Here is a 53,317-nt window from a genome sequence, read left to right as displayed (position 1 = left end):
GAGGGCTGGAGTGAGTGGATCTACGGTGAGCCGCATCGAGCATCCGCCGGCGGGCAAGGTCGCTGCTCTCGCGTCTGTCACTGATCTGCCTAGGCGCCAAGAGGTGATCAGTGGCGAAGAGCCTCTGCCGGCTGGTCGGGGTGTCGTGCCCGCAACTGCCGGCAGAGCGTAAGTGCTGGGTCGCGGCAGGCAGGTTATAGGTCTTGCCCGTTCGGAGTACCGCCGGGCAGGCTGCCCGAGGCAGAAAAGGACGAATCCCCTAGGCTCTCTCGATCAGCATCCGGTACGGTTCCGCAACCACGGACGGGAGAGGTGCAGCGTGAGCGGCGAGGTCGAGGTCAAGTACCGCGTGATAGATCCCGAGGTCTTGCACAAGGCGCTGGCTGCCCGCGGCATCGAGCTTTCGCCGCCGAGCGTGCAGGACGATCAAGCGTATGCACCGTGCTCATGGTCTGCCGGTGAGTCACGCATTGGGGTGACGTTCGTGCGCCTGCGGGCGCAGGACGGCCGCTGCACGTTCACCACGAAGACCCCAGTCGACAACGTTCTGGCGTGCGTGGAACACGAGACTGTGGTCGACGACCGCGACCAGATGCACCAGGCGATCATGGCGATGGGTTACGTGCCCACCGTCCGGTTTCGCAAGACCCGCCGCACTGCCGCCGCCGACAGCTACGCGCTGTGCGTCGATGAGGTCGACGGCTTGGGCGCCTTCCTGGAGGTGGAGGCCCTGACGCGGGACACCGATGACATGGCGCGGGTTCAGCGCGAGCTGGCCGCCTGGGTCGACGCCCTTGGTGTCGCGGTGGAGCGAACTGGCGAGACCTACGACCAGCTCGTCCGCTCCACCGCGACGTCCTAAGCGCTTTCGCCGGCCTGCACGACGAGTGCGTGGACTTCCGCAGTGACTGCCTGGGCGTCACGGCCACCAATGTCGATCGTGGCGACAGGGTGACCCGCTTGGCGGAGCTTGCCGATGAGGTTGCGGTAGCTGGTGTGCTCTTGCGGCGAGGCGCCATGGAATCGGCTGTAGGTGCCACGGGCTGACGCTCTGGCCCGACAACGTGTGGGGTCGCCCGTAAGGATGATCGTCAGGTCGGGTTTGGTAATCGCGGCGTTGAGCGACCAGATGAAGTCTTCGGGTACGCCGTCGAGGTGTTGCAGTACCAGCGACGAGGGCAGGTAGCGGTCGCACACCACTACATGACCGGCGTCGAGCGCGGGCCGGATCGTGGCGTCGAGGTGGTGGTAGCGGTCCGCGGTGACCAGGCAGGCGAGGCTGTACCCGCGGAACCGCTCTGTGCCGGTGCGGGCGAGGTGTCCGATCACCCCGTCGGATGGTTCGCGGGTGGCGATGGCCCGGCGGCCCTCGGCGTTGAGTCGTTCGGTGAGCCGTTTGGTCACGGTGCTCTTGCCGACTCCGCTGGGGCCGTCCAGGACGACGAACAGGCCGGTCATGCCGGCACGCTGCGGGTGTACTGCTCGCGCGAGAGGTCGGCGAGATGCTGGCGGACGACGGAGACCGGCGTTTCGCCGAACTGGATGCCGACGCTGAAGTTGAACTCGTCGCGGGCGCGCATGGCTTCGTCGGCGCCGTTCGCGGTGAGGTCCACTGCCCCATAGGCCAGTAGTTGATCTGCGGTGTAGCGTCCGGTAGCCATCAGCCGCGTCCACTCCGGGGTGCCGGGGTAGGGGCGAAACTCGAACACGCTGGCCCGGAACCTGCCGGGGAGGCGATCGGTGAGGTCCCACAGCTCGCGGACCAGGGTCACCGTGTCGTTCAACTCAGCTTCGGTTTCGTCGGGGAAGCCGAGGATGAAGTAGCCCTTGACGTTGATGCCGCGCTCGCCGAGGCGCTGCACGACGTCGCGGATCATCGCCGGATTGATGCGCTTGTCGATGTACTGGAGCATGCGCTCGTTGCCAGACTCGATACCCAGGGCCACCTCGCGTAGCCCGTTGGTGACGAGCGTGTCCAGCGCGGCATCGGGCAGACGATTGAGGACGTTGATACGGCCGGTCGCGTCCCAGACCGCCCACGAGCCGACCCGATCGGCGGTGAAGGCGGCCATCATGGTGTCGATGACGCGGCGGGCGCCGAGGAACAGGTCGTCTACGAACCGGAAAGCGGTCACGCCGTAGGCGTCGCGGAGGGCGTGCATCTCGCCGAGGATGTTGTAGGGGCGGCGCACGCGGATGGTGACGTCAGGGTTGGCGGACACTGCGGCGCCGCAGAACGAGCAGTCGTAGGGGCAGCCGCGGGCACCGACCATGTTCGCCTCGATGCGGCCGTCTTCGGCCACGCGGGGGTCTTGGGTCAGGTAGCGGCGGTCCACGTACGGCAGACGGTCGATGTCCGGCGCAAGGTGGTGGCCTGCGCCGGCTCGCCCGCCCGCAACGGGGGTCTTGAGGATCGGGTCGATCCACATGACTCCGGGCAGGTCGGCGCGGTTGCGGTGGTCTTGCAAGAGTTCGACGACGCGCGTCTCGGCCTCGCCGATGACCAGGGCACTAACGTTGCGCATCCGGGGGTCGGTCAGGATCTCGACGGCCATGGCCTTGGCATGGTGGCCTCCGACCATGATCCGAATGTCGGCGTCCAGGCGCTCGGCGATCACCGCGCTGATCTCGTAGGTCGGGGCCAGCAGATTCAATCCGACCCAGCGGGGCCGCAGGGTGTTCGCAATGGCCACGGCCTCATCGACCGGGAGTCCGTGGGCTTCGGCGTCCAGGACTGCCACGTTGAAGCCGCAGGTCGCGGCATAGGTGGCGATGTAGGCCATGCCGAGGACAGGAAGGGTGAAGTCGTTGACTCTGGGCCGTCGGGCGTAGTCGCGCAGTGGCGCGTTGATGAACAACAGGTCGAGTGGGCGGGTCAGGTCCCCGCCCGCGACATGCCGAGTGGCGGGGCTATCCAGGTTGCTCTTGCAGGGGTGTGACACGTGTACCTCCCCAGGCCAGCGTGAGTAGCGTCAATGCGCCAAGGTCTTCTCCGGCGCCGTGACGCCAGAGAGCGGCGAACTCGGGCTCGTCGTCGGGCCAATCGGCGTCGGGCACAGCGCGCCGAGCCCACGTCCGAACCGCAAGATCGGAGTAGGGGTAGACAGAGAAGTCGCCGGTGAAGTCGGCGACGGCCGCACCCGCCGTCCACGGGCCGATGCGGTGAACGTCTTGCAGGGCTTTCACGAGCACCGCGGGGGCAAGCTGCTCCCACTCACGGCCTTGTCTGATCACGGCTTCTGCGGCGGCCATGAGCGCGGGCAGCTTGAACGCCATGCCCAGTTCGGCGAACGCGGCACCCGGCAGGCCGAGAACAACCTCGGGTGCCGGGAAGAGCCACCCGGCGCCATGTCGCCCGTCGACCCGCTCGCCATGGGCGCGACAGAACCGTTGGTACATCTGGCGCGCCTGAGCTGCGCGGATGACCTGCCGGATGATCGCGGTTCCGAGCGCGTCCCACAGGTCGCCGTTACGGACCCGAACCACCGGAGCAATCGTCGACACCGCCGCGCTGAGATCCTGGAATGGTCCCGCCAGCTCGATGCCCCTGATCTCATCGAGAGGTGGCTGCTGAACTGCGCTCGGCTCGATCAGCAGACCCCCATGCGGCGGTGCATCGAGGTGCCACGTTCGGCCGGCGTACCGCATGACGCGGTGAGCGCCTACGGCGTCGTTCCACCAGGCTGGGTGATCTTGCATCAGCGTTACCACGGTGCCTCCTCTGGCTGTATGCAGCTGTCTACCGGACGAGGCTGGGCGCGCAAGTTGCCCCTTCGCCTCGTTCGGTGGACTGTGCCGCCCGCAGCTTCGTCGGGTCAGCGTGGACGCGCGCCTGACGGACGTCGCTCTACGCAAATGACCAGCTCAGCCACCACACCGGATCGCGGATCTTGGTCGAGCAGAGGGGGTCGATGTCCATGTGAGAATTCCTTCGGGTTCACCGCGGAGAAGCGGCCTCTGCGCCGCAGCGGGCTCTACATCCCGTCCGGTTGCCTATTGCGTCTCAGGGCGTGGCGGTCGGGCGGGTGCCAGTAGCAGGGCCAGAAACCTCGGGCAGCGCGGCGAGTCCGTGTCGCAGCCGTTCGAGCGTCACGGCGTCGCGCGCCCACACGGATGGACCGGGAGCCGGCGGGTGCTTCAGGCTTGAGGGAAGGTGGCTTCCGGGCTGACGCCGCACCAATCCCGGCGGAGTTGGCGCGCCCCAGTCGCCATGAACGGCGCTCATGTCTTGTCTCCGTGAGTCCCGCGACACACCTTGCACAGCGCTCGGACCGCGTCGCTCGGCTTCAGGTCGGAAGGCTCGTACGGGTGCGGCCGGTAGGGAACCGCCTCGATGACCCCGTAAGGCGTAGTGCCTGGGTTGGCGCAGACATCAAATTGGTGTCCCGGATATTCCTTCCGGATCGCGTCGATGGGTTGCGCCAAGCCGTTGCCGCCATCCCTGCAACTCGGAGCGTGGATGACTACGGCGGATGGGTAGTGACGCAGCGTCATGACCCGTGCCGTCCGCGCACGGACTCCATTGGATTCTCCTATCCATCTTTGGCGGTATCGCCGCACGTCGTGCGCTAGACCGCGGCTTGGAGGACTGGCTGCACAAGGATCAGGCGGGATCGCGCCACTGGATATTGGCCGGATCGTCGAGCCAGAACTCGTGCGCGCCGTTCCGGGTGACGGTCAAGCCCATCCGTTCGCGGTTCGGCTGATCCACGTCGGTCCACTGCTGATGTACGGACTCGACCTCATCCCACAGGTTGCGGGTGCCGTACTGCTCGACCGTGCCGGCCGCGTCCTCAACGACGGCCCAGGAGCCGTCCGGGGCGAACAGCCACAGTTGTTCGTGACCGCCGTCGGGCGTAAAGCCGGTCCAGGTGACACCGCAAACCCGCAGAGCGATCCACAGACCGGCATGCGGATGGGTGAGAACGTCTCCGCGCAGCCGGGTCGGCCGGGTCACGCCCTTCTGTCCGAGCGCGGTGGACAGGGCGTCCGCCGTCATGGTGACCTCGCGGGTGGGCATGAAGCCGCCGAACTGCGCGAGGAAGTGGCCGCGGGCCTGGCCGCCCTGCACGATCAGCCGCACCAACGGACCGCCGCCCAGATCGCGCCACAGGCTCGCCACGATGAGGCCGCCATCCACGGTCTGCTCGACCCAGGCACGCGGAATGGTCGGGAACGACGCGGTGGCGATCACCCGGTCGTAGGGAGCACGGTCCGGCCAGCCCGCGGCGCCGTCGCCGGTCACGACGGTGGGCAGGTAACCCAGTCCCCGCAGGCGGTCACGAGCTACGTCGGTCACCTGCTGGTCGACTTCCACGCTGGTCACCTGACGGTCGCCGAGGCGATGGCACAGCAGGGCAGCGTTGTACCCCGTGCCGGTGCCGATCTCCAGCACCCGCTCGCCGCCGGTCAAGGAGAGGGCCTCCAGCATCGAGGCCATCAGGCCCGGTTGGGTGGAACTTGAGGTCCCCAGGCCCTTGCGCGGTTCGGCGGCCGGGTCCGGGTCGACCTTGCCGTCGAGCTGCGTCGTGAGCGTGGTGTCCGCGTACACCATGGGCAGGTATTCCGCGGAGCTGCTGTCGATGGCCCGCCAGCGGCCGTCGGGGGTCGGCACGAAGAAGGCCGGCAGGAACGCAGCCCGGGGCACGCCCTTGAAGGCGTCAATCAGGTGCGGGTCGGTCAGCTCTCCGGCGTCGTACAGGGACGCGGTGAGGGCGGCGCGTTCCTCGGCGTGGTTAGTGGACACGGCTCTTGCCCTCCAAGGCATCAGCGATAGCGGCGGCGATAGGAAGCTGGGTTTCGTCTTCCAGCCACGCGAACTGTCCGTTCGGGTTGGCCTCGATGAAGACGTGTTCACCCTCCGGGGTGACGATCATGTCGATCGCGGCGAAGCGCAGGTGCATGGCGTGCAGGAGGCCGCGCAGCTTCACCGTGACGGTGTTCGGCAGCTCGGCGACCGAGTACGTCAGGTTCTTGTAGTCCGAGCGCCAGTCGCACCGTCCGCGCTCCGAGTGAGCATCGATGCGTGCGGTGAAGAACTGCCCGTCGACAGCGGTGATCCGCAGCTCGTATGCCTTCTCGATCCGTTCCTGGAACAGGTGTGCGGTGAGCCGGACCCCGTCGTCGATCTTGTCCGGGTCGACCCGCGAGGCGTACAGCACCTGCCCGTCGGACAGTAGACCGCTCGTGAACGGCTTGTAGATGACCTGTTCGTGGGCCTTGGCGAAGGCCCGAGCCTCGTCGGGGTCGCTGGTGATCAGCGAGGCTGGGATGGAGAGCCCGACACGGGCGGCGATCACGAGTTGCAGAGGCTTGTGTTCGGCAGAGCGGATGGCGTCGGGAGAGTTCAACCACGGCAGGGTCGCCAGCACCCCGCGGAGTCCGGTGTTCGCTTCCCGCTCGACCCACTCGTGCTCCGGCACCGTCGGGTCAATCTCGGTGCGGGTAGGGCGGCGCCACCAGGCGCAGCCTACGTCGAGGAGATCGAGCGTCCGGGTGGCGGATCGCAGATGCCCAGTCCAGGAGGACCCGGACCGGGCGCTCAGCGACAGCGAGCCGGGGAAGTCGCCGGGGTTGCAGCGGAACACCCGCACGCCCCGACGGTTCAACTCCACGATCACGGTGTCCGCGGTCACGTCGAACTCTTCGGTGAAGACGGCGACATCCCGGCCCACGGCCATCAGTCCTCTCGGTAATCCTGGTCGCTGTCGGACCCGCCCTTGTTGTCCTGGCTGGCAGTGTTCGTCGAGGTCGTGCCGCTCGTGTGCCGCAGGACCGGCAGAGTCGTGCCGCCCTCCGTCACCATGCTGATCTGCCGGTCGGGGTCGTAGTGGACGGTCGACATGTCGACCAGGGTCGGGGTGGCGGGGATGGCGTGGCGCAGGCCATACGCGAGCTGCGTCATGAACTTCCTTTCTGGATCAATGGGAGGGGCCAAGGAGGCGGGGTCACCGCGCGGAAGGGTCGGGTCCGAGGCACATATGCAGCGGAGGTCTGTGCCAAGTGCTGGCGATCCGCTCCCCTATTTCTCCGAATGGCGGCGCCGCGCGTGCTCGACTGCGGTGCTTACGCCGCATTGCCCCGGGACCGATTGAGCTGCGCGGGCGTCATGTTCCCAACGCGGCCCACCTGCTCGTACGCCTGGGTCTGCCACTGGTGCACGCTCACCACTGGCGCCCAGGCCCCGATGCGGTCGAAGCGTACGGAGTTCAGCCGCTTGCGCAGACGCTCCTTCTTCGCCTCGTCGCACGGCCACTGCACACCGCAGGCCGCACAGCGCCGCAGACGCCACCAGGCGAGCCGCTCCCACCATGCGTATGCGCGGGGGTAGTGCATTGGGATCACCTCAAGCGTGAGTCAGGCGGGCGGGTAGGTCTGCACCGGAGAACCTGCGACGCAAAGATCGACTTGCATCCATCGATCGGCGTATGCAAGACCGTACGCTTAGCAAGGTCGGTGTGCAAGGTCGCACAGACTGCAAACGCGAAAGTGGGATGCAGGGGTACGGCGTGTGTGCGAAATTTGCAAGACTGGGCGCCACGTTGCGCAACCGTCGCAGCATGCACAGGAGGTGACAGTGGGCTCAGCCAGCAGCCGTAGCCTTGGCGCCGCCTTGCGCAAGTTGCGGACCCAGCATGATCCGCCGCTCACGCTGGACGACGTTGCGAAGCACATGGAGTGGTCACAGTCAAAGGTGTCCCGCATCGAGCGCGGGCTGATCGGTGTGCACCCCCGTGATGTGCGTGCACTGGCCACCTTCTATGGCACCGACGATCAAGACGTGGTGGACACCATGGTCAGGCTGGCTACCGCTGGCCGGCGTCGCAATGACTGGCACCAGTACACAGATGTTCTGCCCAGGCAGTTCGCGACCTACCTGGGCTTGGAGCCGGAAGCGCAGAGCCTGCACTCATGGGAGCCGAACTTCGTTCCCGGGCTGCTGCAAACCGAGGCATATGCACGCGCACTGGTCGTCGTCTACCGCAAGGGGCAGAATGAGGGTGAGGTGGAGCGGCGAGTTGAGGCGCGCATGGAGCGTCAAGCGCTACTGAGAGGGCCAGATGCGCCGCTTCTGCATGCGATCATCGGCGAGAGCGTCTTGCATCAGATCGTCGGCGACCGGCAGGTGACGCGAGATCAGCTCGCGCACTTGGTGGATGTCGCGAACCGTCCGAACGTTGACGTGCAGGTTGTACCGTGGGCGGCTGGTGCGTTCATGCCAACCGAGGGCGGCTTCCAGCTCTTGCGGTTCGCCGACGATGCCGCTGGCGAGGTCGTCTGTGTTGACCTGCGCACGCAAGTGCAGTATGTCGACAAGCCAGCCGAGGTAGGCGCCTACCGAGACGCCTGGGAAGATGTACTAGCGAAGGCTCTGCCACCGCAGGACTCGGTCACTTTGATCAGGGCGGCAGCCGAGGAGTTGGGGTCATGAACAAGAAGACGTACGCCGAGACGTTCGACCGCGATGCGGTCATCTGGCGCACGGGCAGCCGCACCAATGGCGGCGGCAACTGCGTCCAAGTAACCGACCTGCCGGACGGTGGATTCGCCGTTCGGGACAGCAAGGACCCGGACGGACCGATCCTGTTCTTCACGCCTGGCGAGCGTGATGCGTTCGTCGCGGGCGTGAAGGACGAAGGGCTGCTCGGCTGACCGAGCAAGCCATAACGACGAAAGAGCCCCGGCTGGCAGCGATGCCAGCCGGGGCTCCTTGTCATGCGCGACTACCGTGCGTGGTTGCACGCCACTGGGCGGAGGTCTGCCGCTAGCGGCGCCATCCTGTAGGCGCGGCTGAGGGCGGCAAGACCATCGGCCTTCGGAGTGAGGGTGGCCCACTCGGGGTTGCTGTTGAAGTAGATCAGGGCCTCCAGGTGCGGGCCGCCTTCGGACTGCATCCGGTCCACGGCTGTCGGGATGCCTGCAAGCCACGCCGCCTGGCTGCCGAGCGAGGCGGCGGTGCCGTACTCCGCGATGATCGCGGGCTTGCGGAGCCAGCGCGGATCAAGATCGGCCACGGCCCACACCTTGGTGCGGTTGAGGACCGCGTAAGGGTCGCGGTGACTGCCGTGGTTGTAGGCGTTCCACTGGAGCCGATCGACCAGCGGGGCGAGGCTGGCCGGGTGCATTCGGCGGAACGCGGCACGGTCGAAGCCACCCATCCCTACTGAGAAGGTCACACCCTGCGGCAGGCCGGCGTCGAGAAGGTAGCTGATCATGTACTTGACTGCCCGGACAGCGCGAGTGTCCGACTCAGCCCACGTGTAGGTCCGGCCGCAGTCGGTGGTGCCGAACTCGTGGTCGGTGTCGAACTCCGACGCGACCTGAAGGTTGATCATCTCAGGGTGAGGCATGGCGCGGAGCTGGGTGAGTAGCCGATCGAGCAGCGGATCGAGCTGGCCCGAGGTGACCTGGTCGTAGCCGTAGGCCGGAACGCCCTTACCGTCGCGACGCTGGATAAGCATCGACGGTGCCGGGACAGTTCGGTCGTTGAGCTTCTGCGGGCCGAGCTTGGCGCCGTAGTGCTTCAACTCCACGACGACATTGAGCAGGGTGTCGCGGTCGAGCTGGTTGATCCAGTCGGCCTTCCAGCCAGGCAGCAGGTTGGCGTCCGCAAGGCTGCGGTACTGGGTGATGGCGCGGACGTTGCCGATCGTGGCGGCGTCGGCGCGAATGTCGGCGTTGCCGCCCAGGTAGTAGCCGGGTCGAACTGACAATGTGGGATTCCTTCGGTTTGGCTGTGACAGGCTAGTATCGAAACTTCACACTTATTCGCCGTTGAGGCAGGCGACGATGCGTCCGATGCCCGAGTCGATGCGCTCGGTCGCCGACTGGCGGCGGATGCCGAGAGCCACGCCGATCGCGGTGTGTGGGAGGTCGAGGGCGTAGCGGAAGAACAGCGCATGCCGCTCGGCGAGGGTCAGCGGAGCGCTGTGCCAGGCGGTGTGGATGTCCGCGAGGTGGGCGTACAGGGTGTTCGACTGCTTGGGGTTGGGCTTGGCTCGGGGCATGTCCGGGTCCGGGGCGGTCGGGTTGGTCATTCCGCGTGCGGCGTCGCGGTCCCAGACCGCCGGCATGAGCTGCTCCACCAGTTCCCGTGTGTAGGCGCCGCTCACCAGGTGCCGTCCTTGACGGTTTCCACGAGCTGGTCGCGGCTGTAGGTCTTGCCTGACCGGGAGACCTCGACCTTGACCTTGTCGTACAGCTTCGAGCGCACCCACACATACAGGTGAGACAGCTCGCCTTGGCGAAGGTAGTTGCGGATGACGTCCGGGTTGGTGGCGCAGATGATGAAACCCTCCTGCACCAGGTCGTCAGCATCAAGGTGGACCTGTGATCCACTCGCCACGGCGACACGGTGCGCGGCCATTTCGACGCGGCTGCGGACGCCGGGCATCTCGAGGACCGACCAGTCCAGGACGGAAGCTCCGGTGATGATTTCGGGGGCAGTGGTCACGGTGCGGATCTCCTAACGGATGGTCTCGATGAGGTTGGTCTCGCCGTCCTTGGTCAGAGCCAAGACGAGGCCCGGGGCGCCCGTGGTGCCCTTCGCGTGTCGCCACCAGGTCGACTCGCTCTCCAGCGCGGGAGGCTGAATGAAGATGCGCTCGCCGTCTGTGTCGACGTGCAGGTGGTGCAGGTGGCCGGCGAGTAGGAGGTTGACCTGGTGCATCGGGCTGGCCGCGTTGAAGCTCTGGCCCTTCCACCACTCGAAATGTTTTCCGGGTCGGAACTGGTGGCCGTGTACGTGGCCGACCACCGTCCCGGCAACGTCGATCACCACTGACAGCTCGTCGGTCTCGGGGACGTAGAAGTCGACGTGGTCGAAGACGCCTGGGTGCAGCTTGACGGCGTCGGCGACTGCGATCAGCGACTCCGTGTCGTGCGAGTCGTCGTAGCGGGTGACGCCCTTGCCGTTGAATCTGACCGCTTCGCCGTGGTTGCCCGGCACCGCTGCCATCGTGAGCCGGCTCGCCAGCGGTGCGAAGACCAGCAGGGCGTGGAGCATGAGTCGGCGGGTCAGCCGGATCTGCTCGTTCAACGTGAGCTGGGTTCGCCAGGTGTTAGCGCCGCCCTGGCTGACGAAGCCCTCGATGTGGTCGCCGAGCCAGGCGATATGCACATGCCCGATGTCGTAGAGCTGGCCGTATGCGAGCAGCTTCTCGGCCGCCTTGTTGATGCAGTCGATCGAGCGGGCCAGCGTGCCGGCGGGGCCGTCGCCGTCCAGCTTGCCGAGCTGCATGTCGCCGAGTGCGACGATGAAGCCGTGGTCGCCCGTCGGCAGGTGGCCCTTCGGCTCGTAGGTCTGCACCGCTGCAAGCAGCTCGTCCAGGACGAGGGCTGGCCGCTCGGTGGGCTGGCCTACCCGCTTGAAGGTGTACTTGGTGGATACGCCGGGCTCACCGTTCGGTCGGGTCCATTCGCTGACCTTGAAGCCGGTGGCCTCCCAGTCGGCGGGGTCCAGGCCCTGCTCGATCAGTACGCCGGTCGCGGCGTCCTCGGCGGCCCGCGCTTCGGCATGTACGGTCACTTCGGCCGTGTTGCCGGACACCTCGATCTGCCGGGTGAAGTCGCGTTCGAGAGCGTGTCGGCTCGGCATCGCGGGGCCTATCGGCTTTGCGAGCAGCTCGGCGAGCAGGCTCTGCGGGGCTTCCACTACTAGCTCCGATCTGACGGTAGAGACCGTCGGTACGCGCGGATGGTTGACGCGGACATGCGCGTGCCGTGCCGGGTCAAAAGGTCGGCCAGCCATTCAGCTGAGGTGCCTGCGAACAGGTGGCCGGCGAACGCCTCGCGCTCGTCGGGTGACATCGACGCCCACGCTGCGGCGAGCTTGGGTCCGGGGTTGCCAGGCATTGCCTCGGCGGGGATGCTCATGCCCAGATCACCGTGACCTTGCGGATCACCTCGGCCTCATCCGCGCGCAGCGTGATGTCGGTGCCGAAGAAGGCCCAGTAGGCGTCCTCGCCGTCGCCGTCGTGATCCCGGTATTGGCCAAGCTTGATGGCGCCGAAGCGTTCCCGACCGCCAATCTCACGGACGTAGGCCAGGTCGCCGTGCACGAGTTTGGTGATGTCGTTAAGGCCGAACGCCTTGTCCAGTTCGACGTCTGAGATGGTCGGCCAGAAGCCGCCGTTTTCCCGGTGGCGTTTGATGGGGTTCACTCCCACGGCGGCGGCTCCTTTCTACCGATCAGCGCGAAGATGGCGGCAGCGCCGCCCTTGAGGTAGGTCTCGTTCACGTCTCCGTCGCGCAGTACGACACCCTTGGCCTGGCGCAGCGAGCGAGTGATCTTGTTTGTGAAGTCGGCGCCCGCGTCATCCGGATCTCCCCAGACCCAGACCTTGTTGAAGCCCGCCAGCGTGATCGCGTGGTGGCCACGCCACAGCGCGGCGCCAGGTACCGCGATGGCGTGCAGCCCGAGTTGTTCAAGCACGAGGCGGTCCAGCTCCCCCTCGGTCACATGGATCTCGGGGTGACTTTCGCGGGCCGCGTGATGGATCGACTGGACTCCGTACAGCCGGACCGGGTCGCCAGCGATCGAGTTGTATTTGCCGTGGAAGGCGGCGCGGTGGTCGTGGTCTTCGAGACACCGGAAGCGGAGTTGAAGCGCCTCGCCGTCCTTGTCCAGGTACGGGATGGCGAGCATCCCGGTGAACCTGGTGTGGCCGGGCATCGGGTCAATCACGACGCCAAGTCGGTGTGTAACCGCCGCCTCGCGGCTGATTCCGCGAGCGGTCAGATACCTTGCGGCGTCCACCGTAAGCGCTGCCTGATAGCTCGCTGTCGCTTCCTCCACCGCTTCGCGCTGCGAACTGCTGAGCGGACGCAAAGGCTCGTGCTCCCCGGAAATCGGTCTTCTCCTTTGCCATGATTAGGTCGTACGAGCTGCCGGCCTTGTCGCACGAGTGGCAACGCCAGAGCTGCTTTTCGAGGTTGATCGAGCAGCTTGGAGTGCGGTCGTCGTGCAGGGGGCACGCCACCATCGCGGTGATCCGCGAGCCGGGGATGTGCACTCCGTAGTGCTCCAGCACGGCAGCCAGATCAGGCCGCCCGATACTCATTCCGGCAGCCGCGTCCAGGTGGTTTCGGCCTTCTCGATCCAGCGCTCGACCTCGATTTCGCCGAACAGCTCGTAGCTGCCGCAGTGAAGGTGGTTGGTCCGGCTGTTGATCTCCTGAGTAGTGACGGTCTTGGCCGCGCCGGGCGTGCTGTACGGGCCGCAGTCAACCTCGAAGGAGCGGGCCGCGTCTTGAACGTCACGCCACTTGTTCTTGCGCGCAGGCAGCTTCACGATGGCCCGCCCCCGGTACAGCTCGCCGGTCTCGCGCATGATGCGTCGTGTGATGACTCAGTCCTCCAGGCCGAAGTAATCGCGCACCGTCGTGATGACGTATGCGTCCTTCCAGTTCTTGCCGCGCGCCTTGGCTAAGACGACGCCCCGCACGTCGATAAGGTCGAGCCCTCGGGCCTTGGCGTAGTTGAGCCGTTCGGCCATCGCTTCGCGGACGAATTCGGCGGGGTGCAGAACGCCGGCCTTGGCCTCCACCACCACGTGCTGGACGTTGCGATCCATGCACTCGATGACCTTGACGACCAGGTCGCCCTCGTCGTCCTTGCCGGCCAACCGCAGGCGCTCCACGTCATGGCCGTGCTCGCGGAGACCTTTCATCAGGTCGATCTCCCACTGGGCGCCCTTGCGGCGGTTCGCTGCCGGGCTACTCATCCCAGGTCACCTGGACCTTGGCCAGTTCCAGCAGGGTGAAGATCCGCTCGGGGTTCAATCCCAGGCGCTCGGCGAAGCTGTCGACGTAGTAGTAGGCGCGGTGCTCGCCGTACTTTCGGAGTAGAGCTTCGGCGACATCTCGCTCGTTCACCGCGGAACCCCCATGATGTTTGCCCTGTTCAGCGGGCTGTTGGCGTGGAAGCGTGTGTACTCGGGCTCGCACCAGATGACCGAGTATTTGCGCGCCGTCGGGTCGCACGGACCCATGCGCTGTTTGATGCAGGCGACCCGGTACTCCATCGAGTTGGGGTCGAGAGCGACGGACAGGGACAGCTCGGGCTTCTCGCTCAGGCCGCCCTTGACCTGGTCTCGGCTCGGGGGCGCCCACGGGTCCGACTTGGCTTCCCAGCTCTTGTCGCTGGCGTGGTGCATGAGGATCACCGTCGAGCCGGTGTTGCGGGCCAGCTCGGTGGCGTTCGACATGACCGCCATCTGCTCCGTGTAGTCGGACTCGGCGCCGTCGAAGTCCATGAGGTTGTCGAACACGAGCACGCTCGGGTAGGCGTCCCACAGCTCGACGTACGCCTCAAGCTCCTGGTCAACTTTCGGCCAGGAGATCGGCGAGCCGAAGCTGAACTGGATCTTCGATGGGGCCAAGGCGTCGAGGTACTCCTGGCGGCGCGGGCCGGCCATGCCCTCTTCGACCTCTTCGGTCGTCTCCCCCATCACCATGCTGGCGAGGCGAGACGACGCTGTGAACGGGCTCATGTCGGCCGAGAAGTAGAGCGTCGGCAGATCCATCTGACTCACCCAGAACAGGGCGAAGCCCGACTTTTGGGTGCCGCTACGACCAGCCACCATGATCACGTTGCCGTGCCGCGGCCGGACCCCGCGGTTGTAGAGCGCCTCGAACGCTGGGACGCGGGGCAGCTCACGGCCAGCCTCCGCGTTCAGCGCGAGCGACCTGGAAGCGGTCAGCACTCTGGTTTACTCCCCTCCTGGAATGGGCGGGGCGGACGCATATCGAAAGTTCACAGCGTCCGCCCCGGAAGCGCGGTAGATCAGTCGAAGTCGGGCGCCGAGGCTACGGCCTCAGCGAGCGCGGCTTCACGCTTGTCGGCACAGGCCGCGACCTGAGCCAGCACGGAGCCCTCCACGTCGCGGAAGACGTAGCCGGCGCCGTTGCGGGTTGGGACCTTGCGGATGACCGAGACAATCGCGCCGCCTGCGCCCTGCTTGAGGATCTTGTCCAGGGTGGAGGTGAGCATGCCGTAGGCGATCCGGGCTCCCTTGATCACCTCGGACGGCTCACCCTTTTCCAACGACTCGGAGGTGCGAAACACGGTGATGTCCGCCGTCACCTCGTCGCGGTAGGTCGTCTTGCCCTGGTATGTGTTGGGCTGCTCGCGGTCGATCCGCTTCGGCTCGACCAGGATGGCCAGGTCGGTCATGTGATCGGCCGGCTTGAAGAACGCGCCGCCAGCGTACGAGGACGGGTTGACGATGTTGAGACCCACTGAGTTGCTCAGCTCCTATCGAAAGTTCACACGTGGCGAAAAGAAGACCGGACGTCGCTTGAGGCCCGGCGAGTAACTGGAAAGGGCTTGGCCTACGAGCCAGCCGGCAGACTCTTGCCCTTGGCCTTGTAAGCCGCCATCAACACTTCACTGGCGTCGAAGGTGGCCTTGTTCTCGCCGTAGAGCGTCTTGAGTGCGGTGCGGCCAGCCGCGGCGTCGATCTCCTTGCCGAGAATGTCCTCGACGCTCGGGGCTTGGGCTGGCGGGGCAGAGCCCGCGTCGGCCCACACGTCCTGGCCGGGAGCTGGTGCGACCGGCTTCGCGCCGCTGCCGGGCCGGATGACCTGCCCGCCCAGCTCCTTGCGAAGCGTGCCCGTGGCCTGCGCAGAGTTGCGTACGTTGATGATCAGCTCACTGAGGCTGAAGGCGGCGTACTCACCGGCGTCCAGCCCGAAGGCATCGAGCATGTCGGTCTTAATCTGTCCGGCTGTGCCGCGAAAGACGACCCATGGCTCCTCGTAGCCCTTGCCGAACTTGATCGTGACGCTGATTCCCCGCGCGCCCCACGGGCTGTCGTCATCAGTCACTCGGTTTTACCTCCCCCTCGTCTCTGCTATCGAAACTACACACGCATGTATCGCGTCGACCACCATCCCAGCTGTGATCGTGATCTCGAAAGTTCACACGCGCTCGAAGGGAACGAGCACGTTCTTACGCGAACGCATCCGCCGGACCGCGCTGCACAACTGCGCACCATCCCAGCCAGTGGTCAAGTCCACCCAGTAGACGGTGCACTGGCCGGAGCCGGCGGGAAGGTTCATGATTAGGCCCCAGCGCTGGTTCACGTCCGGTAGAGCGGTGTATGCCTGGGCCGCCTCTTCGGCCGACACCTTGGTTTTCTTCCAGGTGGCGAGCGCGGCCTTGTCCTCGGCGTCGACCGGGAACCGGGTGTGGTCGTAGAGCTTGCCCCGGCTGTAGCCCGCGAGCTGCATAGCCATCTTGAGGGCGCCGTACTCCACCGTGCCGGTCTTGAGGTCGGTGATCAAATGGCCTGCCGGTGCGCCATCCGGGTCGAGCCCGTCGAAGAACGACACCCGGTCGGGTGTGCCGGCCGCCTTCAGTTCAGGCACCACGACCAGGCGCTCGATGTGGATGACCTGCATCATCTCGGTGGCCGCCTTGTACGCCGCCATGTCGAGGCGGTCTTGTGCGCTGGCGTGCGGCGGCAGCTCCTCACCGCGGTCCACGTACTCGCTGAGGTCATGCAGATGCGTGCCCCGCTCGCGCTTGTTATTGGCGCCGGACAGGTTCTCCGCGCGGTCCGCCAGGTGGTTGAGCTGCCGCTTGCCCTCGGGGTCCTCCGGGTCGAGGCGCTTGACTTGGTTCATCTCGCCGACGGAGAACGCGGTGGTTCCGATCATCACCATGCGCTTGTAGTAGCGCTGGAGCGACGACTTGTCCTCGATGGCGTCGATGTGGGTGGTCATCCTGGTGTGGCCTACGGGCACGCCACCTTCCTCTGGAACGACCAGAGGTCGGTTCCATCCATCGCGCGGCACGGGGATCTGCCCGTCGTCGCCAGGGACAGAACCGACCTCGCTCGGGTTGAGCAGAGTTAGGGGCACTCGCGAACCTCCAGGTAATGCATGTGGTGCCGCATCAACGGCTCCTCCAGGATCTCCGGAGGGCACTCCTCCACGTCGAGCACCGCGCAGCCCTCTTTGGCGGCGAGCCGTTGGATCTCGGCCCATGTCTCGTCCGTTGCGTCGTCGTGGACATCGACCCTGATGTCCCAGTTCTCGTGATCGAAGTGCAGCCGCGCCATGCCATCGCTGGTGTCGATCTCCTGTACCACTAGTTCCCCCGTGTGAACTGCCGAGTCACGCCACGTTTCACAGTCGGCGCGGCCGGGCATGTGAAGTTTCGGTAAAAGGTGCACCCTCCCCGTGCCTAGATCCACTGAAGACATGAAAACTAATCGCAGGTGCGGTACCTTGTCCAGCGTCAATGAACAGAATCCGGGACGACCCGTAGGGCGTTCGTCACGTTCGGGCTACAGCAGCCCGAGCGACATATAGATAGGGATACGTGTGTGGCCGAGCGCTTGAACCCGCTTGCGGCGCTGATCGAGGCGCATCGGACGCGGACCGGGGAGACCTACCGCACGATCGCCGCGCGTGCACAGATGGCACCGGCCACTGTGCACGCCCTTGCCAACAACCCCATCAAGGTACCCCCCAAGCTGGCCACCCTGGAGAAGTTGGCGGTGGGCCTCCAGCTCGACCTCGCGGAGGTGCAACGCGCCGCCCAGAAGGCGGCCGGCTTCTACGTGTACGAGGAGCAGACTCCGGACTCCGACGTCCAGATCCTGATCGGCAACTATCGGCAACTCACCCCCGCGGAGCGGGCGGAGGTTGCCGCCTTGGTGGAGTCGCTCCTTCAAGATCACGCCCGGCATCATAGAACACCTGTACCAAAACCGCAGGATCGACAGCGCCAACTACCTTGACGATGGACGGCTAGAACACAGAGCCTTGACCTCGACCACCGTTAAGTTGAGGATGGTGTTTGAACGCCGAAACTTCACAGAGAGGGGCTGCATCAGCGGGTCGCTCCAGTCGACCCACCAACACCACGGGGGAAGAATGTGAGGATCATTCGCCGCAAGACGGGCGCCGACGTCGTGTCTGTGCCCGACCAGAACCTAATCATCGTCAACCCTGACCTCACCCAAACCGGGCAAGTCCGGGCTATCCGCCAAGCCGGCATCGGCGAGAACACGGAAGTCGTACGCGGTTGGGTCGAGGGCCTGGACCAGGAACGCCGCCGCCGGCACCGCAAGCGCACATGGAATCAGCGCAAGGGCATGCTCGGCGGACCCATCGCGAGGTGGGCTGAGCGCTTGGGCAAGTCCAAGGCGACACCGGACGACTTCACAGGCGACTGACCCCGCGCGCGAGAAAAGCCCCCGTGGCCCGAAGCCGTGGGGGTCTTCTTGTGGGTGGGTATCGGTCTGCTACTTGGCGCCGTGCTTCGAGGCGTTGAAGGTCATCTTCTGATTCTGGTCCGGCTCGCGGATCAGGTCGTTGTCAATGCCTGGCCGCCGTTTGACGTAGTAGAAGCCCTTCTCTGTTCCCGGCGCATAGTGCACAACGAGGTCCTTCTCTGCGAGGCCGGCCTTCCACGACTCCAGATGCTGTAGCTCGTCCGGGGTCATCTCGACCCCAGCTCGCCGGCGCGCCTCCATCCGGAGCATCTCTACTGCGTACCGGCGTCGGTCGCGGTCGTTGATCCTCCAGGGAATCAGGTTGTCATCGCGCACGTAGCGGATCTCGATGCCGTTCCGGTTGCGGAAGTTAGACCACATAGCCGCGGTGGTCTCGATGCCGTACTTACGCTTGTATTCGAGGATGATCCAGGGATACGACTTACCCTCCTCGATCCAGCGTCGAGCCTCGTCCTCGTTCTGAATCTTCTTGGCCGGCATGTCCGGGGGTATCCTCTCCCGCATCGCTCTCGGTTGCACGCCCTCCGGCGTACCGTCCGGTCAAACGGTAGGTCACCCCGTTCTGACGTGTCAACTGCTGGGCTTGTGGGTGTTAACTGCCGGGAACCAAGAAGTTCAAAGGAACCTTAGCTGATGGAACTCAGCATCACTGTGTGTGATGTGTGCCAGGACCCGAGCCGGAAGGTGAAGCGCTACACCCTCCAACAAGGTGAACGCAGCGCAACGGTCGATCTTTGCGACGAAGATAGCTCCGCTCTCGAAGCCCTGCTTCCGAAAGGCGCAACGTCGACCGCCTCGAAAGTTAGAACGCCTGTACGAAAGAAGGCCGCCGCAAAGAAGGTGACCACCGAAAAGGTCACCGCGGGAAGTGCGGGGCGGCGCGGAGGACGAGCCGTCCAGGAGACGAAGATCGAGGACATCAAATAGGTACCGGTAAGCGCCCCGTAGTCATGGAACTGCGGGGCGCTTACCGTGTGCCGGGTCAGTCGGCCGTGCCTACCACCTCAGTGGTCGGTGGGCTGAGTTCGGCGGCCGACTCATCGGTAGCGACCGGGGCCGACGCGGACAGCCACGGTAGGTACGTGTCGATCCAGCCAATCACCGCGGGAAGGGACATGACGCGGGTGATGAGCGTGGCGCCGGTAGTGATGGCGCCGGCCACCGCGGCATAGCCCGCGTAGACCTCGGCGGTCATGTGCTCGCCGAGCACCGTGGATATGACGGGGATCGCGACGAGCAGGACGCTGGCGGCCGAGATGGCCGCCTGAACGGTGGTGCGGATGGTGCGGCGACGGGCGTCGCGCACCGAGGGGTCAGTCGCTGGCACTAGACGATTCCTCCTGTGCTGGGTGAGTGAGGGGCGTCGATGTGGGTGTGGTGGAATGTGTGGGCCGAGCCGCTCCCCCCGTGGCGGCTCGGCCCTTTCGAGGCGTCACATCTTGTTGATCTCGCGCCACGTCGTCACGCCAACGACGCCGTCCACGTCGATGCCGCGCATCTTCTGGTAGGCGCGGACCCTTGCCTCGGTCTTCGGGCCGTAGTCGCCGTCAGCCTCGACGCCGCCGATCATGGCCTGGACGAACCGCACGTGCTCGCCCTTGCTGCCGCGCCGCAGGACGGGACGCCAGGCGCCCTTGCACCAGGTGGTGCCCGCCGGATGGGTGGGCTTCGGGGCGGCGGGGTGGCCGGTGCGCTTGCGCCAGTCCTCCAGCGACTCGCCTCGTAGCACCGACAGCAGCGCGTCCTTGTTGTCCCAGCTCGCCACCTTGTCGCGGTCCTCGGACAGGTGGATGTGCCACAGGTGGGAGCTGTCGGAGCTGACCGGCTCGTCGTGCCGGAAGTCCCAGCCCTCCACCTGCCTGTCGCTGTCGACCTGGCCGTAGAACTCGCGCCACCCGTTCAACCGCGGGTCGGCCGGGTCCTTGCCGGAACGCATGAGCCGGCCGCTGTACTTGGCGATGGTGCGGTAGTCACCGCGCTGGGCGTCGGGGAACGTCCAGTCCAGTGCGGCGGCCTTGTCGGTGGGACCGCCCTGGTCCTCGGATTCGCGGATGGAGTAGTTGTGCGGCCAGCGCCGCTCGTTCGCCGCCCTGGTGTTGTGGTAGCCGCGCTTGTCGGCGTAGATGCCGCCCAGCTCGGTATGCGGCTCCAGCTTGTGCAGCTCCTCCCAGAGCCGCCACAGGGCGTCGGTGATCCTTGCCGGGTTGGGGTTACCCACGGTCGTGCCTCCAAGAAGGGGTGGACATGGTGAAGGCCCCGCCGCCCGATGGGCGGCAGGGCCGTAAGTGGTGTGATGCCTGGGGTTAGCTGTCGCGCAGGTGGTCGGTCAGGCGGCGCTCGACGTCGAGTCGTTCGGCGCGTTCGTGGCGTAATTCCTCGCGGATGCCGCCGATGTCGCGGCCGTGCTGGTGCAGCATGTTCTTGACGTCGTCCAGGCCGGTGAGCACCTGGTCGACGTCGTCGCGCAGATTGGTGTCATGGTTGTTTTGCACCTGATCGCGGACGGTGCCGAGCCGCTTGTGGTTGCGGCGCAGTAGCTCCAGGGCGATACCGACGAGGGCGACAATGATCGTGCCGAGAGCGGTGACGGTCGCCGCTTGCACTGTCGCGTCCAGGGCGAGGGTGAGGTGGGGTGGATTCACGATCTGGGTCACTTCCAGGCGGTTCCGTCACCGACCTTGATCTGAGCCAGAACCCACCGCGTTCCATCGCCGACCCACACTAGGGCCGGAATCCACGACGTGCCGTTGCCGATCTTGACGGCGGAGAGCGTGGTGAACCTGACGCCAGGTGTTCGGGTGCTGGTGCCGACTGCGTTGACCGCGCGGACACAGACGTAGTAGGTGGTTCCCGGTGTCAGGCCGGTTAGCGTGGCCGGTGAACTCGGGTCGCTGATCTGCTGGTAGGTCGAGAAGTCGCCGTGGGTGCTGTATTGGATGAGGTAGGTCGTGATGGGCGAGCCGCCGTTGTCTGGCGGTGGCGACCAGGAGACGGTGGCCGTCTGCGCCCCGACGTTGCTGACGCTCGGCAACCCCGGCTCGCCAGCCTCGGTGGCCAGGGTGGTGAACGCTCGCGCGCCGGACCAGCCGGACCAGCCCACCGAGTTCCGCGCCCGCACCCGGGCATACAGCGTGGTGCCCTTCGGTAGGCCGGTCACCGTCTGGCCGCTCCAGCCGTCCTCGCTCCAGGACTTCACGATCTGTGTGAACGCCGAGTCGCGGGCGACCTGGCCGGCGTTGCCGTTGATTGCGGAGCCGTTGGCGGAACCGGCCGTCCAAGTCAGCGACACTGATGTGGCCGTGATCGAGCCGGCGGACGGCACACCGGGCGGGGACGGCGCGGATGGAGGCCGCTTCGGCAGGGTGATCGAGCGAGAGTGTGTGGGGTGGGCGCCGTTGAACGCGCCGGACAGCGAGGCGCTGTAGGACAGCGATCCGGTGCCGTCGTAGTCGATCGCGGCGCCGAAGCTCGTGGAGTACAGCAGCTTGGACTCGCCGTTTGCCAGGCTGTTGTGAAAGGAGCCTGAGTCGCCGTGCGAGCCCGACAAGCTCCAGTTCTGGTTGTCGTCGAAGTTGTAGCTGTCGGAGCACTGGATGTAGAGCTTGACCGTGACGGTGACGCTCGTACTCGATGCGCTGGGCGTGGAGCTGGTCAGGTCGATGCCGAAGCGCAGGTGCCCGTCATAGGAGCCCCAGGTCGTTGCCACTGGCGCGCCTCCTTAGCTGATCGGTTGAATCCAGATCCGGTCAGCGGTCGGCGTGCCGGCTGGCTGGGTCGTGGAAACGGTCAGCGTGAATCCGTTCCACTGGCTGGAGTTCTCGGCGGTGGAGGCCACGACGTTTTGCCACTGGCTGCCGTTCCAGAATTCCCAGCTCTGAGTGGTTGTGTTGAACCCGAGCTTGTAGGTCCGGAACCCGGACGGCCGGGTCGCGGTCGACCACACGCCGGTCCGCGCGCCGACGTACTGGCGGTCGTCGCGAACCATCGCCGCGTCGATGGTGGTCGCGTTCGCCTGGACGGTGACGACCGCGAGGCTCAGCTCGAAGATGCCCTCGGCGGTTTGGGTGAGGCCCTGCGGGACGCCGCTGCCGGCGGTTCCCTTGAGCACCTCGATGCTGCCGAGGTTCGTCGAGGGGTTGATCCGCAACACGACGCGGTCGTAGCGCAACGCGGAGCTGGCCGCCTCGATGGTCTTGGTCTCGACCGCGGTGGACGACAGCGCGTGTCCGCGCAGAAACGCGAAGCCGGGTTGCACCTGCACGGCCATGCCGCCGCCTCCGCCGCTGACGCGGAAGCCGGTGCCGCCGAAGGTGTCGGCCACGCCGGAGTCCTGCAACTCGCGCGCCCAGAGGGAGAACTGATTCTCGGTGGTGTCTTGATCATCGAAGGGATACGCGGTGATAGCCAAAGGAAGGTGCCTCCGAAGATGGGAGAGACCCCGCCGCGCATGGCTTCGGGGTGCAGAGGAACGGGGTGGTCGCGTCAGGTGTTCTGCACGGCGATGTAGTCGAGCAGGCAGGGCAGTTCGCGGGTGTAGTTGTTGTTCACGCGCACTCGAAATTGCGTCGGGCTGACCGGGATGGCTTCGGCGGTCGTGAACACGGCGGAGCCGAAGTTGATGGGCATCTCGTGGGCGTGCCCGGTGACGGTGTACGCGCTGTTCGGGAAGGACGCCCCGCCGGGCAGGGTCACGGTGAAGGTGTTCCAGCCAGGCTGTGCTGTCCCGAGGTCGCGGTTGCCTACCGAGATGATGGGGGCCGTGGCGGCGCCGCTTCGTTCCAGTGAGGAGACGCGGTCCTCGACCGAACTGACTCGCTTGCTCAGCGCGGCCTGCGGGTCGAATCCGGAGGCGTCGCCGAGGACCGCGCCGAGTCGAAAGCCGTCCGCGTCGGCCTTGAGGGTGTAGCTGGTCACCGTGCTGGCCAGCTCCTGGCCCTCGACGACCACGGCCACCCGGTCGCCCATCCTCCACGCCGTGCCGTACGGCATCGCGGAGTCTTCCATCGGCACGACCTGCACGGCGACGGCGCCGAAACTCTGGTCAGCGAGTACCTCGTCGCCGGCCTGCTCCAGCTCCTCGACCTTGTCGGCTGCACGCTGGTCCTTGAAGACCTCGATGCGCCGGCCCCAGTCCTGCTCGGCCTGCGCCGCGGCCGTGTTGGTGCGCACGACGAACTGGCGGAACACACCTTCGTCGGAGCCGCCCACCAGCACCCGCGTCGCGCCGGGCGGCGAGATGGCCACTTTGTGACCGGCGAGCGTGGAGTTGAAGATGTCGAGGCGGATCAGGTCCGTACGGTCGCGGACGGCGTACGTCTCGAAGGCCAGCCTGTTCCCGCGCTGCACCACCCGGAAGCCGAGGTTAGCGGTCGACGCCAGCTCCGAAAGCAGGGTGCCGAGCACCGTGAACCGGGCGGATTTGGTGGTGACCGGACCGCGCCGGCCGTTCTCCCCCATCGTCAGCTTGCCCAGCAACCCGGTACGCCGAGAGGCAGGGGCACCCGGTCCGATGTTCGCGTTGACGAACTCATGCATCAGCGCTTCGACTTCACCGATGCGCAGGTCCGTCGGAGCCTTCTGCGCGGTCGGGTCACCGACCGCAGGGTCCGGGTACGCGAGCGCGTCAGCCAGCAGGATGGCGTCGGTGACGCCTGCGATCGTGACCGTGCCGACCGGGTCGGTCGCGGTGGCTTCGTTGCGGGGCTCCACGACTGGCCCGGATAGCAGCACGTCGGTGGGACCGGTGACGATGATGCCGGAACCGGGGCTGCGGAGCACGTCCGCGAGGGGATGCTCCGCAGCGAGCTTCAGGGTCCACTGACCGACGTTGTTGAAGACGTCCTGGATGGTGAGGTCCAGCTCGTCGGGCCGAATCTGGCCGACCCGGTCGAGGTTGCGGTTGCGTACCTCAACCGTGATGTCGTCGAGCTTCATCAGATCACCACCCGCCTGCGGGGTTGCCACGAGCACGTGATGGAGCTGGCGGTAGTGGTGCTCTCCAGCGAGGCGGTGACCACGCTGGTTCCCGGCGGAATGGCCCAAAATTTCGGCGCCGTTGCGAGCTGGCCGTAGACGTTCGTGCCTGCAACGTCGATGGCGGTGCCCTTGCGGCAGTCCAAGGTAATGGAGCCGCCGGCTGCGATCGTGCCGGTCCAGCGCAGCGTCTGCCCGGTCGGGGAACGGGCGATGAAGTTGGTGCCTGGCCCGACCACAGTCCACACGGGGTAGGCCGGCGCAGTACCCAGGTTCACCAGCCGGATCGAGCCGATGGCCTGCGATGCGGAGATGCGCAGCCTGCTCAGCGACCCGTTGAGCAGGCCACGCCCGGAGCCGGTGTTCTGGATGCGCTCCGACGACGACACGCTGTACGTCCAGTACGGCGATCCGGCCCGCAGCGTGACGACCGTGGAGAGGTCACGCTCGCCGATCGTGTCGACGCCGTACGTCCATCCGCCGCCGCCCTGCCAGGCGACCGGAGTCGACCAGTAAGTGCCGTCGTCCTCGACCCAGCGCAGCGTGCACTCGCCTGCGGTGAGCATCAGTTCCAGCCGGGCCACCAGCTCCTTGAGGCGAGGCCGGTCGGCCGCGACGAGGTGAAGCGGCAGGTCGATGTTGCGCGAGCGAAGACGCGAGCCACGGTAGATGGCACCGTCGCCCGCGCCTTCGATCCATTGCGCCGCCACCTCAGGGAACCCGAGGCCCGTCGCGCCCGACACGGCCTGGGCGCCGGTTCCGAAGTTCAGCACGTCGTTGAGGTTGATCGTGTCCGTGCTGTTCACCAGGAGTAGATGCACTACCAGCCCACCATCCTGGCCCGGCCGCTCGCGGCGAAGAGGTCTTCTGCGCTGTCGATCGAGCTGCCCGGGGCCGCGTAGTAGTTGAGGATCTTCTGGGTCGCAGCCGGGCTTCGCTCGGCCATCGCGCTCGTGACACTGCTGGTCAGGTGCGAGGTATCCACGCCGGGCGAGGCGACGGCCATGTCGCCGATCTCGGTGGTGAAGCCGCGCAGCGACGTGCGCACCGCGGCGTACCGCGACTCCAGGCCGTTGAGGAAGCCGTCGATGACGAGCTGTCCTGCGTCGTAGAGCAACACGCGGTCGACGGACTGCGGACCCTTCCAACTGGTGAGTTTCGAGGTCAGATCGCCGAGCGTGGACTGCACGCTGCCGAACATGTTCCTGATCCCGTTGATGAAGCCCTGGATCAGTTGCCGGCCAGCGCTCACGAGGAGTCCGGCGACGTTGCCCAGCGCGGACTTGGCCCGGCCGGGCAGCTCCCTCACCGTCGACACAGCGTTGTTGACGCCGTTGGTGAAGGCCGACTTCACCGCGTTCCAGGCCGAAGAGGCCGTGGAGCGCAGCGAGGAGCCGAGCGAGGAGAACGTGCTCGCAATGCTGGTCCAGGCGGTCGACGCCGTGCTCGCGATCGCGTTGGTGATCGCCGACCAGGTGGACTTCAGCCAGTTCCACACCGAGGAGGCGAGGGACCGGATGCTGTTCCACATGCTGGTCCAGCGCGCGACGCCCTGAGCGCCCAACGTCTCGAAGTTGTTGACGAGGACCTGCCACACGCCCTTGAACAGCGCGACGATGGCGTTCCAGATCCCGGCGAAGACCTGCTTGACGCCGGTCCACACGCGGCTCCAGTCGCCGGTGAAGATCCCGGCGAAGATGTTCCAGATACCCATGATCGCCTGGACCGCAGCCTTGACCACGTCGACGATCGCGTTGATGACGACGATCAGGTTGTCGAGGATCAGGCCGATCAGTTTGGCGATGGCCGGCACGATGTACTGGCCGATAAAGTTCGCCACCGTCTGGAGGATGTCCAGCACCGGGGTGAGAACCTCGACCAGCCGCGAGAACGCGGCGCCGAGCTGGGGCAGAAACTTAGCCACCAGCGGGGCGAGCGCCTGGATCAGCGGCCCAATGATGGCCGACGCGATCTCGATGATCTTCGCGACGAAGGGTGCAAGCGCGGCGACCACCGTGCCGATCAACCCGACCAGCCCACCGAGGAGCTTTCCCAGGGGCGGCAGGATCGTGGCGACCAGCGGCGCGAGCGCGTTGACGAGCGTGCCGATCGCGCCGCCGAGCTGCGCCAGTGCGGGGCCGAGCGCCGCCACGATCGGCTGAAGCGCCTGACCGAGAGCCGGGCCGATCTGCTGCCCGGCCGACAAGACCTCCCGGAAGATCGGGATCAACCCTTGGAACAGGCCCTTGATCGTGGTGCCCAGCAACGGGACGAGCGGCTGCCAGGCGGCCTTCATGGACGATGCAAAGTTCTCCAGCCCGTCGAGGCCACCGCCCGCCGTGAGGCCCTGGATCGAGCCTTGAAGCTGCCCGAACAGCGGGGCCACCTTCTGGATCGCTCCAGCCAGCGCGGTGCCCAGCAGGGTCACCAAAGGTTCCAGCGCGGGCGCGAGCACCGACGCCGCCTGAGCCACCGTCTTCAGGACCCCGCCGAGACTGGGGCCGAGGGCGGCGAGGAACGTGCCGAGCAGCGAGCCGACCGCGCCGAGTGCGTGACCGAGCGGACCAAGCGCAGGGGTCAGCGCGTCGACCGCCTTGCCGATCCCCACGAACAGGTCGACCAAGCCGGTCTGAAACGCGGGCTGCGCGAGCGCGTCAGCGATGCCGCCGAGCAGCTTGCCGAACGCGTCGCCCGCCATCGGCAGGATCGTGGTGAGGCTGGTCGAGAACGACTTGAAGAAGTTCTCCAGCGCCGGACCGGACTGCGTGACGATGGCGTCGATCGCGGCGTGGGCGGCAGCGAACACATCGACCAGCGAGGACTGGAAGTCCGCCGAGTTGACGACGTCCGACACCCGCTGGAGCGTGTCGGCCAAGGTCGCCAGCGTGGAGCCGCCCGCTGCGTTGGCCGCCTTGCCCAGTCCGTAGAGGATGCCGCCGACGGAGACCACCACGTGGCCGAGGTCCGTCAGGGCCTGGATGGCGGTCTCGATCCAGCCGTTGAGCTTGCTGTTCGCGCCGCCCTCGGACGCCTTGGTCAGGAAGTCCGAGAGGTTCTTGGTGACATCGACGAACCACTGTGCAAGGCGGGGAAGGTATCCCGCGCCGGTCTCGCCGAGGATCTTGATGATGTTCGCGAGGTCGCCGGTCGCGGCGGTCGCGATGTGGATCGAGTCCGACAGATCCTGGAACATGCCCTGGAGCGCGCCGTTGAAGGCGCCCTGCAATCCGGTGGCCAAGCCACCGAAGAACTGCCCCAGCTCGCCCGAGATCTTCTTCATCCCGGCGGAGAACTGAGGGAACAGCGACGTGAGCAGGTTCTTCAGGGGCTTCTCGAAGCCCTTCCAGAACCCGTCGGACATCTGGTCCTGGAGCGTCTTCCAGGCTTCGCCGGCCTTCTGCGCCCGACCGAGCCCGATGGCGAACTCGGGCAGATGCTGGTTGATGTCCTTCAGGGCGACGACCGAGGCGATGACGCCGATGGCCAGGCCGCCGAAAATGCCGGGCAGGGCTAGAGCCGCCGGCGCGATGCTTGCCAGCGATGCCGACAGCGAGGCCAGGCTCGACGCCGAGGCGATGCCGACCGCGCCCAGGTTGGCGATGGCCAGCGCCAGGCCGCCGATCAGCGGGGCGGCCTTGTCCAGGTTCTTGATGCTGTCCCAGAGCTTTTCGAGGATGTTGTTGATGGCCCGCGCGCCGGACAGCGCGGCGAGGATCGTGCCGGCCCTGACGACTGCGGTCTTCGATACCTCGGGGATGAGCTTGACCGTACGGTCACGGGCCAGCAGATCGAGCGAAGCCTTGGCCTTGAGCCTGGACCCGTTCTTGACGTCGACCTCGATCTGGCTCTTGATGTTGTCGATCTTGTCCTTGAGCCGGTCGATCTCGCGCTCCACGCGCCTGCGCTCGCGGTCGTTCATCTCCGGAGTGATCGTCGCCCGCAAGTCGTTGATCTGCTCGACGTACTGCTCGATGCGGCGGGTCTGCTCGCGAACCTTGGCCGAGTCCATCTCGGGCGTGATCCTGATGGTGTCGAGCACCTGTGCGATCTCGTCGCGGACCTTCCGGTACGCCGCGTTGTCGGTCGCCAGCTTGACCTTGATCTGCTTCTGGAGTTCTTCCTCCATCAGCTCTCGTGCGGCCTTGAGGTCGGCCTCGTTGAGGTTGACCTTCAGCTCGATCTCGCGCAGCTTCTCCAGCTCGCGGTCGATGTCGTCGATCGCGTTCTCGAGGGAGTTCATCGAGCTGGGGTCGACCTTGAGCTTGACCGTGGCGACCTTGTTGAGCTGGTCGGTGAACAGCTCGCGGGCCGCCATCAGCTCGGAGCGATCGAGGTCGATCTTGATCTCGACGTTGTCGAGCGCGTCCAGTTCTCGCTGCACTCGGGTGATGGCCGCGCGCAGGGAGCCCTCGTTGTCGAGGTTCACCGAGACGGTGACATCGCGCAGGCTGCGCTCGATCTCTCGCTGCGCGCGGCGAGCTTCCTGGGCCAGGCCGGCGGTCCCCAGGCTGACCCCGATCAGAAGGTCGCCGAGTTGGTCCTCGATCTTGTCCAGGTCGCGCTTGGCCTTCGCACGGAAGTCGCTGGTGTCCGGCATCACGCGGACCGAGATACGGCCAATGATCGTGCCCGCTGTCATGCGCGCCTACCTCCGCTGGAACGTGCGCCACAGGTCGGCGACCGTGACCTTCTTCTTGGTGGGCTCGCTCTTGTTGGCGGCCGTCGCCTTGGGACGCGGCCAGGCAGGCAGGACCGGTACCTTGCCTTTGGCCCACTGGCCGGTGGCCCGGGTGTTCTGGTTGAGCGCGTCGTAGATGTCGGCCGCTAGATGCCGGTCGACGCCCCAGCCGAAGTGCTCCCTGCCGCCCGACGCGAGGGCGCTGGTCAGGGACGTGTCGGGAAGCCTCTGCACGAGTGCGAGGACCAGGGCGGGGGCTGGCCCCTCTCCTGTGATCACCTGGGTCAGATCGACGCCGTAGTGAAACAGCAGGTCGGGGTACAGGCCCTCGCCGTAGTCGTCGATCAGTCGCGCGAGGCCGAGGCTTCCCCCGCCTGCGTCCCCTCGGAGTACGCAGTGAAGATCTCGGCGAGCACGGCCAGGTCGCCGCCAACTGCCGAGAGCAGCTTCTTGGCCTTGGCCGGCGACTCCGCGATCAGGCCGATCGCCTCGGAGAGCAGCGTCTCCTGGTCGGCGTCGTCGTCGCGCATCTTCTCCTGGACGGCGATCAGTGCGGTCCGGTTCTCCTTGCTCAGCCGCAGCGGGTTGAGCAGGCGAACCGTCGTGGTCTCGTCAAGGGCAATGTCGGTCGAGCCGTACTTGGCTTCGGCGGCGGCGCGGATGTCGTCCAGGGTGAAGTTAGACATGAGGAAGCGGACCTCCGGAGTTAGGCGCAAAGGGGGAATCGCGGACGCTCAGCGGGAGAAGCCCCGGCTGCGCGCGGAGGTCCGCAAAGACGCGCGCAGCCGGGTCGATCAGGGTGGGAATCAGGCGGTGGCGATGCCGCTCGCCCAGGCGGCGCCGTTCCAGTGGGCGTTCGTGGTGTCGCCGAGGATCACGTACTGGCCTGGGGTCCACTTGGTGGACGGGTTGGCGTCGACCTCGTCGAGCGCCGCGAGGTTCGCCGGGGTTGCCGCGCCGGCCGGAGTGAACGCGCCGGGCGAGCCGGCGGTCGCGCCGGTCGCCGGGACACCGCCGAGCGGAGTGACCGCGTAGGTCCAAGAGTTGGTGCCCAGCGCCATCGGCTTGACGCCGAGCGGCAGGCCCGCGAGCGACTCGGTGTCGGAGATGGACAGGTCGTCGGCGCGGTAGATCTCGGCCTTGGGGGCGTAGAAGCCGAAGAAGTTCCCGCCGTCCACGAAGATCGCGAGGAACGCCGCCTGAGTCGGTTGCGGGTCCTGCGGCACACCGATCATGCCGTTGGGCAGGGTCGGGGCGTTCTGGCCGTAGAACAGGCGCAAGCCATCCTCGTCAAACTGCACGAGGGTGAAGGTCATCATCTCGGTCCGGGCGCTGTACTTGGTGCGCAGCGTCTTGTTCTGCAAGCTGCCGAGCGTGGTGGCCTCACCGCCTTCGGAGGTGATGCCGAAGACGTCTTCCAGGCTCGTGTGCCCTACCGGGTTCCAGGGACTGCCCGGGGCGAGCAGGTCGGCGGGCATCGCCGTGCCCACCGGGGCGGTCAGGTAGTTGCCCGCGCCGACGACGAGGGTTGCATTGTCATTGAGTGGCACTTGGGGGTCTCCTTTTCGGGCACGCCGAAGACCCCGCGGTGTCGAAAGTTCACGCAGGGTGGCGTAGTGAGGGGTTCAGGCGAACGGGAGGGGGCGCGACCGTTCCTTGCGGATGGTCAGCCGGTACTGCGTCTCGTATCGGTGCACGCGGGTCGGCAGGTCGGCGTACTGGACCGGGCCGGTACTCGTCGCCCAGTCGGTGGCCCGGCGCGGAGCCGAGACCATCTGCGCCTTGACCAGGTAGCCGCGCCCCGGGATGTGAGCGTTGCGGCGCCAGGCGTTGCGTAGCGCCACGCGAACGGCCTCGGAGAGCAATGCCGCGTCCTCGTCGCCGTCGGGGTCCTCGACGAAGCAGTGCACAGCGATATCGGCCTGGTCGGTGAAGCGTTCGTCGCCGCCCCAGTTGCCGAAGGAGGCGAGCCGGCGCACGAGCACCAGCGGGAAGTGCTGGTCGTCCGCGATCAGCGAGTTGACCGCGATGCCGGGCAGTCCCTCGCGCAGGACGTGGAGCATGACGTCCTCGATGGGACTCAGCTCGACCATCGCGCGGATGGCGTCGGGTAGCGCGGCCATCAGGGCTTACCTCGCTGACGCTTCTGCTTACGGGCGATGCCGGTCGCGCGGGTCAGGATGTAGAGGCCCTCCATGCCGCCGACCTTGCGGCCGTGCTCATCGGTGTAGGGCTCGCGGCCGAACTCGATGGACAGGGCGGCCTTCTGTCCCCGCTCGTCGGAGAGCGTTACGAACCAGTCGACGTCGGCGTGTTCCCAGTCGATTTCCGCGTGGCCGTCGTGGCGGTTCTGCACGAGCAGCTCGTCCGCCGTCGCGGCCATGTCGAAGGTGACCGCTTCGAGGTAGCCCTGCACGGTCTCGTGCTTCGAGACGATGTCGTTGACCTGCTTGTCGGGGAGCAGTTCCGCCATCAGGGCCGCTCCCGAATGTCCAGGGACCAGTGCCTGGTGCGGCGCGAGCCGTGGTGGTAGGCCGGCGGGGAGACGATGTCCCACTCCTTGCCGTTCCACGCGACTCGCGACCAGAGGCTGACGTTGGGCAGCTCGGCCGCCACGAGCATCCGGACCACGTTGATCTGCTGCTGGCCGGGCACCTCGGCGCGGCTGGAGCGCTGCGGGATGAAGTAGGCACGGACCTGAAGCGTGTCGTTCGGGTCGGCCACCATCACCGTGTTGCCGCGCTTGTCAGTCGTGGGATGGGTCTTCCAGACAGTGACCAACAGGCCACGTCGTCGCTGCAAGCTCACCAGGGCTCCACCTCGTCCGCGAAGTACGGGAACGGCGAGTTCGGAGAGCCCTGTACCGGCACGTAGTTGCCGGGGCCGAGGGGCGCCATACGGCGGTTCGTGCGCTGCGGACCCCACGCCGAGACCGGCGCGGTGGTCAGGCCATGCCGCTTGCCGGCCAGCTCGGCGAGTAGCTTCTGCTCGTCGCGGGTGAAGTAGACGACGCCTGCGTTGTCGCCGGCTGCGTCGTTCCACTGGAGCGTTTCGTCGCCAGCGCGCGAGACGGTGTAGCCGTTCGGGTTCTGCACGTGTCGCTTCGCCGCCCGCAGTACCAGAGTCCGGACCAGGCGGGGTACGTCGTCCTGCGGCCATTCCCGGCCGTATTCCATCGCGAGGTCGCTGGCGTCGTTGAGGGCACTCTCGGCGACCCGAACTTCCGCCTCGTCCAGGTCGAAGTCGAGACGGTCTTTCAGCTCGTCGAGCGAGGCATAGGCCATGTCGTTCTCCTTGCGCTCGGGGTGGAAAGGGCCGGGTGTGCTGTCGAAACTTCACACCCGGCCCGTGAAGGTCACCGCGAGGCGTTGCGCGCAGCCGGAGCCGGGGCCGCCGCCTTAAGTCCGGTGATGCCAGCCAGCTCGGCGTCCTGCTCCTTGGAGAAGCCTTCGCTCGGGCGGCCCGTGGTCGGGTTGGGCAGCGAGTCAGTGCCGTCGAGCTTGAGCTTGATAGCGCGCACGAAGTGCTCGTACTGGCCGACAAAGCGGAAGTTGGTCTGCTCGTCCTTGCCCATCAGGATGTCCGTGACGTGCCGGAATCCCTTCCACGTGTTGAAGATCGAGCGGTCCTGGAAGCGCAGCGAGTCGTAGTCGCGCAGCCACCGCAGCGCGACGCCGTTGTAGCTGGCGGTCGCGCCGAACGGTACGGACTGCGGGACGCTCGGAGCGCCGGTGGCGAAGATGAAAGCGCTGTCGACCATGGCGACCGCTTCGGTCGGGTTCAGCTCCTGGGCGACGACGAAGTTGAAGCCGTAGCGCCGCCCGAGGGTGGCCTCGCGCAGAGCGGAGACGGCCTCGGCCTCGCCCACGTTGGAGGCGAGGTTCAGCTTCTCGTCCTCCAGCAGCGCCGCCTCGATGTCGGTGCCGACCAGGATGGTGCGGGCGCCCGCCGGGACGCGGAGCTTGTTCATGACCGAGCGAGCGCGGATGAGGCCGCGTCGCAGGTTCGCGGAGTCGAGGCCCAGGGTGACCGCGTAGGGGGCCTCGCGCAGGTAGTCGGTCGCCTCGGCTTCAAGGCCGGCGCCGAGGGCTTCGGTCTGCTTGCGGGCCAGCTTGCTCCAGCCGGGCAGGTCCATATCGTTCTGCTCGTCGGTGAGCTTCACCGCGTTGTAGATGTCGCCGCCGAACTTCACGGCGACCTTGCGCTCCTGGTACTCGTCGAACTGGATCTCCGTCGAGCGGTCGTTGCGCCAGCCGTAGGTCCGAAACGGCAGCACGCCTTCGACGACCACGTTGATGGTGTCGTCCTTGGCGCCCTTGTACTGGTCGATGCCCTCGCGCCGGAACACGGCGGGGACGACGAGGCTCTCTTCGAGCAGAACCGCCGCGGTCGCGGCGATCTTCTCGGGCTTGACTACCTGGTGCTGAGCCACTATCTCTGCCCTCCATCGGACACGAAAGAGCCCCGCACCGTGGCAGTGCGGGGCTTACGGGGTTGGCCGGTCAGTAGCGGCGTGCGCGGGCGGCACGGGCTGCCTTCACCGGGTCGAAGGCGTCGGTCTCGTCGCTGGGGTCGAGGCCGCCGCTCAGCTCGCCCGGTGTGTTGGCCGGGGTCGCGTACTTCTGGAGCACCTTGGCGTGAGCCTCCAGCTCCTGCTGCGTGCTGCCCTTGAGCACGTCACGCAGCTCGTCCGGGAGGTCGAACTTGCGAGCGGTGTCAGAGACGAGCAGCTCCCGCTGGAGCCGGGCGTTCTCTTCCTGCACCGACTTGACCGCAGCGTCCAGCTCCTCGGGCGTCCTCGCGTCCTTGAGCTTGGCTTCGGTCTCGCGCAGCGTCGTGCGGTACTTCGCTGCCTCGGCATTGGCCTTGGCCAGTCGCTTGCGCGCCCACTCGGGCAGTTCGTCCTCCGACTCGCCAGGAGTCGCGTCCGTTGGGGACTCGGTTTCCTCGCTCTGCTCGGCCGTCGGTTCGGCCGGCGCGTTGTCGGGGGTCTGCTCGGTGGGAGCCGTGCTGTTGGTGTCGCTCACTGCTTCGCCTCCTGGGCGATGGGGGTGGACCTCGCCGCCTGGGCAGAGGCTGTGGTTTCGGCGCGGATGTATGCGCGCCAGGCGGCAACTGCCGCCTTGCCGGACTTGCCTGCCGTCACGGTCGGCCAGAGTCGGCCATACGAGCGGTTCAGCTCGAACCTCTTGTCGGCGTACTGGTCGGTGGTGAACAGCGGCTCGGCGTGGCAATGGCAGTTGTCGTGGTATTTGTCGCCGTCGCTGTACTCGGCGCCGCGCTTGGTCTTGTAGACCGCGCCACGGCTGATCAACATCGCGCACCAGCCGCAGGGGGTGCCCGACTCGGAGACGCGGGCATATCCGATGACCCGGCGGTCCAGCTCCCCCAGCGACCATGTGGCGCTCCGGGCGCCGTTCATGACCAGACGGGAGACGGCTGCCGCCTGGCGGGTACCGGCCCGGCTGTGCGCGTCGTGCCGCAGCCCGTCGACCACGTCGGCCGCGAGCTTGGTGTCGATGTCGTTGAGCTTCTTCAGCAGGTTGTTCGGGCCGAGGGCCTGAAGCACTTCTCGTGCCTCTGCCTGTGCGGCGCGATCTCCTGCCGCCAGGGCTGAAGCCGCGTTCAGCAGGCGCTCGATGGGTACGCCGCTTGCACCGCCGGGCGTCGCAGCTTCCACGCTGCCGCTGGTCCGTAGCCCCGCTCGGGCGTCCTTACCGGCGAGCTGGGCGAATGCTGCCCGAAGCTGGTCGAGCGTGACCTGACTTGGTACGGGCTTGGTGGGGTCGGCGATTGTGCGGCCGGTGAGCAGCGCCCGGGTCAGCTGGTAGTAGGCGATAGCCAACGCTCGCGACTGCACGCGGCGTTTCATGATGAGGTCGACCGCCGTGGCCAACCACCTCGCGCTGGTAGCCGCCTGAGCACTCGCGGGCACGCTGGCCCACAGCTTCAGGGCCTCCCCCACCGAAGCGACCCCGAGCTGCGTCAGGGCCGCTTGGTAGGCGGCGGAAACCCGAGCCGCCTCGGCTTCGGCCGCCGCGCTCACGCGGAGACCAGCTCAGGGGCGGGGCTCGAGATACCGGTTTCGGCGTCCGGGGTGGCCCGGCGGATGGACTGGGCGAGCTGAAGCTCGGCGTCGTCCTCTTCGCGCAGCCGCTCCCATTCCTGGACTTCCTGTGAGGTCACGTTGGGAACCCGGTTCCACAGGCCCCGTACCGGGATTTGGAGCGACTCAGCCAGCTTGCCGAGACCGTCTGCACTCTGCGCCAGCGACTTCATCTCCATGTCGCGCCACATCACTTCGGCGTCGTAGTCCTGCGCCGCGTCGAGGTTGCCTTCCAGCTCGACGGCCAGGCGCATCACGCGTTCCCAGCTTTCGCCGAAGCTGTTGCGGAACTCCTCGACCTTGCGCAACAGCGCAGTCTCGGCAGCGAGAAGGGCCTCGGCCGACAGGTTGGCAATCATGCCGAGCAGGTGGTGAGGCGGCGTCTGACTGATCGCGGCCAGATGCCGAATCGACATGTCCAGCGACTCGATGAACCCCGACAGTGGGGTCTCGTCCAAGGAGCCGAACTTGACGTCCGCGTCCTCAGCGAACAGGAACCGGCGGGCGTTGTGGTTGATCGGCAGCGGGATCGGGTTGCCCTCGTCGTCGAGCACCACGTCGCCGGTTTCCGGGTCGCGTTTGACGGGCGGCGCCATGCCGGTGACCGTGCGGACCTTGAAGCTGGCGTAGGTCTGTGCCACTAGCAGGTCGAAGACCGTCTGGTTAATGCGGTTCTGAAGATCGATCATCGGCTCGATCACGCCGACAGTGCGACCTTCCAGGTCGACCGCCGCAGCGAACCGGGTGACCGGGCACTCCGTTGCGCCGTGCCGGCGCTTCGCGGTGAGCCGCACGCTGACGTCATCGCCGAGCGAGCCGAACGAGACCGTCCACTCGTAGCGGGCGTCGAACATGCGGGCCACACCCTTGGCGTCGCCCTTGGCGAACTTGAGGACCGTGAGCGCGACCTCGGGGGTGTCGTCGTTCGCGGGGTCCTCGAACAGCGCTGCCGTCTTCATAGCCGACAGGCCCTTGGTGCGCACTCCCCTGACGGTCTTCTCCGTCAACGTGAAGGAGTGCCCGAACTTCAGGGCGCCACGGTGGATGGCAAGCTGGCGCGCGTCGAGCCGTGAGCGCTGCCAGTGCTTCCACTCCGGGAGCACCTCGCCGACCGCGAGCTGGACGCTGGGCCGGCGCACCGAGTCGACGTACATGGCCTGAGCCGGGGTCGACAGGAGCAGGGGCATCCAGTTCGACACCGCCCGCCGGGCGAGCAGCTTGTATTCGTCGTCGCTGTTGAGGGGCATGTACGGGTCGTCGTGTTCGCCCTGGACGTAGTCGTCGATGCGAGCGAGGCGGTCGCGGTCCTTGTTGAGGATCGCGAGGAGCTGCTTGGCATAGCCGAGCGCGGTAGCCGCTTCAGATGCCATGTCGAAACTTCACACTCCTCACATCCAGTACGAGCGGCCGGTGCGCTTCTTCTGCTTCTTGCCGCGTGTGCGGTAGTCGTGCAGGGCCTCGAAGCTGAGCATCATCGCGGCGTAGAGATCCACTTTTCGCGGGCTCTCGCGGCTCTGCTTGCCGAAGCTGACGCCGTAGTTGTTCACCCGGCGGTAGACATTGAGCACGTGGCGCCGCAGGGCCGGGTCGCCGTCGTGGAAGAGCTTGCCGTCCACGATCGTCTGCACCAGGCGCTCGTGCGCGAGGGTGACGCGCTTGAGGCTCTGCCGCATGTCCCAGCCGATGGCGCCGTTGACGCTGCTCTTCACGGCAAGCCGCTCGGAGAAGTCCGTCTCCCATTCGGAGATGTGGGCTTCCCACAGGGCGACATCGGCGTAGAAGGCGACGACGTTGAACGTGGCGAAGGCATCGCGGACCGCGGTGTCGACCTGGTCCTTGTTGACCTGCCAGTGGTCACCGTCCGGGCCTTCCGGCTTATGCCAGTGCCCGAGCACGAAGACCACGTTGTCCTCTGCCCTGATCGCGACCAGCGCCGTGTCGTCGTCGGATTTTCCGCCGTCGAATCCAAGCGCGATCGTGTCGCCGGCCTTCAGCGTGGCGCCCTCCACCAGCAGCGGCTTCCACTGCTCCGGGCCGTACAGCGCGTCCTCGTCCGCAACGACCTGGTTGAGGAACATGCGCCGCGAGCGAGAGGCGCTGATGATCAGCGACTGGATCGACTTGATGATCGCGTCGACCCGCAGCCACTTCGCGTCACCCCGGATCTTCGGGATAACGATCTCCAGGGCCTCGACCGTGAGCGGCGTACGCGGGTCGGCTTCCACCGAGTCGTACATCATGCCGGTGTCGACGGCCTTGCCCTCGCGGATCTTGTCGTACGCCTCGCGCATCCGCTCGCCGACGCTGTCCTCGCCGGGCAGGAAGGCGTTCGTGATGGCCAGGTACCGGCTGTCCTTCTTCGTGGCGTTGCCGTCGATGGTCTCCATCATCTGGTGACCCTGGTTCCCGCTGACCCAGTGCTGCGTCTCGTTCAGGCATACGAACGTCGAGCGAGCACCTTCGAGCGCACGGAACGAGCTGGTGACCGCTTCGAGCCGTAGACGCCCACCGTTCGCGCGGATCAGCTCGGCGCCGGCCTTGATGCCATAGGTGTCGATCAGCTTCTGCGACATCAGCGAGGGCAGAAGCGTCATGGTGTTCTTGGTCTGCTCGCGGTTGACCGCGGCGACCTGGACCCACGCCTGCGGGTGGCCCTCGGCGATCGGCTGACCATCGGTGCCCCAGTACGCGAACCGGCTCGGGCCGACGAACTCGATCAGGCAGATGACCGCCAGAAGCGGGTCTTTGCCCCAACCCTTGAGGCGTTGGAGAACCCCGGTTCGGTAGATGAAGCGCCCGGTGTCATCGACGGCGTACCACCAGAGCAGGAAGCGAAGCTGCTCGGGCGTGAAGCGCCAGGGGCCACCATCCTCGGCGAGGAGGTAGTCCGCGCACCAAGCGGCGATCTGCCAGCCGATCGTCCAGCGCGGCAGGTTCCAGGAGCCGTCCGAGTTCTTCGCCCAGGTGGGGCCGATGTACTCGGGCTCCAGCAGGTCAATCTCTTCGCGGGTCAACGGGGCCGGCGCGGTGGCCTGAACCATGCCGTCACCCCCTTACTGCGCGACCCCGAGCTGCTCCCGGTAGTCGGCGAGAACGGAGACGCTCGCCGGAGTGGCCTCCTCCTCCGGCTCGTTCAGCTCGATGCGAACACGGCGCCTGTCCCCCTCGGTCACAAGCAGGTTCGACAGCGTGGAGTACAGGGTCTGAAGGAGCTGGCCCGAACGCTGGCCGGGGTTGCGCTTGGCCACGCTCAGGTCATCCATCAGCGACCGCAGGATGGCGATGTCGCTCTGCTGGTAGAAGTCCGCCTGGCCGCTGTTCTTGCAGCCGAGGTAGATGTCGCGAGCCAGCGCGTGCCACTCGGGGTCAGCCGGCGGCCACTTCACCTTCCGAGCGGTGCCCTTGGTGACGGCCTGCTGTTCAGCGCCCTTGCGGGGACGCGGTCGAGCGAGGTCCGCTTCGCGGTTAGGAACGGGTCCAGGCAAGACGACCACCCCAAGGACGTATAGATCAGACCGAGCACGATCGATAAGATTTGGCTGTGCCGAGCAGTCGCCCCCACTTGCCGAGATGGCTCTACTCTGAGCTGCTGATCGAGGCAGGCCACCGCTGTGCGATCCCCACGTGCAAGGGGTGGCCCGTTCAGATCGCCCACATCGTGAAGCGCAGCGTCAGCCGGGACGACACGTTCGACAACCTGATCGCCCTTTGTCCGCGGTGCCACGACCTGTATGACCGCTATCGAGCCATGTCCACGAGGGAGATGCGCGCCTACAAGCGCAACCTTGAGGTGCTGGGCGAGCAGAGCGGCAACATTCGTCGCCGGCTAAGCGACCTGCCTATCTGGCAACTTTTGGAGCTGTACGGTCACCCGTGGCCCCCAGCGAAGCAGATTCGGCGGATTGGACACATGCAGATCGCCCCGCTAGGCGTAGGTAAGACGGAGATCATCACCCGGATGATGATGATCTACGACCGCCACAAGATCGGCTACGCAACGGGTCACTAGCTGATGTGCATGCGCTTACCAGCGAAAGTCAGGGCCATCCGAGCCCATGTTGATGATCATGCCGGTGTGGGTGTAGAAGTTCATCGCTGAAAACAGCGCGAAGCCGATGCCAGCCAAGGTCCAGGTCCAGTACAGCAGCGGCCAGGCGAGGCGGCTGCCAGCGCGGATCGCGACGGGGAAGATCAGGCAACCCAGCGCAGCCGCGCCGTAGAGCAGCGCGAAGAAGGTGTTCTCCAGGACCGGCCAGTCATGCAGCAGCCCGGTGATCGGTTCCTCGATCGGGGCTGAGCTGATCACGTTGAACCGCAGGATCGCTGCGGTGCACCAGGACAGGACGACACCGAGCAGGACGATGATCCACGCCGTCGGGGCTAGCGAGCGCCGCAGGGCGATGTCATCGAGCAGTGGGGCGTCGGACCGGCTCAGTCGCCAGGCGGCGGCCAGCAACGCCACGCCGAGGATCAGGGATGGTTCTCCGAACACGGTGTCGATGTACGGCTTGGCCTCGGCGAGGGGATGCGTCACGGTCATGGCGCCACCCAACAGCGTCAGCAAGGCACCGAGCATGCCGAAGGCGGCGGCCCAACCTGCCGCGTCACTGCCGCGGACCATCTGGAGAGGTAGACGCTGCTCCTTGACGGCGGCCCAGTAGCGGGGCACCAGCACCAGGGCGGCTCCTGCGGCGACCCCGATGGTCGTGTTGTACATGATCATCTCGATGGGCCTCCGGGTATAGCACGACAGTGACCCGGCGACCGGGTTGTCCACAGCAGGAAAGTTATCCACAGGTATCGAAGGCGTCGGTGGACAGCACGCAGCGACGCCGGAAAGCTGAACGCGCCGGCGAGAACACTCCCTCGCGGCGCCGGCCGCGGCTGCGGCAGGTGGGGCGCGGCGAGTAGCAGATCCGCCGGCTGGCGGGCGACCACGCCTTTGCGAGCGTCGCCCGCCTACTCCACAGATACAACCTCGTTGACAGCGTGTAAACGGATATGCACACTCGCGTCATGGAAGAGGACGACGAGTCGCGGGAAATCGAACGCCTCACTACGCACTACATTGCAGCGGCCAGGGAATGCGTGGAGCTATGGACCACCGGCGACAAGGATTTCAACTTCAAAGTCGGCATGAGCCAAAAGGTGCGAGCGGTGTTTCCCGTTGTCGCGCACGCCATGGCGCAGACTGTCGCCGCCTTGCGGTTGTATGATTTAGGACTTGTGTATGCAGCTCGCGCCAATGTTCGAGTAGCTCTTGAACACGCGATAGTCGCGCAGTCGGTCGTTCACACCCACGGCGGTGAAGATTATCTGATTGGCTCGATGGAACGGCTTCACACAAACATTTTGACGGATTTGAAAAACAGTGGAGTAGAGATCCCGGCACGATTGACGCCGAACCTCGTGCATCCGCCCGCCGAACTACAGATAAATCTTCAGGTCATCTGCCGTCGATTCGATCCCACAGGCAGCTTTTATGGTCTGTATCGAAATTTGTCATCCGGGACTCATGTCAGCCTAGCCACGTTGAGGGCTTATGTCGACGTAGACCAAGTCGACGGATCAGTGGCATTCAGACTTGGCGAAGGCGGAGAGCATGACGCACAACAAGATCAAGCACTCGGCTGGAGTCCGGTTCTCGCCTTGTCAGCCATCGAATCGCTTCGCCAAGACGAGTCCCGTCTTCGCGCAGTCGAGGAGATCGCAAAAAATCACGAACTCATTGCAGACCTTCGCCATCTAGATACTGAACCGCAGAAGCAACAAGCGCCAAGGCCGTAGCCGCTCGATCGGGCAACTCGCATGCCGGGAGCGCAGCGCATGTGCTGGTGGTGAGATCACCACGCCTTGAAGACGATGTGCGGGATGAACCAGACGACGAAGCCGACGAGGGCCACGATGAAACCCACCGCCCCCCAGGTCTTCGGGCTCTTGTTGGTGCCGAGCCAGCGCCGGGTGTTCTCGCTGAGGGTGTCCTCGGTCGAGCGGTCGATCAGCGCGATGGTCTCCAGGATGGCGAAACTCAGCGCGAAGAACGCGAGCCACCAGGCCCAGATCCGACCCCAGGGGGCCTGTGCCTGCTTCTCAGCCATGCGGGCCTCCTGTTGCGGTCGGGAAGCTGTGCCCCGCAGCGCCGGGAGAGGAGCGACGCTGCGGGGCGGGGCGGGGAGCGCCGGCTCAACCCGCTCGGGGCGCATCACAGGAGGCCGGGGTGAGCCTCGGTGCGCCGGTACTTCGCGGCATGTCTACGACGAACCGCCGCAGCCGCTTGGCCGCCTTCGCGGCCGGACTTACGATCGTGGTGCCATTCGCAGACCGCTCTGAGGTTGGAGTCTGAATGGTCATCACCACGCCGTATGTGATCGACGTCGGTTGCACGCTCGGTGCACGGCTCGCCGTAGATGTTCTTGACGGTGCAGCGGTACGCGTCCCGTCGAAGGATGCGTGGCCGGATCTGCGTGTCCCAGTTCGGGGGGAGCCGGTCTCGCCGGTCGCTGTTCTGCCAACCCGGCAAGCCGGCCACCCCCTTCCGGAAGTAGCGGCCCCGACCACGTTTGCCTGCGAGGCGTGGACCCAGAGCCTGGTATCAGGAAGAGGGAGCCTGTTTAGCTGCTTACCAGCGAACCTGTCGAGTGGGGGCGAAGCCCCCTACTGCTTACCTGCTTACCTGCTTGCCTAATTGATGGGGCCAAAGGCCCCTCTCAGGTCACCGGGTGAGCGGCGAAGCTGCTTCGCTGTTTACCTCTTCACTAATACTTCGACCTCAGCTCAGGACTATGCAGGGTAAAGATGACCGAGGTCACATCTCTTCGATGGGGATGCCAGCAGAGGCGGGATGAACTCCACTTCACCCCGGTCATTTCCGCAGGTGAACCGGCATGAAGGCTGCTTCACCTCGGTAGCTGGGCAGTTATCCACAGCCGGGGTGCACCACAGTTCAGGCCGGCCTGTCGACCGGGGTGAAGCGCGGTACCGCCCGGGGTGAAGCACCGTACCGACCGGGGTGAAGTGGGCTTCACCCTAACCGTCCTTGAACCACCCTCGAACCAACGGAAGCGCCGAGGCGCGAAACTCGAACCCTCTCAGCGGCGACGTCATGAGGAGCCGAAGGCTCCCAACGCTACGCGGTCAGCGGCGAAGAGCTGGGGGCCGATGGCCCCGATCTAGGCAAGCCACGAGCCGGCGAAGGCGGGCCAGCGATGCTGTGGAGGTCCGCGGCGAAGCGCGAAAGAACGCGACGGCAGATGCTGTCGGTGCGCTCTTCTGCCTGGTCAATGCCACCCTGGGCATGAGAGGCGCTGGAAAAGTTGACTCTGGAACCGTGGCAAGATTTTGGCTGCTATCACCCAGCGGTCCCCTCTTGGAAGCCGAAGGGGTCACACCCCCTACCCTGCCGCTGCATCACTGGCAAGTCCTAAGTGGAGAGCATCACAAGTCCTGTTCAGGCTTGACTCTGCGACACAGCGCATGCAACGCGCGCTTGCGGTTCCTTCTGGGAGCAAAAGGGGGCGCTTGCCAGCGCGGGCACGGTTGGCGTGACCAGCGAATCCGTCCGCTAACACCCCTCAGGTCGCCGCTGCGAGGCGGCGCAGGGTCGACCCATACCCGAGGCAGCCTGTGAACTTTCGAGAGCCGCAGAGTCGAATCTGAGGCGTTGCCGCACGTCAGCCCGCCGCTGCTGAAAATCTTCCGGTCAACCGGGGCGCCAATCGACCCTGAACCGCCAGTGAAAACCGGGGGTTCAGGCTCGCTTTCGGCTGCGATTGCCGATGCGCACGGGTCAATTCACCGCGCCTGAACTGCGGAAACAGAAATAGTTCTGTGAACTTTCGACAAGGTCTTGCGCTGTGAACTTTCGTGACCTAGCTTTGTGACGTCAGCGAGGAACAACGAACGGAGGCAACACGAGGGACCGCCCTGGCGGGGCGGGGCAGACGAACGCAAAGCGCGTAGCAAGGCAAGGCCGGGTGGACCCTTCAGCGGGGGTCGTGAGCCGGAACGATGCTTGTTCGTTGAGAACTCCACAGCGTGCATATGAGCGGGCGACAGTAGCCCGCAGGTGTGAAACGGGCGCGAGCTGGCGCTCGCTGTGCGGCCCATCGCCCGCATGGCTCCGGGTTCGATCCCCGGTCGCCCACGAGGCCGAGAGGCCCCTCTTCTTGGCATTTCTGTGAACTTTCGACATTGGGGTGAACATGAGAAAGAAGGTCGCCGCGACCCCCGACGCTCGGCTCCGCGAGGTTGCCGGAACCAACGTGCGGGCGGTCGCCGATCGAATCGTTGCCACCTTTAAGCGCGCCACCCCTGCCGACGTAGAGGCGGGCGCACGGTGGTACCACGAGGGCGAACAGTTCATCGACGCTCTCGCGGCTCAGACCAACAAGTCCCGCGAGTCGGTGGCCGCCGTAGTTGCCCACCTCTCGCCGCGTACGACGTGGAAGCGGAACCTGTTCGGGGCGACCATGCTCCTGACGACTGGCACGGCACCGACGTGCATCGGTGCCAATGTCGAGCGGGCGCGGCGGTCACTGTTGAGTGACGACCCGATCGGCACGCTGAAAGGCCCGAAGACCAGGCGCTTCGCCTTGAACCTGCTGGGCGACCGCGAGGCAGTGACGGTGGACATGTGGGCGGCGAAGGTCGCTCTCGGCCACGACGAGTACGAACCGATTCTCGCCAGAACGGGCGCCTACGAAGCCATCGAGCACGCCTACCGGGTCGCGGCCCGGCGGGTGGGCGTCGACCCCGTGACCATGCAGGCCACGACATGGATCGTGGCCCGCAACGGGCGGGCCATGTGAACTTTCGATACTGGCGAAACCCCTTCGGGGGTCCGCTGGCTTGGCATGCCAGCGCCGATGAGCCTGCCGACAGAGGAGAGATCCATGCGTATCGAGAACATTCCCGCGCTGGTCAAGGCTGCTGACGACATGTCAGAGCGGCTGGCCAGGGTCGACACGGGCGACCTCTGGAACTTGATGACCTGCGCGGAAGTCGACTCCATCGCCGCCGTACTGGTGCTGACCGGTCACGACAAGACCGCCGCCTTCTTGCTGTGCGAACACGCCGTGTCCGACACGGAAGCCCTCGACTCGCACGCGGACATCTACGCCGCCCGAACCGACGGCATGGGAACGCGTAGCGACGAGTCCCGCCAGGCCGCAGCCAACTACCTGAAATGGCTGCGCGAGGCGTACTGACCAGGCGAAACACGCTCCACCCGACGGGTTGGAGCGTGTCCTCCGGGCTGGCATCCCGGGGCTGATGAGCCTGCCGCATACGAGGAGAGACCGATGGCCGACGCACCTACTTTGATCGAGCCAACCAAGGCGACGGTGACCCTGGTCATCGATAACCACTACGAGCTGTACGACACCGTCACGGTCATCACGACGGTCACGATCCCGCTGCCGCCGAGCGAGCAGAACGAAGAGGCGTACGACGCCTGGTCGTACGACCACATCTACGCCGAGACCGGCACGGGCCGCACCGATGGCGACTCCTGGTACTTCGTGCGCGTCACCGAATCGACGGCCCCCGAGCTGCTCGGCCGAGAGTTCGAGTTCGGACTCTGACCCGGCGAAACATGCCCCCGCCGCAGTGGGCGGGGTGTGTCCTCCGGGCTGGCATCCCGGGGCTGATGAGCCTGCCGAACCCATGAGGAGAGACGAGATGGAGAACCTGATCAATGCCCAGGTTCGGATGCGCAACCGGTGCCCGTTTCGGGCCGCTTCGCTCAAGGGCGAGCTGGTGGGCGTGCTGGCGGGGCTGATCCCTACGGGGCAACTTCCAGCGGAGCACGCCGACCGACTGCACGAACTCCAGGCCGAGCGAGCCGACAGGTACATGGGGCTGGGTGGAGTACGTGACGGCGTCAAGGACGCACCGGTCTACGTCGTGAGTAGCTACGGCACCCCGATCGCTTGGGTCACCCAGGGCGGCGACGTAGTGATCCCTGAGGTCACCTACAGCCCCACGACAACGCGTCACCAGAAGATCGCGCGCCGAGCGCTCGCTGATGCATGAGGCGAAACCGCGCCGCCCCTCCAGGTGGTGGCCGGTCCGCTGGCTTGGCATGCCGGCGCTGATGAGCCAGCCGACAAGCGAGGAGCACGAGATGAGTAGCGAGCGGGTGCTTGTGGTGACGCCCGACCTGCGCCGGGCCTTGGCACGAGCGCGGGCCTGGAACGAAGAGGCGAGCGAGGAGCTGCGTCAGCTCGGCGAGAAGGCGGAGAAGACCTGCGACTACCGATACCGCGATGAGCGATCAGCCGATCACGGCGAGACCGCATGGGAACTGCTCGATGGCCTGCTGTCGCACCTGGAGGCCGTGAAGTCCTGACTGTGAAATCGGCGACGCCCTCGACTGGGCCGCCGGTCCACCGACCTGGCATGTCGGTGCCGATGAGCCAGCCCGCATCCGGAAGGAGAAAACAATGGGGAACGCACACGTAAGCGACTGGTCGCTCGCTGAGGCGCGCAAAGCCAACGAGGCCGGGGTTGTGATCTCCGACCGCGCAGCCCGCCAGCTGGCGTATGCCTACTCGTGGAGCTGGGCGTCGTGTTGGTTCGAGGGTTCAGGCGACTTCGCCTTCCCGTTCGACTTCAACCACGCCGCAGACGAGCACACCACCCCGGCCGACTACATGGACCACTGCCTCTTCGGCTGGTGGATGGACCGCGAAGACGGCGACTCGACCGAGTCGGACCAGGAGTTGCGCCGCGCGATGCGGGCCTACCTGGAGCACCGCCTAGCCACCGATGGCGGCGTCGCTGTCGACGGCTGGCGGGACTGGCCGAGGTACTGAATCCGGCGAAACCCCTTCGGGGGTCGGGCGGCTTGGCATGCCGCCCCTGACGAGCCTGCCCACTGAAGGGAATGCCATGAGCGACAACAAGCTAGCCAAGATTCGCGCCTTGCTGGCCAAGGCCGAGAACCCGGCCGCGACGCCGGCCGAGTCCGAGGCGTACACGGCCAAGGCAACCGAGCTGATCCAAAAGTGGGGCCTTGAAGAGGCGATGAAGGACGCCGCCGAGGAGGTAACCCTCCGCGCGGCCGACCGAATCATGGCGATGGAAGGCCACTACCAACGCGATAAGGCTGACCTGCTCTGGGGCATCGCCAACGCGATGGGATGCCAAGGTGTGGTGATCCCCAAGGGCCATCGAGGCAGCACCGCAGTCGCCGTCCACCTGTTCGGCATGGATGGTGACCTTGACCGGGTCGACCTGCTGTTCACAAGCCTGCTGGTGCAGGCCGCACACGGAATGGCTACCGCGCAGCCATGGAGTTCGAGCGCCAACATCAAGGCGTACCGGCGATCTTGGCTGGCTGGTTTCCGCAGGGCTGTCACTCGTCGCTTGGAAGCTCAGCGACGTCGGGCTGCGGACGAAACGGGGCCAGGTACTGACCTGGTGCTGGCGGACCGTAGCGCCCTGGTGAAGGCGCGACGTGACGAGGTCTACCCCAAGACTGTGCGCCGCCCCCGCAGGTTGACGGGCTCAGGCTTTCACTCGGGCTATGCCGCCGGCCAGCGCGCCAACCTTGGCGGCGCCAGCGTCACGAACCGGCCCGGAATGCGAGCAGTGGGCAGTCGATGACCCCCGAGCAGACGATCAACATCGCAAACGACGGGGTGCAGGGCGCCGGAAGCCACGCTGCTGTGATGGCGGCAGCGCTGGCCCTGCCGCCGGCCGTCCTGCGAGGCGTACTCGATCTCAACCACGTCGAGTTTCAGGGCGGTGAGCGCAAGACGACGCTGGCCCGTCGCCTGGCGAACGAGCTACAGGGCAACCCCACCTCGTGACGTGACGGGCAAGACAACGGTGCAAGTGTGAAGTTTCGAGTTTGAAGTGGCTGGCCGCCACTTCGCAAGTTTGCAGACAGCGAGGAGAGAACATTGGCACGGCGGATCAGTGTGGCGCAGGCGCTCATGGGCGATGAGGCCACGCGCAAGAAGTTCGAGGACCAGCAGACCGTGCTGGCTGCGGTCCAGCGAGTCATCACCTGCCCGGTGTCGGGCGTGATCCTGGACGTCCGCAAGGCGGTCTACATCCTGGTGACTGGCGAGGACGGATACCGCAAGGCGATGGTGGTGGACGGCGCCGTGTGGGACGCCAACGGACAGAACCTGATGACCGGCATGGCCAAGCTCGGCCGGACCGTAGAGATCACGGACGGGCGGGTGGCCTGCGCATGACCACGCTCAAGCCGGGCCAGCGCGCAATCGACGCCCCCCACCTCGGGCGGCGCGAAGCCGACCACCGCGTGACCTACTTGCAACACCTCGGCAGGGTTACCCGCATGCGCCTCGGCGCACGAGACCTTGTGCATGACGACCCCAGCGGGGAGCTGTGGTTCCGGGTAGGTCCCGGCCGCCCGCACCGCAAGATCTTGATCGCGCTTTGCGCTGACGACACCTACGCCGTCGAAGTCGGCAGGCTCTGCCGAGTCGACGGACTTCCTGCCTGGATCTCGGAGCGCTGCGAGACCGGGATCTACGCCGACCTGCTCGCCGAGACGTGCGAGCGCCTGTGCGGAGAGACTGCCCAATGAGGGGCGAGCTAGACCTTCAGACCCTGGACGACGGCGGCCTGTACCTCGCCGAGAGCAAGACCGACCCCGGCCGTTTCGTTCTGTCCGTGACCGAGGCGAGCGGTGCCGATGTCGAAGTGAAGCTCGACGCCTTCGATGTGCTGCGCGTGATCCACGCGGCCTCGCGCCTGCTTATGGAGCGTGGCCTATGACCGGGGTCGTGGCCGTGGCCTACGCCCGGGAGCTGCACATCTACACCCCCGACGACCCCAATGCAGTCACAGCGCTCGCCGCCGCCGAGGCCCACGGTATCGACGCCGAGCTGCGCCACCTGAACGCCACGGTGTGGGAGCGAGCGCACTTCGCCCCCGAACTGCGGGGCGTCACGATCACCGATCACCGCACGCCGGCCAGATTCGGCTGACCCCCGGCACGGGCGATGTCCCTGCCTGACGTACGCGGCGGGTGGCGCGTAATTTAAGAACGCACCACCCGCAACGCCGAGGAGACGAGATGCGCACGTTCGCAGACCTGGACAACCAGATCATGGCCTTCGCGACGGCTTTGCGGGTCGCCGGCTACGTCGAAGACGCCGAAGGCGTCGAGTCCAGCGCCGCGTACCTACGCGAGGAGATCCGCCAACCGCAAGCGCGCATGGACGAGGCGCTACTCAACCTCCGCGACGCCTGCCAAAGCATCGTGGACACCATGGAGCGCCGCCAGGACTTTGTCACCAAAGAGATTCGCGAGTGACCCTTCGACCCCGCCACCCCGGCCAGCATGCCCGGGTGCTCGGCGACAACGCCGGTATGGAGCACCTCGTCGCTGTCGCCTGACATGCCCTGCCCTGCTGAAGTGGCGCACCAACCCAAAGTTCCGTGAGCTGTTCGATGATCGCCAAGACGGCCGGAACTGAGATCCATCCCACCTCTCGAAAGTTCACACCTTCGGGCCGCTCTGTGTAATGTTGGTACTCCAAGCGACAGCGAGGAGTTGACCGTGACGAGTGCTGAGACCCCCCACGGAACTGCCGAGGTGCATGCCACCAACCTGTTCCCGGAAACGTTGGCCACGCTGGATGAGCTGAAGGCGGCGCCGGTCGGGGCGGTAATCATCGACAGTGATGGCGACACCTTCGAGCGGCGTCCGCACGGGACCTGGCGAGGCAACAGCTTCCCGCACGCCATCACCGACGAGGTCCTTGCTATGTATCTGCCGGCCACGGTCGAGAACCACGCCGAGCTAGCCGGCCTGGAACTGGAGGGTTACCGCCTTGGCCACCTGGTCCGCGTGCTCACCAACGAGTACGCAATCGCGATCAGCGCAGGCACGGCTGGCGTGGTGGAACGCATCGTCGGACCGCACCTGTTCGTCCGCTTCAGAGGCGGCATGGTCGTGCCGCTCCTGACCAGTGAAGTCGAACCAGTCGCCTCCACCGGGATTCACCTCAACGCCCGGGTGACGGTAACCCGCGCCGGCACCTTCAACCACGGGCCGCTCGACAAGGGCGCCATCGGCGTCGTCACAGGCCGCGCTTCCGGCTACATCGAGCCGAGCTGGATCGTCAGCATCGAGGGCAACAGCCCATGGTTTCACCTCACCGCCGACTGGGTGTTCCCCGAGAGCGCGCTCGCGATCGCTTAAGGCACGCCTGTGAAGTTTCGATATCGAGGAAGGTGCTGCCGTGCTCATCACACCCCGCGCCGAGGAGGTCAACCAGGTCGTCGCCATCCTGGAGTCCGGCGAGTTCTCTGGCCCCGAGCCGATGGCCAAGGCCCTGATCAAGCAGATCGCGGACATCCTGAGCTACCGCGAATGGTGGGTTCTCACGCACCGATTCGGCAACGGACAGGTCGGCGTCAACTGGGCGCCCTTCGCCAGCCAGAACGAGGCCCTCAAGACTGCCCACAGGATCGCACTCAACGGCAAGTTCAGTGCCATCAAGCTGCACTCGAGCGGCGCACTACTGGCGAACCTCACCAGCTCCCGACGCAAGGGCTGGTGCCAGGTAGACGGCTGCGGCCACGCCGACTGGGTCCACCTCATGAACGGCACCACCCGCGGCAAGTGCGGCCTCGAATCCTGTCCCTGCACCGCCTACCAGAAGTGAGGCGACCGATGTCCAAGCACAACGTCCCGCACGACTGGTGCCGGACATGCCAGAAGCGCGGCTTCTACAACGAACGCGACGCCAGCAAGGCTCTCGGCCAGGCGCGCACACATCGCAACCGCCTCGCAGACAAGGCCGGCTCCCGCCGGGGCCTGGCCCGCGAGAACCGCATTTACCGCTGCCCGGAGGGCTACTTTCACCTCACGGGCATGAGCCGAAGGTACGTGCACGCATGACCATCACCATCGCCGACGTGTTCGCCGGCCACCCTGGTCGAGGTGGGCGCTCCGACGCCGACTACGCCGCGCTAGCCCAGATCTACGTCCGCATCGTTAAGGCCGGACGCTCCAACCCCGCAATCGTCATAGCGGAACGGTACGGGGGCAGCTCAGCGGTCTGGTCTCAGCGGATCGCCGAGGCGCGGCGGCGGCGACTCCTACCGCCCACCAGCCGCGGCAAAGCCAGCACGACCCTCGCCCCGTACGCCCACGCGTTCGTCAGGACTCCAACCCCAGCGAAGGCCCCTTCCTCATGACCTACGTGTGTAATTTCGATACCCCTGAGTCTCCCAACCGTATCGAGCCCTGCCACCGAGACGACATCCTGGTGGTCGGCTGGCTCAGGGCAGCCGCGGAGTTCCCGCAGTTCAACCACAATCGCGTCTTCAGCTCGAATGCACCGCAGCGCCTGCTCGGCCGGACCTTCAGGAACGTGTTCGTGCACGGGACAGCCTTCGAGACCTACCAGTGGGCGCCGTTCTTCGCGGAGCTGGAACGCATCGTGCGTCAACGCGGCGGCAAGTTCTTCGACATCGACCAGTACGACCTGGTGTACGCCGAGGAACGCCTCCGCGACGAGCAAGACGAACTCAACGCAGAAGCGGCGGAGCAGATCAGGCTGGTTAACCGCGCTCCGTAATCGTCACTCGGCGCGGATCACCCGCTCCCGCCAGAGCGGACCCCAGGCGGCGCGAGGCGCCGGCTCTAACGGTTCAAGCCCGAGCCGGCGCCGCTCCCGCTCCTCCTCCATCAGGCCAGCCAAAAGCTGTGCGACGACCAGCTCGACCCGCCCCTGAGTCAATGCCCTGGCTTTCCGCTCCAGCCAGGCAGTGAGGTCGGAATCGAGATCGGCGTCGTCACTCCACCGGCCAGTCATCGAACAAGTGTACGACACGATCAAGGAGTTCATTCATTGATCGCTGAAGCGCGGGTCGAGTGCCGCTCCCTGGCGCAAGCACTGGAGAACGTGCTCCAGTTCGTGCCCATGGCAGGCCAGCATGCCCTTGTCCTTCTGCGGCTTGAGCCAAGATCCGCGGTTGTCGTCCTGGGAGGCAGCGCGCACGTGACCGTTGCCGACACAGCCCAAACTGAGCAAGGCTGGCAGCCCGTGGAATGCCTGCTTGATCGAGCGTCAGCTCAAGCACTTGCCACGCATGTCCGTGAAGGCATCGACCGGACCGCGCGCCTAACCTTCAGCGCGTCATCCGTACGGGTCGAGGCGGGCGAGCAAGAGCCCATGAACGTGCCCATCACGACGGATGACGGGACCATGGGACGCCGTGCTACCGAGCTGAAAGCGGCACAAGCGCGAGCCGGCGGCTCCCCTCGGGCGGTGCGCATAGATCCCATGACATGGAGCAGCCTCGGCAGGGTCGAAGCAGCCGGCCACCGCATCGCCCGGCTCCAATCCGTCGAAGGTCGGCGCTCCCTGGCGGTTCGCATTGGTGCCACCTTCCAGGGAGTCATCATGCCCCTCAAGATCGTTACCCACTGACACGGCGGTCCGAGGGCGCCAGCGATCTCGCTGTCAGCCCTCGGACGGCCTCGGACGTCGCCTAAAGCGAGTCCTGCCTGAAAATCAAAGCCTTGCTCGGGTCCTTGCTCACGCGCTCGGCGAGGTCCGATACCAAATGCAGGGCCACAGAGACGCGCTCCGCCGACGCCACCACCATCGCGGCATACTCCTCCTCCACGTCGCGGGACGGGAGAAGCACCACATCGCCTTCGTCCTCACGCGTACGGCCCAAGCGAACCTTGACGCCAGCTTCCAGGAGTAGACGACGGCGCTCGATCACATCTGCGCCTTCCCACACTTCGCGATACGTGGAGCCAGTCCCAACCGCCTCGACGCGGTCCTCCGTCTCAGGCATCTCGGACAGCCGAGTGATCCGCTCCTCAAGCTGGGCAATCTGTGGTTGAAGTGCTGCCGCGAGCACTTTCGGTTTCGTGGCCGCCTCGCCCTGAAGGTACTTGTACGCCTCCATTGCGTCAGCCAGCTCGGCGGCATGCGACTGCCCCGGCACGACGACGTTCTCCATGACCTCCAAGTCGCCGACCAAGCTTAGAAACTCACGCTCGACCAAGTCCTCCACCACCTCGGCCGGCATGCCAAGCGCTGAGCACCGGTCCTGCTTTGCCTGTCGGCGCAGATAACCCCAAGCCGACCGGCACCCGTAGTAGGCGTACGGGCCGCCCTTGTACTTCAAGTCCCGGTAGTAGATCTTCTCGTCACAAATGATGCAGAAGCCCACACCCAGCAGGACGCTCGCACCCCTGGTGCGTGGCTTCGTCTCCACGCGTCCCTGTTCATCGAGCACGCGTTGAAGGCGATCCCACGTTTCGCGATTGATCAATGGCTCGGCCCGCTGCACTGGCATGCCGTCCGGCCCCAGAAACGGCTTGCCGCCCAGCTCCGTTTGGCCCATCAGGCCCCGTGATCGCAGGATGTCGGCTGCCGTCTTCGGGTTCCAGAGAATCGGCAGCGTGAGGCGCTGGCCCTCCTTCACCCGTTCGCCATCGCGGACTGCCGCCTCGGCGTGTTTCGGGTAGCGGCGAACTCGTACTGCATCCCCGTGCTCGGGCGTGATCACGAAGGTGTCCCCATCGATGGCGACGTCACCTTCGACTGGAGCCACGGGAACCTTCTCGGACTTCACGAGGCGGTACTCGCGAGGCGAGGGAATCTTGCGGGCGTTGAAGTCATCGACGATGGACAGCTTGGACTGCGATTGCAGCACCCGTTCGATCAGTTCGACTACGACCTTGCCGGTTTCGGGGTTGGGGACGAGCCACCAGCCCACGTCTCGCTGTTCAGGCATCAGGTGATAGGGATGCATACCGCCGCCCCAGCGCCCGGACCGGCGCATGAATGCCTTGGTGTCGCGGTTGCGCTCCTGGATCGCCTGAGCCTCCATCTGCGCCGCGAAGGCGAGGATGGTCACGATGAGGTGCGGGATCGGGTCGAGCGGCCCTGCCCGCATGTCGAGCATCATGGAACTTCCGCCGGGACCGCTGGCGAAGATCAATACCTTGCGCTCGTCGGTTGCCCACCTGGCCAACTCGTGGAGGTCGGCCATGCTGCGTACCGCGCGATCCAGCCTGGACCACACGATGCCGTCGAAGTCCTTGGACCTGTCGCGCAACCAGCCGCCCAGATCCGGCCGCTCAAACGGCGAGAGCGTGATGGCCGAAACATCGAGATCCCGCGCCCACCCAACGACCTCGCCTCCACGAGACGCGGCCTCCGCCTCAATGGACGTCCCCTGGCGCTCAGGGGAAGTTGACGGGTCGCCCTCTCCCCGGTGACGAGAAAGCCGGATGGCACCTAGCAGTCGCATAGTTCTGTACGCTACCCTTCCAACAACGTCGGAACAACGTGACCGC

General features: G+C 66.1%; 74 protein-coding genes, 3 other RNA genes and 1 pseudogene. 29 read left to right on the top strand and 49 right to left on the bottom strand.

Going from position 1 to position 53,317, the window contains the following annotated elements:
- Nucleotides 1-319 precede the first annotated feature (319 nt).
- Complete coding sequence (locus tag AB0J80_RS36265; protein ID WP_364714101.1) at nt 320-862, top strand: CYTH domain-containing protein; 543 nt, start codon at nt 320-322, stop codon at nt 860-862.
- Here AB0J80_RS36265 and tmk read toward each other — a convergent pair.
- From tmk to AB0J80_RS36230, 7 genes are all read right to left on the bottom strand, one after another.
- Nucleotides 859-1,458, bottom strand: a complete 600-nt coding sequence (tmk, locus tag AB0J80_RS36260) for a dTMP kinase (RefSeq protein ID WP_364714099.1) — start codon at nt 1,456-1,458, stop codon at nt 859-861. The genes AB0J80_RS36265 and tmk overlap by 4 nt on opposite strands.
- Nucleotides 1,455-2,858, bottom strand: a complete 1,404-nt coding sequence (locus AB0J80_RS36255) for a radical SAM protein (protein WP_364714097.1) — start codon at nt 2,856-2,858, stop codon at nt 1,455-1,457. The genes tmk and AB0J80_RS36255 overlap by 4 nt, the downstream gene beginning before the upstream one ends.
- A 52-nt stretch (nt 2,859-2,910) precedes the next feature.
- Complete coding sequence (locus tag AB0J80_RS36250) at nt 2,911-3,711, bottom strand: hypothetical protein (RefSeq protein WP_364714095.1); 801 nt, start codon at nt 3,709-3,711, stop codon at nt 2,911-2,913.
- Between the two features lie 892 nt (nt 3,712-4,603).
- On the bottom strand, nt 4,604-5,746 hold the full coding sequence (gene tgmC, locus AB0J80_RS36245) for an ATP-grasp peptide maturase system methyltransferase (RefSeq protein WP_364714093.1): 1,143 nt from the start codon (nt 5,744-5,746) through the stop codon (nt 4,604-4,606).
- On the bottom strand, nt 5,736-6,680 hold the full coding sequence (tgmB, locus tag AB0J80_RS36240) for an ATP-grasp ribosomal peptide maturase (protein ID WP_364714092.1): 945 nt from the start codon (nt 6,678-6,680) through the stop codon (nt 5,736-5,738). The genes tgmC and tgmB overlap by 11 nt, the downstream gene beginning before the upstream one ends.
- A complete protein-coding gene (gene tgmA / locus AB0J80_RS36235) occupies nt 6,680-6,904 on the bottom strand; it encodes a putative ATP-grasp-modified RiPP (RefSeq protein WP_364714090.1) in 225 nt (74 codons plus the stop codon). The genes tgmB and tgmA overlap by 1 nt, the downstream gene beginning before the upstream one ends.
- Nucleotides 6,905-7,065: 161 nt before the next feature.
- Complete coding sequence (locus AB0J80_RS36230) at nt 7,066-7,335, bottom strand: hypothetical protein (protein WP_364714089.1); 270 nt, start codon at nt 7,333-7,335, stop codon at nt 7,066-7,068.
- Between the two features lie 277 nt (nt 7,336-7,612).
- Between AB0J80_RS36230 and AB0J80_RS36225 the strand changes: the two genes are divergently transcribed.
- A complete protein-coding gene (locus AB0J80_RS36225) occupies nt 7,613-8,431 on the top strand; it encodes a helix-turn-helix transcriptional regulator (protein WP_364714087.1) in 819 nt (272 codons plus the stop codon).
- Nucleotides 8,428-8,652 carry a DUF397 domain-containing protein gene (locus tag AB0J80_RS36220; protein ID WP_364714085.1) on the top strand — a complete coding sequence of 75 codons (225 nt, stop codon included), beginning with the start codon at nt 8,428-8,430 and terminating at the stop codon, nt 8,650-8,652. The genes AB0J80_RS36225 and AB0J80_RS36220 overlap by 4 nt, the downstream gene beginning before the upstream one ends.
- A gap of 71 nt (nt 8,653-8,723) precedes the next feature.
- Here the strand turns inward: AB0J80_RS36220 and AB0J80_RS36215 are convergent, their stop codons facing one another.
- The 15 genes from AB0J80_RS36215 to AB0J80_RS36145 all read right to left on the bottom strand — a co-directional run bounded on the left by AB0J80_RS36215 (nt 8,724) and on the right by AB0J80_RS36145 (nt 17,095).
- Nucleotides 8,724-9,713 (bottom strand): hypothetical protein, encoded by a 990-nt coding sequence (locus AB0J80_RS36215; protein ID WP_364714083.1) that lies wholly within the window; start codon nt 9,711-9,713, stop codon nt 8,724-8,726.
- A gap of 51 nt (nt 9,714-9,764) precedes the next feature.
- Nucleotides 9,765-10,112, bottom strand: coding sequence for a hypothetical protein (locus tag AB0J80_RS36210; protein ID WP_364714082.1), 348 nt, complete (start codon nt 10,110-10,112; stop codon nt 9,765-9,767).
- A complete protein-coding gene (locus tag AB0J80_RS36205) occupies nt 10,109-10,453 on the bottom strand; it encodes a hypothetical protein (RefSeq protein WP_364714080.1) in 345 nt (114 codons plus the stop codon). Before AB0J80_RS36205 ends, AB0J80_RS36210 begins: the two co-directional genes overlap by 4 nt.
- 12 nt (nt 10,454-10,465) lie before the next feature.
- Complete coding sequence (locus AB0J80_RS36200) at nt 10,466-11,749, bottom strand: hypothetical protein (RefSeq protein ID WP_364714078.1); 1,284 nt, start codon at nt 11,747-11,749, stop codon at nt 10,466-10,468.
- A gap of 121 nt (nt 11,750-11,870) precedes the next feature.
- Nucleotides 11,871-12,167: a hypothetical protein gene (locus AB0J80_RS36195; RefSeq protein ID WP_364714077.1), complete on the bottom strand. Its 297-nt coding sequence runs from the start codon at nt 12,165-12,167 to the stop codon at nt 11,871-11,873.
- A complete protein-coding gene (locus AB0J80_RS36190) occupies nt 12,158-12,796 on the bottom strand; it encodes a toprim domain-containing protein (protein ID WP_364714075.1) in 639 nt (212 codons plus the stop codon). The genes AB0J80_RS36195 and AB0J80_RS36190 overlap by 10 nt, the downstream gene beginning before the upstream one ends.
- Nucleotides 12,678-12,983, bottom strand: coding sequence for a CHC2 zinc finger domain-containing protein (locus AB0J80_RS36185; RefSeq protein WP_364714106.1), 306 nt, complete (start codon nt 12,981-12,983; stop codon nt 12,678-12,680). The genes AB0J80_RS36190 and AB0J80_RS36185 overlap by 119 nt, the downstream gene beginning before the upstream one ends.
- Before the next feature lie 74 nt (nt 12,984-13,057).
- Complete coding sequence (locus AB0J80_RS36180) at nt 13,058-13,330, bottom strand: hypothetical protein (protein WP_364714073.1); 273 nt, start codon at nt 13,328-13,330, stop codon at nt 13,058-13,060.
- Between the two features lie 18 nt (nt 13,331-13,348).
- Entirely contained in the window at nt 13,349-13,723 is a 375-nt protein-coding gene (locus AB0J80_RS36175) for a hypothetical protein (RefSeq protein WP_364714071.1), read from the bottom strand.
- A complete protein-coding gene (locus tag AB0J80_RS36170; RefSeq protein WP_364714069.1) occupies nt 13,716-13,874 on the bottom strand; it encodes a hypothetical protein in 159 nt (52 codons plus the stop codon). The genes AB0J80_RS36175 and AB0J80_RS36170 overlap by 8 nt, the downstream gene beginning before the upstream one ends.
- Nucleotides 13,871-14,704 (bottom strand): AAA family ATPase, encoded by an 834-nt coding sequence (locus AB0J80_RS36165; RefSeq protein WP_364714068.1) that lies wholly within the window; start codon nt 14,702-14,704, stop codon nt 13,871-13,873. Before AB0J80_RS36165 ends, AB0J80_RS36170 begins: the two co-directional genes overlap by 4 nt.
- A gap of 80 nt (nt 14,705-14,784) precedes the next feature.
- On the bottom strand, nt 14,785-15,240 hold the full coding sequence (locus AB0J80_RS36160) for a hypothetical protein (protein ID WP_364714067.1): 456 nt from the start codon (nt 15,238-15,240) through the stop codon (nt 14,785-14,787).
- A 92-nt stretch (nt 15,241-15,332) separates the two neighbouring features.
- Nucleotides 15,333-15,827: a hypothetical protein gene (locus tag AB0J80_RS36155; RefSeq protein ID WP_364714065.1), complete on the bottom strand. Its 495-nt coding sequence runs from the start codon at nt 15,825-15,827 to the stop codon at nt 15,333-15,335.
- Between the two features lie 93 nt (nt 15,828-15,920).
- Complete coding sequence (locus tag AB0J80_RS36150) at nt 15,921-16,727, bottom strand: hypothetical protein (RefSeq protein WP_364714063.1); 807 nt, start codon at nt 16,725-16,727, stop codon at nt 15,921-15,923.
- 128 nt (nt 16,728-16,855) lie between these two features.
- Nucleotides 16,856-17,095 (bottom strand): hypothetical protein, encoded by a 240-nt coding sequence (locus tag AB0J80_RS36145; RefSeq protein ID WP_364714062.1) that lies wholly within the window; start codon nt 17,093-17,095, stop codon nt 16,856-16,858.
- A 237-nt stretch (nt 17,096-17,332) separates the two neighbouring features.
- Between AB0J80_RS36145 and AB0J80_RS36140 the strand changes: the two genes are divergently transcribed.
- The gene (locus tag AB0J80_RS36140) at nt 17,333-17,749 is read left to right on the top strand and encodes a hypothetical protein (RefSeq protein WP_364714060.1); all 417 of its coding nucleotides are present in this window, start codon (nt 17,333-17,335) and stop codon (nt 17,747-17,749) included.
- 138 nt (nt 17,750-17,887) lie between these two features.
- Nucleotides 17,888-18,187 (top strand): hypothetical protein, encoded by a 300-nt coding sequence (locus AB0J80_RS36135; protein WP_364714058.1) that lies wholly within the window; start codon nt 17,888-17,890, stop codon nt 18,185-18,187.
- Between the two features lie 69 nt (nt 18,188-18,256).
- Here AB0J80_RS36135 and AB0J80_RS36130 read toward each other — a convergent pair whose 3' ends face one another.
- The gene (locus AB0J80_RS36130; protein ID WP_364714057.1) at nt 18,257-18,766 is read right to left on the bottom strand and encodes a hypothetical protein; all 510 of its coding nucleotides are present in this window, start codon (nt 18,764-18,766) and stop codon (nt 18,257-18,259) included.
- A 114-nt stretch (nt 18,767-18,880) separates the two neighbouring features.
- Here AB0J80_RS36130 and AB0J80_RS36125 point away from each other — a divergent pair, with 114 nt between their 5' ends.
- On the top strand, nt 18,881-19,174 hold the full coding sequence (locus AB0J80_RS36125) for a hypothetical protein (RefSeq protein WP_364714055.1): 294 nt from the start codon (nt 18,881-18,883) through the stop codon (nt 19,172-19,174).
- A gap of 55 nt (nt 19,175-19,229) precedes the next feature.
- Here the strand turns inward: AB0J80_RS36125 and AB0J80_RS36120 are convergent, their stop codons facing one another.
- The 22 genes and pseudogenes from AB0J80_RS36120 to AB0J80_RS36015 form a co-directional block, all read right to left on the bottom strand.
- Nucleotides 19,230-19,553, bottom strand: a complete 324-nt coding sequence (locus AB0J80_RS36120) for a hypothetical protein (RefSeq protein ID WP_364714053.1) — start codon at nt 19,551-19,553, stop codon at nt 19,230-19,232.
- Nucleotides 19,554-19,679: 126 nt separating this feature from the next.
- A complete protein-coding gene (locus AB0J80_RS36115) occupies nt 19,680-19,817 on the bottom strand; it encodes a peptidoglycan-binding domain-containing protein (protein ID WP_364714104.1) in 138 nt (45 codons plus the stop codon).
- A gap of 126 nt (nt 19,818-19,943) precedes the next feature.
- A pseudogene (locus tag AB0J80_RS36110) lies at nt 19,944-20,462 on the bottom strand (hypothetical protein); the annotation flags it as partial.
- A gap of 88 nt (nt 20,463-20,550) precedes the next feature.
- Complete coding sequence (locus AB0J80_RS36105) at nt 20,551-20,889, bottom strand: DUF2746 domain-containing protein (protein ID WP_364714051.1); 339 nt, start codon at nt 20,887-20,889, stop codon at nt 20,551-20,553.
- 8 nt (nt 20,890-20,897) lie between these two features.
- Nucleotides 20,898-21,953, bottom strand: coding sequence for a fibronectin type III domain-containing protein (locus AB0J80_RS36100; RefSeq protein WP_364714050.1), 1,056 nt, complete (start codon nt 21,951-21,953; stop codon nt 20,898-20,900).
- 12 nt (nt 21,954-21,965) lie between these two features.
- Complete coding sequence (locus AB0J80_RS36095; protein WP_364714048.1) at nt 21,966-22,655, bottom strand: hypothetical protein; 690 nt, start codon at nt 22,653-22,655, stop codon at nt 21,966-21,968.
- 74 nt (nt 22,656-22,729) lie between these two features.
- Nucleotides 22,730-24,181 carry a siphovirus ReqiPepy6 Gp37-like family protein gene (locus tag AB0J80_RS36090; protein WP_364714046.1) on the bottom strand — a complete coding sequence of 484 codons (1,452 nt, stop codon included), beginning with the start codon at nt 24,179-24,181 and terminating at the stop codon, nt 22,730-22,732.
- Nucleotides 24,181-25,041, bottom strand: a complete 861-nt coding sequence (locus AB0J80_RS36085; RefSeq protein ID WP_364714044.1) for a phage tail family protein — start codon at nt 25,039-25,041, stop codon at nt 24,181-24,183. Before AB0J80_RS36085 ends, AB0J80_RS36090 begins: the two co-directional genes overlap by 1 nt.
- Entirely contained in the window at nt 25,041-28,817 is a 3,777-nt protein-coding gene (locus tag AB0J80_RS36080) for a hypothetical protein (protein WP_364714042.1), read from the bottom strand. The genes AB0J80_RS36085 and AB0J80_RS36080 overlap by 1 nt, the downstream gene beginning before the upstream one ends.
- A 48-nt stretch (nt 28,818-28,865) precedes the next feature.
- Nucleotides 28,866-29,132, bottom strand: coding sequence for a hypothetical protein (locus AB0J80_RS36075; RefSeq protein WP_364714040.1), 267 nt, complete (start codon nt 29,130-29,132; stop codon nt 28,866-28,868).
- A gap of 110 nt (nt 29,133-29,242) precedes the next feature.
- Nucleotides 29,243-29,584 (bottom strand): phage tail assembly protein, encoded by a 342-nt coding sequence (locus AB0J80_RS36070; protein ID WP_364714038.1) that lies wholly within the window; start codon nt 29,582-29,584, stop codon nt 29,243-29,245.
- A gap of 120 nt (nt 29,585-29,704) precedes the next feature.
- A complete protein-coding gene (locus AB0J80_RS36065; protein ID WP_364714036.1) occupies nt 29,705-30,448 on the bottom strand; it encodes a hypothetical protein in 744 nt (247 codons plus the stop codon).
- Between the two features lie 75 nt (nt 30,449-30,523).
- Complete coding sequence (locus tag AB0J80_RS36060; RefSeq protein WP_364714034.1) at nt 30,524-31,021, bottom strand: hypothetical protein; 498 nt, start codon at nt 31,019-31,021, stop codon at nt 30,524-30,526.
- On the bottom strand, nt 31,021-31,371 hold the full coding sequence (locus AB0J80_RS36055) for a DUF5403 family protein (protein ID WP_364714032.1): 351 nt from the start codon (nt 31,369-31,371) through the stop codon (nt 31,021-31,023). Before AB0J80_RS36055 ends, AB0J80_RS36060 begins: the two co-directional genes overlap by 1 nt.
- Nucleotides 31,371-31,706 (bottom strand): phage head-tail adapter protein, encoded by a 336-nt coding sequence (locus AB0J80_RS36050; protein WP_364714030.1) that lies wholly within the window; start codon nt 31,704-31,706, stop codon nt 31,371-31,373. The genes AB0J80_RS36055 and AB0J80_RS36050 overlap by 1 nt, the downstream gene beginning before the upstream one ends.
- Nucleotides 31,703-32,182 (bottom strand): hypothetical protein, encoded by a 480-nt coding sequence (locus AB0J80_RS36045; RefSeq protein ID WP_364714029.1) that lies wholly within the window; start codon nt 32,180-32,182, stop codon nt 31,703-31,705. The genes AB0J80_RS36050 and AB0J80_RS36045 overlap by 4 nt, the downstream gene beginning before the upstream one ends.
- A gap of 71 nt (nt 32,183-32,253) precedes the next feature.
- Nucleotides 32,254-33,330, bottom strand: coding sequence for a hypothetical protein (locus tag AB0J80_RS36040; protein ID WP_364714028.1), 1,077 nt, complete (start codon nt 33,328-33,330; stop codon nt 32,254-32,256).
- Between the two features lie 70 nt (nt 33,331-33,400).
- Entirely contained in the window at nt 33,401-33,925 is a 525-nt protein-coding gene (locus tag AB0J80_RS36035; protein ID WP_364714026.1) for a hypothetical protein, read from the bottom strand.
- Nucleotides 33,922-34,944: a hypothetical protein gene (locus tag AB0J80_RS36030; RefSeq protein WP_364714025.1), complete on the bottom strand. Its 1,023-nt coding sequence runs from the start codon at nt 34,942-34,944 to the stop codon at nt 33,922-33,924. Before AB0J80_RS36030 ends, AB0J80_RS36035 begins: the two co-directional genes overlap by 4 nt.
- The gene (locus AB0J80_RS36025) at nt 34,941-36,374 is read right to left on the bottom strand and encodes a phage portal protein (RefSeq protein WP_364714023.1); all 1,434 of its coding nucleotides are present in this window, start codon (nt 36,372-36,374) and stop codon (nt 34,941-34,943) included. The genes AB0J80_RS36030 and AB0J80_RS36025 overlap by 4 nt, the downstream gene beginning before the upstream one ends.
- A gap of 18 nt (nt 36,375-36,392) precedes the next feature.
- Nucleotides 36,393-38,045 (bottom strand): terminase, encoded by a 1,653-nt coding sequence (locus AB0J80_RS36020; RefSeq protein WP_364714022.1) that lies wholly within the window; start codon nt 38,043-38,045, stop codon nt 36,393-36,395.
- Nucleotides 38,046-38,057: 12 nt separating this feature from the next.
- Nucleotides 38,058-38,390 carry a hypothetical protein gene (locus AB0J80_RS36015; RefSeq protein ID WP_364714020.1) on the bottom strand — a complete coding sequence of 111 codons (333 nt, stop codon included), beginning with the start codon at nt 38,388-38,390 and terminating at the stop codon, nt 38,058-38,060.
- 155 nt (nt 38,391-38,545) lie between these two features.
- Here AB0J80_RS36015 and AB0J80_RS36010 point away from each other — a divergent pair, with 155 nt between their 5' ends.
- Nucleotides 38,546-39,013 (top strand): HNH endonuclease signature motif containing protein, encoded by a 468-nt coding sequence (locus AB0J80_RS36010; RefSeq protein ID WP_364714019.1) that lies wholly within the window; start codon nt 38,546-38,548, stop codon nt 39,011-39,013.
- A gap of 15 nt (nt 39,014-39,028) precedes the next feature.
- On the opposite strand, the gene AB0J80_RS36005 is transcribed toward AB0J80_RS36010, so the two are convergent.
- Nucleotides 39,029-39,781, bottom strand: coding sequence for a DUF981 family protein (locus AB0J80_RS36005; protein ID WP_364714018.1), 753 nt, complete (start codon nt 39,779-39,781; stop codon nt 39,029-39,031).
- A gap of 239 nt (nt 39,782-40,020) precedes the next feature.
- On the opposite strand from AB0J80_RS36005, the gene AB0J80_RS36000 reads away from it, so the two are divergent.
- On the top strand, nt 40,021-40,791 hold the full coding sequence (locus AB0J80_RS36000; protein ID WP_364714016.1) for a hypothetical protein: 771 nt from the start codon (nt 40,021-40,023) through the stop codon (nt 40,789-40,791).
- 56 nt (nt 40,792-40,847) lie between these two features.
- On the opposite strand, the gene AB0J80_RS35995 is transcribed toward AB0J80_RS36000, so the two are convergent.
- Complete coding sequence (locus AB0J80_RS35995) at nt 40,848-41,102, bottom strand: hypothetical protein (protein WP_364714014.1); 255 nt, start codon at nt 41,100-41,102, stop codon at nt 40,848-40,850.
- 2,163 nt (nt 41,103-43,265) lie between these two features.
- Here AB0J80_RS35995 and AB0J80_RS35990 point away from each other — a divergent pair.
- The 20 genes from AB0J80_RS35990 (at nt 43,266) to AB0J80_RS35895 (ending at nt 50,573) form a co-directional block, all read left to right on the top strand.
- Nucleotides 43,266-43,811, top strand: coding sequence for a hypothetical protein (locus AB0J80_RS35990; RefSeq protein ID WP_364714012.1), 546 nt, complete (start codon nt 43,266-43,268; stop codon nt 43,809-43,811).
- Nucleotides 43,812-43,895: 84 nt separating this feature from the next.
- Nucleotides 43,896-44,210, top strand: coding sequence for a hypothetical protein (locus tag AB0J80_RS35985; RefSeq protein ID WP_364714010.1), 315 nt, complete (start codon nt 43,896-43,898; stop codon nt 44,208-44,210).
- Nucleotides 44,211-44,212: 2 nt separating this feature from the next.
- Nucleotides 44,213-44,289, top strand: an RNA gene (locus AB0J80_RS35980) — hammerhead ribozyme type II.
- A 14-nt stretch (nt 44,290-44,303) separates the two neighbouring features.
- Nucleotides 44,304-44,585, top strand: a complete 282-nt coding sequence (locus AB0J80_RS35975) for a hypothetical protein (protein WP_364714008.1) — start codon at nt 44,304-44,306, stop codon at nt 44,583-44,585.
- A gap of 2 nt (nt 44,586-44,587) precedes the next feature.
- Nucleotides 44,588-44,665, top strand: an RNA gene (locus AB0J80_RS35970) — hammerhead ribozyme type II.
- A 17-nt stretch (nt 44,666-44,682) separates the two neighbouring features.
- On the top strand, nt 44,683-45,036 hold the full coding sequence (locus AB0J80_RS35965) for a hypothetical protein (protein WP_364714006.1): 354 nt from the start codon (nt 44,683-44,685) through the stop codon (nt 45,034-45,036).
- An RNA gene (locus AB0J80_RS35960) (hammerhead ribozyme type II) lies at nt 45,036-45,112 on the top strand. The genes AB0J80_RS35965 and AB0J80_RS35960 overlap by 1 nt, the downstream gene beginning before the upstream one ends.
- A 15-nt stretch (nt 45,113-45,127) precedes the next feature.
- The gene (locus tag AB0J80_RS35955; RefSeq protein ID WP_364714005.1) at nt 45,128-45,352 is read left to right on the top strand and encodes a hypothetical protein; all 225 of its coding nucleotides are present in this window, start codon (nt 45,128-45,130) and stop codon (nt 45,350-45,352) included.
- 94 nt (nt 45,353-45,446) lie between these two features.
- Nucleotides 45,447-45,818: a hypothetical protein gene (locus tag AB0J80_RS35950; protein ID WP_364714004.1), complete on the top strand. Its 372-nt coding sequence runs from the start codon at nt 45,447-45,449 to the stop codon at nt 45,816-45,818.
- Between the two features lie 76 nt (nt 45,819-45,894).
- Nucleotides 45,895-46,611 carry a DUF2786 domain-containing protein gene (locus tag AB0J80_RS35945; protein WP_364714002.1) on the top strand — a complete coding sequence of 239 codons (717 nt, stop codon included), beginning with the start codon at nt 45,895-45,897 and terminating at the stop codon, nt 46,609-46,611.
- Complete coding sequence (locus tag AB0J80_RS35940) at nt 46,608-46,817, top strand: hypothetical protein (protein ID WP_364714001.1); 210 nt, start codon at nt 46,608-46,610, stop codon at nt 46,815-46,817. The genes AB0J80_RS35945 and AB0J80_RS35940 overlap by 4 nt, the downstream gene beginning before the upstream one ends.
- 93 nt (nt 46,818-46,910) lie before the next feature.
- Nucleotides 46,911-47,210 carry a hypothetical protein gene (locus AB0J80_RS35935; protein ID WP_364713999.1) on the top strand — a complete coding sequence of 100 codons (300 nt, stop codon included), beginning with the start codon at nt 46,911-46,913 and terminating at the stop codon, nt 47,208-47,210.
- Entirely contained in the window at nt 47,207-47,566 is a 360-nt protein-coding gene (locus AB0J80_RS35930; protein ID WP_364713998.1) for a hypothetical protein, read from the top strand. The genes AB0J80_RS35935 and AB0J80_RS35930 overlap by 4 nt, the downstream gene beginning before the upstream one ends.
- Nucleotides 47,563-47,757, top strand: a complete 195-nt coding sequence (locus AB0J80_RS35925; RefSeq protein WP_364713996.1) for a hypothetical protein — start codon at nt 47,563-47,565, stop codon at nt 47,755-47,757. The genes AB0J80_RS35930 and AB0J80_RS35925 overlap by 4 nt, the downstream gene beginning before the upstream one ends.
- Nucleotides 47,754-47,969: a hypothetical protein gene (locus AB0J80_RS35920; RefSeq protein WP_364713994.1), complete on the top strand. Its 216-nt coding sequence runs from the start codon at nt 47,754-47,756 to the stop codon at nt 47,967-47,969. The genes AB0J80_RS35925 and AB0J80_RS35920 overlap by 4 nt, the downstream gene beginning before the upstream one ends.
- 89 nt (nt 47,970-48,058) lie before the next feature.
- On the top strand, nt 48,059-48,298 hold the full coding sequence (locus AB0J80_RS35915) for a hypothetical protein (RefSeq protein ID WP_364713993.1): 240 nt from the start codon (nt 48,059-48,061) through the stop codon (nt 48,296-48,298).
- A gap of 246 nt (nt 48,299-48,544) precedes the next feature.
- Complete coding sequence (locus tag AB0J80_RS35910; RefSeq protein WP_364713992.1) at nt 48,545-49,189, top strand: hypothetical protein; 645 nt, start codon at nt 48,545-48,547, stop codon at nt 49,187-49,189.
- A gap of 40 nt (nt 49,190-49,229) precedes the next feature.
- Complete coding sequence (locus AB0J80_RS35905) at nt 49,230-49,655, top strand: hypothetical protein (protein ID WP_364713991.1); 426 nt, start codon at nt 49,230-49,232, stop codon at nt 49,653-49,655.
- Between the two features lie 8 nt (nt 49,656-49,663).
- Nucleotides 49,664-49,891 (top strand): hypothetical protein, encoded by a 228-nt coding sequence (locus AB0J80_RS35900; protein ID WP_364713989.1) that lies wholly within the window; start codon nt 49,664-49,666, stop codon nt 49,889-49,891.
- A gap of 295 nt (nt 49,892-50,186) precedes the next feature.
- Entirely contained in the window at nt 50,187-50,573 is a 387-nt protein-coding gene (locus tag AB0J80_RS35895) for a hypothetical protein (RefSeq protein ID WP_364713987.1), read from the top strand.
- Nucleotides 50,574-50,576: 3 nt separating this feature from the next.
- Here AB0J80_RS35895 and AB0J80_RS35890 read toward each other — a convergent pair whose 3' ends face one another.
- On the bottom strand, nt 50,577-50,810 hold the full coding sequence (locus AB0J80_RS35890) for a hypothetical protein (protein WP_364713985.1): 234 nt from the start codon (nt 50,808-50,810) through the stop codon (nt 50,577-50,579).
- Between the two features lie 36 nt (nt 50,811-50,846).
- Here AB0J80_RS35890 and AB0J80_RS35885 point away from each other — a divergent pair, with 36 nt between their 5' ends.
- Nucleotides 50,847-51,428, top strand: a complete 582-nt coding sequence (locus AB0J80_RS35885; RefSeq protein WP_364713983.1) for a hypothetical protein — start codon at nt 50,847-50,849, stop codon at nt 51,426-51,428.
- Nucleotides 51,429-51,489: 61 nt separating this feature from the next.
- Here the strand turns inward: AB0J80_RS35885 and AB0J80_RS35880 are convergent, their stop codons facing one another.
- The gene (locus AB0J80_RS35880) at nt 51,490-53,271 is read right to left on the bottom strand and encodes a recombinase family protein (RefSeq protein WP_364713982.1); all 1,782 of its coding nucleotides are present in this window, start codon (nt 53,269-53,271) and stop codon (nt 51,490-51,492) included.
- Nucleotides 53,272-53,317: the final 46 nt, after the last annotated feature.

It is taken from the genome of Actinoplanes sp. NPDC049548 (assembly GCF_040676695.1).
Classification (GTDB): domain Bacteria; phylum Actinomycetota; class Actinomycetes; order Mycobacteriales; family Micromonosporaceae; genus Actinoplanes.
This window is presented reverse-complemented; position numbering and strand designations above follow the sequence as displayed.

What these genes read in the sequence shown, in the direction of transcription:
- tmk (WP_364714099.1), bottom strand. Translation starts at nt 1,458, where the DNA reads ATGACCGGCCTGTTCGTCGTCCTGGACGGCCCCAGCGGAGTCGGCAAG.
- tgmB (WP_364714092.1), bottom strand. Translation starts at nt 6,680, where the DNA reads ATGGCCGTGGGCCGGGATGTCGCCGTCTTCACCGAAGAGTTCGACGTG.
- tgmA (WP_364714090.1), bottom strand. Translation starts at nt 6,904, where the DNA reads ATGACGCAGCTCGCGTATGGCCTGCGCCACGCCATCCCCGCCACCCCG.
- AB0J80_RS36230 (WP_364714089.1), bottom strand. Translation starts at nt 7,335, where the DNA reads ATGCACTACCCCCGCGCATACGCATGGTGGGAGCGGCTCGCCTGGTGG.
- AB0J80_RS36220 (WP_364714085.1), top strand. Translation starts at nt 8,428, where the DNA reads ATGAACAAGAAGACGTACGCCGAGACGTTCGACCGCGATGCGGTCATC.
- AB0J80_RS36200 (WP_364714078.1), bottom strand. Translation starts at nt 11,749, where the DNA reads ATGGCTGGCCGACCTTTTGACCCGGCACGGCACGCGCATGTCCGCGTC.
- AB0J80_RS36185 (WP_364714106.1), bottom strand. Translation starts at nt 12,983, where the DNA reads ATGGTGGCGTGCCCCCTGCACGACGACCGCACTCCAAGCTGCTCGATC.
- AB0J80_RS36180 (WP_364714073.1), bottom strand. Translation starts at nt 13,330, where the DNA reads ATGCGCGAGACCGGCGAGCTGTACCGGGGGCGGGCCATCGTGAAGCTG.
- AB0J80_RS36175 (WP_364714071.1), bottom strand. Translation starts at nt 13,723, where the DNA reads ATGAGTAGCCCGGCAGCGAACCGCCGCAAGGGCGCCCAGTGGGAGATC.
- AB0J80_RS36150 (WP_364714063.1), bottom strand. Translation starts at nt 16,727, where the DNA reads ATGACCACCCACATCGACGCCATCGAGGACAAGTCGTCGCTCCAGCGC.
- AB0J80_RS36125 (WP_364714055.1), top strand. Translation starts at nt 18,881, where the DNA reads ATGGAACTCAGCATCACTGTGTGTGATGTGTGCCAGGACCCGAGCCGG.
- AB0J80_RS36115 (WP_364714104.1), bottom strand. Translation starts at nt 19,817, where the DNA reads ATGATCGGCGGCGTCGAGGCTGACGGCGACTACGGCCCGAAGACCGAG.
- AB0J80_RS36090 (WP_364714046.1), bottom strand. Translation starts at nt 24,181, where the DNA reads ATGAAGCTCGACGACATCACGGTTGAGGTACGCAACCGCAACCTCGAC.
- AB0J80_RS36080 (WP_364714042.1), bottom strand. Translation starts at nt 28,817, where the DNA reads ATGCCGGACACCAGCGACTTCCGTGCGAAGGCCAAGCGCGACCTGGAC.
- AB0J80_RS36070 (WP_364714038.1), bottom strand. Translation starts at nt 29,584, where the DNA reads ATGTCTAACTTCACCCTGGACGACATCCGCGCCGCCGCCGAAGCCAAG.
- AB0J80_RS36060 (WP_364714034.1), bottom strand. Translation starts at nt 31,021, where the DNA reads ATGGCCGCGCTACCCGACGCCATCCGCGCGATGGTCGAGCTGAGTCCC.
- AB0J80_RS36055 (WP_364714032.1), bottom strand. Translation starts at nt 31,371, where the DNA reads ATGGCGGAACTGCTCCCCGACAAGCAGGTCAACGACATCGTCTCGAAG.
- AB0J80_RS36045 (WP_364714029.1), bottom strand. Translation starts at nt 32,182, where the DNA reads ATGGCCTATGCCTCGCTCGACGAGCTGAAAGACCGTCTCGACTTCGAC.
- AB0J80_RS36025 (WP_364714023.1), bottom strand. Translation starts at nt 36,374, where the DNA reads ATGGCATCTGAAGCGGCTACCGCGCTCGGCTATGCCAAGCAGCTCCTC.
- AB0J80_RS36020 (WP_364714022.1), bottom strand. Translation starts at nt 38,045, where the DNA reads ATGGTTCAGGCCACCGCGCCGGCCCCGTTGACCCGCGAAGAGATTGAC.
- AB0J80_RS36000 (WP_364714016.1), top strand. Translation starts at nt 40,021, where the DNA reads ATGGAAGAGGACGACGAGTCGCGGGAAATCGAACGCCTCACTACGCAC.
- AB0J80_RS35995 (WP_364714014.1), bottom strand. Translation starts at nt 41,102, where the DNA reads ATGGCTGAGAAGCAGGCACAGGCCCCCTGGGGTCGGATCTGGGCCTGG.
- AB0J80_RS35985 (WP_364714010.1), top strand. Translation starts at nt 43,896, where the DNA reads ATGCGTATCGAGAACATTCCCGCGCTGGTCAAGGCTGCTGACGACATG.
- AB0J80_RS35975 (WP_364714008.1), top strand. Translation starts at nt 44,304, where the DNA reads ATGGCCGACGCACCTACTTTGATCGAGCCAACCAAGGCGACGGTGACC.
- AB0J80_RS35965 (WP_364714006.1), top strand. Translation starts at nt 44,683, where the DNA reads ATGGAGAACCTGATCAATGCCCAGGTTCGGATGCGCAACCGGTGCCCG.
- AB0J80_RS35955 (WP_364714005.1), top strand. Translation starts at nt 45,128, where the DNA reads ATGAGTAGCGAGCGGGTGCTTGTGGTGACGCCCGACCTGCGCCGGGCC.
- AB0J80_RS35950 (WP_364714004.1), top strand. Translation starts at nt 45,447, where the DNA reads ATGGGGAACGCACACGTAAGCGACTGGTCGCTCGCTGAGGCGCGCAAA.
- AB0J80_RS35945 (WP_364714002.1), top strand. Translation starts at nt 45,895, where the DNA reads ATGAGCGACAACAAGCTAGCCAAGATTCGCGCCTTGCTGGCCAAGGCC.
- AB0J80_RS35940 (WP_364714001.1), top strand. Translation starts at nt 46,608, where the DNA reads ATGACCCCCGAGCAGACGATCAACATCGCAAACGACGGGGTGCAGGGC.
- AB0J80_RS35930 (WP_364713998.1), top strand. Translation starts at nt 47,207, where the DNA reads ATGACCACGCTCAAGCCGGGCCAGCGCGCAATCGACGCCCCCCACCTC.
- AB0J80_RS35925 (WP_364713996.1), top strand. Translation starts at nt 47,563, where the DNA reads ATGAGGGGCGAGCTAGACCTTCAGACCCTGGACGACGGCGGCCTGTAC.
- AB0J80_RS35920 (WP_364713994.1), top strand. Translation starts at nt 47,754, where the DNA reads ATGACCGGGGTCGTGGCCGTGGCCTACGCCCGGGAGCTGCACATCTAC.
- AB0J80_RS35915 (WP_364713993.1), top strand. Translation starts at nt 48,059, where the DNA reads ATGCGCACGTTCGCAGACCTGGACAACCAGATCATGGCCTTCGCGACG.
- AB0J80_RS35900 (WP_364713989.1), top strand. Translation starts at nt 49,664, where the DNA reads ATGTCCAAGCACAACGTCCCGCACGACTGGTGCCGGACATGCCAGAAG.
- AB0J80_RS35895 (WP_364713987.1), top strand. Translation starts at nt 50,187, where the DNA reads ATGACCTACGTGTGTAATTTCGATACCCCTGAGTCTCCCAACCGTATC.
- AB0J80_RS35890 (WP_364713985.1), bottom strand. Translation starts at nt 50,810, where the DNA reads ATGACTGGCCGGTGGAGTGACGACGCCGATCTCGATTCCGACCTCACT.
- AB0J80_RS35880 (WP_364713982.1), bottom strand. Translation starts at nt 53,271, where the DNA reads ATGCGACTGCTAGGTGCCATCCGGCTTTCTCGTCACCGGGGAGAGGGC.